This window comes from Micromonospora sp. NPDC023737 (assembly GCF_040639715.1).
Lineage (GTDB): Bacteria > Actinomycetota > Actinomycetes > Mycobacteriales > Micromonosporaceae > Micromonospora.
Genome location: NZ_JBFAAL010000013.1, coordinates 115344 through 162006, shown reverse-complemented (window position 1 = coordinate 162006; position 46663 = coordinate 115344). Strand labels below are relative to the sequence as shown.

General features: G+C 73.1%; 39 protein-coding genes, 1 pseudogene and 1 riboswitch (1 of these 41 running past the window's edge). Of the genes and pseudogenes, 13 read left to right on the top strand and 27 right to left on the bottom strand.

What is annotated here, in order from left to right:
- Positions 1–241: 241 nt before the first annotated feature.
- The gene (locus tag AB0F98_RS24585) at positions 242–1507 is read right to left on the bottom strand and encodes an Ig-like domain-containing protein (RefSeq protein ID WP_357739394.1); all 1266 of its coding nucleotides are present in this window, start codon (positions 1505–1507) and stop codon (positions 242–244) included.
- 595 nt (positions 1508–2102) lie between these two features.
- Here AB0F98_RS24585 and AB0F98_RS24580 point away from each other — a divergent pair.
- Both AB0F98_RS24580 and AB0F98_RS24575 read left to right on the top strand, forming a co-directional pair.
- On the top strand, positions 2103–3065 hold the full coding sequence (locus tag AB0F98_RS24580) for a sugar phosphate isomerase/epimerase (protein WP_357739391.1): 963 nt from the start codon (positions 2103–2105) through the stop codon (positions 3063–3065).
- A 23-nt stretch (positions 3066–3088) separates the two neighbouring features.
- Entirely contained in the window at positions 3089–5191 is a 2103-nt protein-coding gene (locus AB0F98_RS24575; protein ID WP_357739388.1) for a PQQ-dependent sugar dehydrogenase, read from the top strand.
- Positions 5192–5315: 124 nt separating this feature from the next.
- Here the strand turns inward: AB0F98_RS24575 and AB0F98_RS24570 are convergent, their stop codons facing one another.
- From AB0F98_RS24570 to pdhA, 3 genes are read right to left on the bottom strand one after another with little or no spacing between them, the layout of a single operon-like run.
- The gene (locus tag AB0F98_RS24570) at positions 5316–6662 is read right to left on the bottom strand and encodes a dihydrolipoamide acetyltransferase family protein (RefSeq protein WP_357739385.1); all 1347 of its coding nucleotides are present in this window, start codon (positions 6660–6662) and stop codon (positions 5316–5318) included.
- Positions 6663–6714: 52 nt separating this feature from the next.
- Entirely contained in the window at positions 6715–7734 is a 1020-nt protein-coding gene (locus AB0F98_RS24565) for an alpha-ketoacid dehydrogenase subunit beta (protein WP_357739421.1), read from the bottom strand.
- Positions 7731–8897, bottom strand: coding sequence for a pyruvate dehydrogenase (acetyl-transferring) E1 component subunit alpha (gene pdhA, locus AB0F98_RS24560; RefSeq protein WP_357739382.1), 1167 nt, complete (start codon positions 8895–8897; stop codon positions 7731–7733). Before pdhA ends, AB0F98_RS24565 begins: the two co-directional genes overlap by 4 nt.
- A gap of 106 nt (positions 8898–9003) precedes the next feature.
- Here pdhA and AB0F98_RS24555 point away from each other — a divergent pair, with 106 nt between their 5' ends.
- Positions 9004–9510 carry an Lrp/AsnC family transcriptional regulator gene (locus AB0F98_RS24555; RefSeq protein WP_357739379.1) on the top strand — a complete coding sequence of 169 codons (507 nt, stop codon included), beginning with the start codon at positions 9004–9006 and terminating at the stop codon, positions 9508–9510.
- 64 nt (positions 9511–9574) lie between these two features.
- On the opposite strand, the gene AB0F98_RS24550 is transcribed toward AB0F98_RS24555, so the two are convergent.
- A complete protein-coding gene (locus AB0F98_RS24550) occupies positions 9575–10546 on the bottom strand; it encodes a DNA primase small subunit domain-containing protein (protein WP_357739375.1) in 972 nt (323 codons plus the stop codon).
- Between the two features lie 254 nt (positions 10547–10800).
- Here AB0F98_RS24550 and AB0F98_RS24545 point away from each other — a divergent pair, with 254 nt between their 5' ends.
- The 4 genes from AB0F98_RS24545 (at position 10801) to AB0F98_RS24530 (ending at position 15910) form a co-directional block, all read left to right on the top strand.
- Positions 10801–12927 (top strand): acyltransferase family protein, encoded by a 2127-nt coding sequence (locus AB0F98_RS24545; protein ID WP_357739372.1) that lies wholly within the window; start codon positions 10801–10803, stop codon positions 12925–12927.
- A 13-nt stretch (positions 12928–12940) separates the two neighbouring features.
- On the top strand, positions 12941–13669 hold the full coding sequence (locus AB0F98_RS24540; protein ID WP_357739369.1) for a histidine phosphatase family protein: 729 nt from the start codon (positions 12941–12943) through the stop codon (positions 13667–13669).
- A 62-nt stretch (positions 13670–13731) separates the two neighbouring features.
- Entirely contained in the window at positions 13732–14232 is a 501-nt protein-coding gene (locus AB0F98_RS24535; RefSeq protein WP_357739366.1) for a hemerythrin domain-containing protein, read from the top strand.
- Positions 14233–14362: 130 nt separating this feature from the next.
- Positions 14363–14452: riboswitch (ZMP/ZTP riboswitch) on the top strand.
- Positions 14453–14470: 18 nt separating this feature from the next.
- Positions 14471–15910 carry a glycine hydroxymethyltransferase gene (locus AB0F98_RS24530; protein ID WP_357739363.1) on the top strand — a complete coding sequence of 480 codons (1440 nt, stop codon included), beginning with the start codon at positions 14471–14473 and terminating at the stop codon, positions 15908–15910.
- A 133-nt stretch (positions 15911–16043) separates the two neighbouring features.
- Here AB0F98_RS24530 and AB0F98_RS24525 read toward each other — a convergent pair whose 3' ends face one another.
- From AB0F98_RS24525 to AB0F98_RS24480, 10 genes are all read right to left on the bottom strand, one after another.
- Positions 16044–16304, bottom strand: coding sequence for a hypothetical protein (locus AB0F98_RS24525; protein WP_357739360.1), 261 nt, complete (start codon positions 16302–16304; stop codon positions 16044–16046).
- A 90-nt stretch (positions 16305–16394) separates the two neighbouring features.
- Positions 16395–16712, bottom strand: a complete 318-nt coding sequence (locus AB0F98_RS24520) for an antibiotic biosynthesis monooxygenase family protein (RefSeq protein WP_357739357.1) — start codon at positions 16710–16712, stop codon at positions 16395–16397.
- On the bottom strand, positions 16705–17955 hold the full coding sequence (locus tag AB0F98_RS24515; protein ID WP_357739354.1) for a beta-ketoacyl synthase N-terminal-like domain-containing protein: 1251 nt from the start codon (positions 17953–17955) through the stop codon (positions 16705–16707). The genes AB0F98_RS24520 and AB0F98_RS24515 overlap by 8 nt, the downstream gene beginning before the upstream one ends.
- On the bottom strand, positions 17952–19226 hold the full coding sequence (locus AB0F98_RS24510; protein ID WP_357739351.1) for a beta-ketoacyl-[acyl-carrier-protein] synthase family protein: 1275 nt from the start codon (positions 19224–19226) through the stop codon (positions 17952–17954). Before AB0F98_RS24510 ends, AB0F98_RS24515 begins: the two co-directional genes overlap by 4 nt.
- A 114-nt stretch (positions 19227–19340) precedes the next feature.
- Entirely contained in the window at positions 19341–19745 is a 405-nt protein-coding gene (locus AB0F98_RS24505) for a cupin domain-containing protein (protein WP_357739348.1), read from the bottom strand.
- A complete protein-coding gene (locus AB0F98_RS24500; protein ID WP_357739345.1) occupies positions 19738–20517 on the bottom strand; it encodes an SRPBCC family protein in 780 nt (259 codons plus the stop codon). Before AB0F98_RS24500 ends, AB0F98_RS24505 begins: the two co-directional genes overlap by 8 nt.
- Positions 20518–20526: 9 nt before the next feature.
- Positions 20527–21963 carry an acetyl-CoA carboxylase biotin carboxylase subunit gene (locus tag AB0F98_RS24495; RefSeq protein WP_357739342.1) on the bottom strand — a complete coding sequence of 479 codons (1437 nt, stop codon included), beginning with the start codon at positions 21961–21963 and terminating at the stop codon, positions 20527–20529.
- A gap of 11 nt (positions 21964–21974) precedes the next feature.
- Entirely contained in the window at positions 21975–22418 is a 444-nt protein-coding gene (accB, locus tag AB0F98_RS24490) for an acetyl-CoA carboxylase biotin carboxyl carrier protein (RefSeq protein WP_357739418.1), read from the bottom strand.
- Positions 22419–22501: 83 nt separating this feature from the next.
- A complete protein-coding gene (locus tag AB0F98_RS24485; RefSeq protein WP_357739339.1) occupies positions 22502–24214 on the bottom strand; it encodes an acetyl-CoA carboxylase carboxyltransferase subunit alpha in 1713 nt (570 codons plus the stop codon).
- Positions 24211–24552, bottom strand: a complete 342-nt coding sequence (locus AB0F98_RS24480) for a TcmI family type II polyketide cyclase (RefSeq protein ID WP_357739336.1) — start codon at positions 24550–24552, stop codon at positions 24211–24213. Before AB0F98_RS24480 ends, AB0F98_RS24485 begins: the two co-directional genes overlap by 4 nt.
- 424 nt (positions 24553–24976) lie before the next feature.
- Here AB0F98_RS24480 and AB0F98_RS24475 point away from each other — a divergent pair, with 424 nt between their 5' ends.
- The 4 genes and pseudogenes from AB0F98_RS24475 to AB0F98_RS24460 all read left to right on the top strand — a co-directional run.
- Positions 24977–25825: a BTAD domain-containing putative transcriptional regulator gene (locus tag AB0F98_RS24475; protein WP_357739333.1), complete on the top strand. Its 849-nt coding sequence runs from the start codon at positions 24977–24979 to the stop codon at positions 25823–25825.
- A gap of 84 nt (positions 25826–25909) precedes the next feature.
- The gene (locus AB0F98_RS24470; protein WP_357739330.1) at positions 25910–26263 is read left to right on the top strand and encodes a TcmI family type II polyketide cyclase; all 354 of its coding nucleotides are present in this window, start codon (positions 25910–25912) and stop codon (positions 26261–26263) included.
- Positions 26264–26271: 8 nt separating this feature from the next.
- Positions 26272–27621, top strand: a complete 1350-nt coding sequence (locus tag AB0F98_RS24465) for an NAD(P)/FAD-dependent oxidoreductase (protein ID WP_357739327.1) — start codon at positions 26272–26274, stop codon at positions 27619–27621.
- Between the two features lie 1217 nt (positions 27622–28838).
- Positions 28839–29084: pseudogene (locus AB0F98_RS24460) on the top strand (helix-hairpin-helix domain-containing protein); the annotation flags it as partial.
- Positions 29085–29232: 148 nt separating this feature from the next.
- On the opposite strand, the gene AB0F98_RS24455 reads toward AB0F98_RS24460, so the two are convergent.
- On the bottom strand, positions 29233–30060 hold the full coding sequence (locus AB0F98_RS24455; protein WP_357739323.1) for a hypothetical protein: 828 nt from the start codon (positions 30058–30060) through the stop codon (positions 29233–29235).
- Positions 30061–30314: 254 nt separating this feature from the next.
- Here AB0F98_RS24455 and AB0F98_RS24450 point away from each other — a divergent pair, with 254 nt between their 5' ends.
- The gene (locus AB0F98_RS24450; protein WP_357739320.1) at positions 30315–30521 is read left to right on the top strand and encodes a hypothetical protein; all 207 of its coding nucleotides are present in this window, start codon (positions 30315–30317) and stop codon (positions 30519–30521) included.
- Between the two features lie 125 nt (positions 30522–30646).
- Here AB0F98_RS24450 and AB0F98_RS24445 read toward each other — a convergent pair whose 3' ends face one another.
- The 6 genes from AB0F98_RS24445 to AB0F98_RS24420 all read right to left on the bottom strand — a co-directional run bounded on the left by AB0F98_RS24445 (position 30647) and on the right by AB0F98_RS24420 (position 40031).
- Positions 30647–32413 carry a hypothetical protein gene (locus tag AB0F98_RS24445; RefSeq protein WP_357739316.1) on the bottom strand — a complete coding sequence of 589 codons (1767 nt, stop codon included), beginning with the start codon at positions 32411–32413 and terminating at the stop codon, positions 30647–30649.
- A 213-nt stretch (positions 32414–32626) separates the two neighbouring features.
- Positions 32627–34717 (bottom strand): amino acid transporter, encoded by a 2091-nt coding sequence (locus tag AB0F98_RS24440; RefSeq protein WP_357739313.1) that lies wholly within the window; start codon positions 34715–34717, stop codon positions 32627–32629.
- An 82-nt stretch (positions 34718–34799) separates the two neighbouring features.
- Positions 34800–35210 carry a hypothetical protein gene (locus tag AB0F98_RS24435; protein WP_357739310.1) on the bottom strand — a complete coding sequence of 137 codons (411 nt, stop codon included), beginning with the start codon at positions 35208–35210 and terminating at the stop codon, positions 34800–34802.
- Positions 35211–35352: 142 nt separating this feature from the next.
- A complete protein-coding gene (locus AB0F98_RS24430; RefSeq protein WP_357739308.1) occupies positions 35353–36105 on the bottom strand; it encodes a phosphotransferase in 753 nt (250 codons plus the stop codon).
- A 134-nt stretch (positions 36106–36239) separates the two neighbouring features.
- Positions 36240–37010: a DUF5995 family protein gene (locus AB0F98_RS24425; RefSeq protein ID WP_357739305.1), complete on the bottom strand. Its 771-nt coding sequence runs from the start codon at positions 37008–37010 to the stop codon at positions 36240–36242.
- A 120-nt stretch (positions 37011–37130) separates the two neighbouring features.
- The gene (locus AB0F98_RS24420) at positions 37131–40031 is read right to left on the bottom strand and encodes an AAA family ATPase (protein WP_357739302.1); all 2901 of its coding nucleotides are present in this window, start codon (positions 40029–40031) and stop codon (positions 37131–37133) included.
- 191 nt (positions 40032–40222) lie between these two features.
- Here AB0F98_RS24420 and AB0F98_RS24415 point away from each other — a divergent pair, with 191 nt between their 5' ends.
- Entirely contained in the window at positions 40223–42439 is a 2217-nt protein-coding gene (locus tag AB0F98_RS24415) for an adenylate/guanylate cyclase domain-containing protein (protein WP_357739299.1), read from the top strand.
- 64 nt (positions 42440–42503) lie between these two features.
- Here AB0F98_RS24415 and AB0F98_RS24410 read toward each other — a convergent pair whose 3' ends face one another.
- The 5 genes from AB0F98_RS24410 to AB0F98_RS24390 all read right to left on the bottom strand — a co-directional run.
- The gene (locus AB0F98_RS24410) at positions 42504–43175 is read right to left on the bottom strand and encodes a dienelactone hydrolase family protein (RefSeq protein ID WP_357739297.1); all 672 of its coding nucleotides are present in this window, start codon (positions 43173–43175) and stop codon (positions 42504–42506) included.
- Positions 43176–43225: 50 nt separating this feature from the next.
- Complete coding sequence (gene paaI / locus AB0F98_RS24405) at positions 43226–43636, bottom strand: hydroxyphenylacetyl-CoA thioesterase PaaI (protein ID WP_357739415.1); 411 nt, start codon at positions 43634–43636, stop codon at positions 43226–43228.
- A 31-nt stretch (positions 43637–43667) separates the two neighbouring features.
- A complete protein-coding gene (gene paaK, locus AB0F98_RS24400) occupies positions 43668–44975 on the bottom strand; it encodes a phenylacetate--CoA ligase PaaK (RefSeq protein WP_357739294.1) in 1308 nt (435 codons plus the stop codon).
- A 215-nt stretch (positions 44976–45190) separates the two neighbouring features.
- Entirely contained in the window at positions 45191–46156 is a 966-nt protein-coding gene (locus tag AB0F98_RS24395) for a zinc-binding dehydrogenase (protein ID WP_357739291.1), read from the bottom strand.
- Between the two features lie 94 nt (positions 46157–46250).
- A protein-coding gene (locus AB0F98_RS24390) for a MarR family transcriptional regulator (RefSeq protein ID WP_357739288.1) crosses the window boundary here: on the bottom strand, positions 46251–46663 show its 3' portion. It continues 37 nt past the right edge of the window; the window shows 413 of its 450 coding nt (coding positions 38–450); the start codon falls outside the window, past its right edge — the gene reads right to left on this strand; it ends in the stop codon at positions 46251–46253.

Sequence of the window (46663 nt, the reverse complement as noted above, 5' to 3'; positions counted from 1 at the left end):
TGCGCGGGCCCCCCCGGGGGGGGGGCGGGCGCCCCCCGCCGCCACTACCCCACCTCGCCCTTCGTTCTGGGGGGGTGTCCGCAGCGAGCGGACACCCCGACTTCACGGATTTCGAGAACGATCAAGCCCGAGCCGCCCACTGCGGGCCGGCCGGACAGGCGGGACCGGCCGGACAGGCGGGACCGGCCGGACAGGCGGGACCGGCCCGCGGTGAGCGGGCCGGTCCGGGGCGGTACGGCGGTCAGCCGCCGCTCACCGAGGGGTGCGGGGCCGGCGAACCGCCGGCGACCGCGCCCGGGTGTGCCGGCTGACTCGGCGCGGGCTTCAGCCCGCTCGGCACCGGCAGTGCGCTGCCCTTGACGAACTCGTCCCAACTGACGTTCCACGCGGTCCAACCGTTGCCGTACTGCAACTCCACCTCGGTGCCCTTGACGGTCACCAGGTCACCGACCTTGGTGTTGTTCATCAGCCAGTCCGCGGCCGCCGCCGAGACGTTGGTGCAGCCGTGCGAGGTGTTGGTGTTGCCCTGCGCGCCCTCGGACCACGGGGCACCGTGGATGAACTCACCGCCCCAGGTGAGCCGCTGCGCGTCCTCCACGTCCACCACGTAGGGGTCGGCCGAACCCGTCGTGTCGAACGTGGTGAACTGGTGCTGCTCCATGATCACCATCTTGCCGCTGGAGGTCGGCGTGCTCGGCTTGCCGAGGCTGACCGGGATCTTGCGGATCACCTTGCCGTCACGCAGGACCGACATCTGCTTCGTGGCGTTGTCGATCTCCAGCGAGACCTGCTGACCGATCTTCGACGTCGACCTGCGGTCCTCGTCGCCGACCAGGTTCTTGCCGATCGGCAGCCCCTCCAGACCGGACCGGACGCTGATCGTCGTGCCCGGCCGCCAGAAATCGGGCGCCCGGTAATAGATCTGGCTACCGTCTTCCACCCACGACCAGACACCCGGCTGCGGCGGATTCGTCTTTACGAACAACCGCCGCTGGACATCCGCCCTGGCCTCTTTCGGAATGGGCGGGTCGAACGCGACCGTCACCGGCATCGCGGTCCCGTACGTCCGTTTGTCGGCGAAATAGAGGGTACTGGTCACCGCTGGTTTGGTCGATTTCGGCATGGTGGTGAAGGTCGTCTTGCGTGTCGTCGTCTTACCGGAGTCGCCGGTCGCGGTCACCTCGGCGGTGTACGTCCGCTTCGGCTGCAACGGCGCGCTCGGGACCCATGCGGACCCGTCCTCGCGGGGTTCCCCCTTGATCTCCTTGCCCTTGTCGTCGGTGATCCGGACGGCGGACACGCGACCGCCCGCGACCCGGGTACCGACCTCGGCGCTGATCGGCACGTTCTTCGTGCCTTCTCCGGGCGTCACGGTGAGTTCCGGCGGCGCCGCATGCTTCTTCCCGTGCCCCTCGCCGCCCTTCGAATCCGCGGTGCATCCGACCAGGACCAGTGGAGTGGCCGCGACGACCACCCCCAACAGCGTCAAACGCCGCCTCAACCTCATGATGCGTCCCCCCGTTTTCCGCTTCCGTACGCCCATTCTCTCTACGTCGGTAGGACTTCCCCCGCAATTCGCGAAATATGGGGGTGACAATTATCGGTCGCATTTTCCGGTGCTGCGCCGAAAGTGACTGATGGTCGGCGGCGACCATGATCGCGCTCGACGGGCGGCTACGGGCGGCCCACGCCCAGAGCGGCGGCAGAGTCCCGTCCGCGCCGCCGCGCGCCGTGCCGACCCGATTCGACCACTCCCCACCCGACTGAGGTCGACCCGGCGTTACCCGCGCGCTCGCCCGCCCCGGACGTGAGCCTCAGGCAACTTTTGTCGGCCCCAGCGAAAGTTCGGTGCTCCCGGCAGAACCTTTGCCTTCGACCGACGGCAAGGGTACGGTGACGTGCCAGATAGATAGTTGCCCATAGGTCGATCCGCTGCCCGCCCCGCCGACAGTGGCGCGCCCCGCGTGGGCTCGTCCCGCACCCGTACGCCGACCGCCACGTCCGCCGGAGCCGCTCCGGCCGGTCCGGCGCGCCCGGGACAAGGCGGCTGGTCGACCCGAGACCGCCGGATGAGCAGCGTCCGGCAGGGAGGGAACATCAGCATGCAGCCAAGCAAACAGCCGTCGGAGCCGCCGGAGGCGTCCGATACGGTCAGCCGGCGCGGGCTGCTGCGCGCGGCGACCGTCTCCGCCGCCGCGGTCGGCACCGCCGGCCTGTTCGGCGCCTCGGCAGCGTCGGCCTCCGGCGGCACGGGACACGGCGGTGGCCGGCGGCGAGTGCCGATCGACCGGATCAGTATCCAGCTCTACACCCTGCGCGACCAGTTGGCCGCCGACCTGCCCGGCACGCTCGCCGCACTGCGCCGTTTCGGCTACCGGCGGGTCGAACACGCCGGCTTCGTCGGCCGGACGGCGGCCGAGTTCCGCGCCGCCCTCGACGAGGCCGGGCTGCGTGCGACCTCGGGCCACACGGCCATCCCGCAACCCTTCGACGCCGACACCTGGGAACGCGCCCTCGACGACGCGAACACGGTGGGCTGCCGGAAGCTCGTGCACCCGTGGTTCGGGCTGGACGCGGCAGGGCAGCCGATCCGCGACCCGCAGGCCTACCGGGCGCTCGCACGTGACCTCGACCGGGCCGGCCGGATGGCCGAGCGGGCCGGCCTGGAGTTCGGCTACCACAACCACCAACTCGAGTTCGTCCCGCTGACCGGCGGCGGGACCGGGTTCGGCATCCTCACCGGCGAGACCGACCCGCGGCTGGTCCACTTCGAACTGGACCTCTTCTGGGCGTGGCGGGGCGCGCAGGACCCGATCGACCTGATTCGCGCCAACCGGGGCCGGATCCGCCAGGTCCACGTCAAGGACATGAACACCGAAGCCAGCTTCGCCGACCTCGGCGACGGGCTCATCGATTTCGGCCGGATCTTCGCGCACGAGCGGGAGGCCGGCATCGAGGAGTACATCGTGGAGCGCGACGACGCCGGCACGCCGCCGCGCACGCCCGCCGACGCGCTGGAGACCGCCCGCGTCGGCTTCGACTACCTCGCGTCGCTTCGTTACTGACCACGACACCCGGGGGAACCACTGTGAAGAAGAGAACCGCCGTCCTGTCCGCCCTGGCGCTGGTCACCGCCGGCCTCGCCGCGCCGGCCGCGCCGTCGGCCGCCGCGCCCGCGCCCGCCGCACCGCCGGACTCCAGCTTTCAGAAGGTGACGCTCAACGACTTCCCGGGCGAGCCGGTGAGTCTTGCCGTCCTGCCCGACCTGCGGGTGCTGCACACCGCGCGCACCGGCGAGGTCCGCATCCACGACCCGCGTACCGGCCTGAACACCCTCGCCGCCGACGTCCCCGTCTACGAGCACGACGAGGAGGGCCTGCAGGGCATCGCCATCGACCCGGACTTCGCCCGCAACAAGTGGGTCTATCTCTACTACTCCCCGCCCGGTGACACCCCGGCCGACGACCCGAGCACCCCGGACGTCAACGAGGGCGATGCGCCGTTCGTCGGCACCGAGCAGGACTGGCAGCGGTTCCGCGGCGCGCTGCGGCTGTCCCGGTTCAAGCTCGAGGGGATGAAGCTCAACCTCGCCACCGAGCAGAAGATCATCGACGTGCCCGTCGACCGGGGCATCTGCTGCCACGTCGGCGGCCAGATCGAGTTCGACAGCAAGGGCAACCTCTACCTCTCCACGGGTGACGACACCAACCCGTTCTTCTCCGACGGTTACACCCCGATCGACGAGCGGGCCGACCGGAACCCCGCGTTCGACGCGCAGCGCACCGCGGGGAACACGAACGACCTGCGTGGCAAGCTGCTGCGGATCAAGGTGAAGCCGGGCGGCGGCTACACGGTGCCGAAGGGCAACCTGTTCAAGCCGGGCACCCCGAAGACCCGTCCGGAGATCTACGCGATGGGGCTGCGCAACCCGTTCCGGTTCGCCGTCGACCGCCGCACCGACGACGTCTACCTGGCCGACTACTCGCCCGACGCGGGGGCGTCGAACCCGGACCGCGGGCCGGCGGGGCACGGCCGCTGGATGGTGGTCGACAAGCCGGCCAACTACGGCTGGCCGTACTGCGCCACCCCGAGCCTGCCGTACCGTGACTACGACTTCGCGACCAACACCCCCGGCAAGTACTTCGACTGCCAGCGGCCGGTCAACGACTCACCGCACAACACCGGGCAGCGCCGGCTGCCGCCGGTCGAGGCGCCCCAGGTGTGGTACCCGTCCGCCGCTTCCGGCGAGTTCCCGCAGCTCGGCACCGGCGGCATCGGTCCGATGGGCGGCCCGGCGTACGACTACGACGGGCGGAGCACGTCGCGGACCCGGTGGCCCGCCTACTACGACGGCGTGCCGCTGTTCTACGAGTGGACCCGCGACTACATCAAGGAGTTCCGCCTCGACGGCCAGGGCAACGTGCGCGACATCCGTCCGGTGGTGCCGTCGCTGGTGGTCGACAACCCGATGGACATGGAGTTCGGCCCGGACGGCGCGCTCTACGTGCTGGAGTACGGCGACGGCTACTTCGCCGAGAACCCGGACGCACAGCTGTCCCGGATCGACTTCGTCCGGGGCAACCGCACGCCGATCCCGCAGATCAGCGCCGACCCGACCGTCGGGCAGGCACCGCTGACGGTGCACTTCTCCAGCGCCGGGACCGTCGATCCGGACGGTGACCGGCTGCGCTACGCCTGGGACTTCGACGCCGACGGTTCGGTCGACTCCACCGACCCGAACCCGAGCTGGACCTACCAGACGAACGGCCGGTACAACCCGACGGTGAAGGTCACCGACAGCACCGGGCGCTCGGCCGCGGCCACCCTGCCGCTGCTGGTCGGGCCACGGGCGCCGATCGTCGAGTTCGTCACCCCGACCGCCGGGCAGCCCTTCCAGTTCGGCCAGACCGTCGCGTTCGAGGTACGGGTGATCGACGACCTGCCGGTCGAATGCTCGCGGGTGCGGGTGACGTACATTCTCGGCCACGACGAGCACGGCCACCCGCTCTCGTCGGCGACCGGTTGCACCGGCACCATCACCACCTTCCTCGACCCGGGTCACGGCGGTGCCGACAACCTGCGCGCGGTCTTCGTGGCGGAGTACACCGACGCGCCGACCGACCCGGACGTTCCGCCGCAGACGGGCAGCGCCGAGGTGGTGCTGAACCCGACGGGCACCAGCGCCGGCTGAACCCCCGGTGGTGGCCCGGCGCGTCGGGCCACCACCGCACGCGCCGGCGGCACGCAGCCGCCGCCGCGGCCACCACGTGAGGAAGGGCCGGCACCGCACGGTGCCGGCCCTTCCTCGTGTCAGCTCAGACGGCCGCGATGAGGAGCGCGGGCTGTTCCACGCAGTCGGCGACGTGCCGCAGGAAGCCGCCGGCCACCCCGCCGTCGCAGACCCGGTGGTCGAAGGTGAGGCTGATCTGCACGACCTTACGAACCGCGAGCTGCCCGTCGACCACCCACGGCTTGTCCACGATCCGGCCCACCCCGAGCAGCGCCGCCTCCGGGTGGTTGATGATCGGGGTCGAGCCGTCCACACCGAACACCCCGTAGTTGTTCAAGGTGAAGGTGCCGCCGGTGAGCCGCGCCGGCGCGAGGGTGCCGGCCCGCGCGGCGGCCGTGGTCTCGGCGAGTTCGACGGCCAGCTCCGCGGTGGTCAGCCGCTGGGCGTCGCGTACCACCGGGACGACGAGGCCCCGGTCGGTCTGCGCGGCGATGCCCAGGTGAACGCCGGCCGCCTGGACGATCCGCTGCCCCTCGGTGTCCACCCGGGCGTTCAGCTGCGGGTAACGACGCAGCCCGGACAGGCAGATGCGGGCCAGCAGTGCGAGGATGCTGACCGGCTGCTCCGGGCGGGCGGCGTTGATCGCGGCCCGGGTCTCCAGCAGGGCGGTGGCGTCCGCGTCGACCCAGATCGTCACCTCGGGGATCTCCCGCCGGCTGCGGGAGAGCTTGTCGGCGATCGCCTTGCGGATGCCGGTCAACGGAATGACCAGATCCGCGCTGTCGGACGTCGCCGGCGGCTGGGGCGCCGCGCTCGGCGAGGGCACCGCGAGGGCGGCCTCCACGTCGGCGCGGCGGACGACCCCACCTCGGCCGGTGCCGGTCACAGTGGCGAGGTCCACCCCGTGTTCCCGGGCCAGCCGCCGGACGATCGGCGAGATGACCAGTGGTGCGGCCGACGCGCCGCCATGCGTCGCGGCGACCGCGGCCAACGGCTCGGACGACCGACGCGGGGCCGGGACGGCGGCCGGTTCGGCGGCGGCGAGCCGGGGACGGCGGCGACGGCGTCCCGGTCCGTGCCCGGTGCCGTACCCGATCAGGACGTTGCCCGACCCGGCCCGCTCCTCCTCGCGGTAGGTGGCGTGGCCGGCGGGCTCGGGGGCGCCACCGGGCCCGGACGCCGCGTCGTCGTCCAGCGCCGCGATCGTGATCAGCGGCTGGCCGACCGGGCGGACCTCACCCGCGGCCCCGTGCAGCGCGACCACCCGCCCGGCGTACGGGCAGGGCACGTCGACGACGGCCTTGGCGGTCTCCACCTCGACGACGGTCTGGTCCACCGTCACCGTGTCGCCGACCGCGACCCGCCACTCGACGATCTCCGCCTCGCTCAGCCCCTCGCCGAGGTCGGGCAGGAGGAAGACCCGTTCGCTCATGCCGGCACCCCCCGCCCGGCACCGGGCGCGCAGCGAACCATGCTCCGCGCGCTCATGCCGCCGCCTCGGCCGCGGGGAGCCAGCGCGGATCCGGCTGGTCGTCCCACTGCAGGCGGGCGACCGCGTCCAGCACCCGGTCCACGCCGGGCAGGTGGGTGTGCTCCAGCATGGGTGCCGGGTACGGGATGTCCAGCCCGGAGACCCGCAGCACGGGAGCGTGCAGGGCGTGGAAGCACCGCTCCTGCACCCGGGCGGCGATCTCGGCGCCGACCCCCGCGAAGCCCTGCGCCTCCTGGATCACCACGCACCGGCCGGTACGACGCACCGAGGCGGTCACCGTCTCGTCGTCGAACGGGACGATGGTGCGTACGTCGACGACCTCGAGGTCCCAGCCCTCCTCGCGAGCGGCCTCGGCGGCCTCCAGCGCGACCGGCACCGACGGTCCGTACGCGATGAGCGTGGCGTCCCGGCCGGGGCGGCGCACGACGGCGCGGCCGAACGGCTCGGTACGCGTCGACAGGTCCGCGTCGGCGCTCGCGAAGTAGAGCTTCTTCGGCTCCATGAAGACGACCGGGTCGGGATCGTCGATCGCCTCGCGCAGCAGCGAGTAGGCGTCGTCGACGGTTGCCGGGGTGACCACCTTGAGGCCCGGGGTGTGCGCGTAGTACGCCTCGCTGGAGTCGCAGTGGTGCTCGACGCCGCCGATGCCACCCGCGTACGGCACCCGGATCACGATGGGCACGCTGAGCGCGCCCCGGGTGCGGTTGCGCAGCTTCGCCACGTGCGAGGCGATCTGCTCGAACGCCGGGTACGCGAACGCGTCGAACTGCATCTCGACCACCGGCCGCAGGCCGGACATGGCCAGACCGACCGCGAACCCGACGATGCCGGCCTCCGCGAGCGGGGTGTCGAAGCAGCGCTTGTCGCCGAACCGGGCCTGAAGGCCGTCGGTGATCCGGAATACGCCGCCGAGCTGCCCCACGTCCTCACCGAAGACGAGCACCCGCTCGTCGGCGGCCATCGCGTCGGCGAGCGCGGCGTTGAGCGCCTTCGCCATGGTGGTGGCCATCAGGCCTCCCCCTCCTGCTCGGCCGCGGCCAACTCGGCGCGGATCTGCTCACGCTGCTCGATCAGCTGCGGCGTGGGCTGCGCGTACACGTGGTCGAAGAGGCTCAGCGGATCGACGGTGGGCTGCGCGTTCATCCGCTCGCGCACGTCGGCCGCGTACGCCTCGGCCTCGGCGGCCACGGCGGCGACCGCGTCGTCGTCCAACTCGCCCCGGTCGCGCAGGTACTTCTCCAGCCGCACGATCGGGTCCCGGTCCCGCCACGCGTCGACCTCCGCGCCGTCGCGGTAGCGGGTGGCGTCGTCGGCGTTGGTGTGCGGCTCCATCCGGTAGGTGTGTGCCTCGACCAGGAACGGGCCGTTGCCGGCGCGGGCGTGCTCCACCGCCCGGGTGAGTACGGCCAGCACGGCCACCGGGTCGTTGCCGTCGACCTGCTCGCTGGGCACCCCGTAGCCGACGCCCTTGTACGCCAGGCTCGGCGCGGCGGTCTGCCGGGAGAGCGGAACGCTGATCGCGTACCTGTTGTTCTGCACGAAGTAGACCACCGGCGCCTTGAAGACGGCGGCGAAGTTGATCCCCTCGTGGAAGTCGCCCTCGCTGGTCGCACCGTCGCCGATGAAGGCCAGCGCCACGGTGTCGCGCCCCTGGTGCGCCTCGCCGTAGGCGAGACCGGCGGCGTGCACGCACTGGGTGGCCAGCGGCGTGCACTGCGGCGCGGTACGACGGGCGGCCGGGTCGTACCCGCAGTGCCAGTCGCCGCGCAGCAGCGTCAGCACCTCGATGGGGTCGAGCCCGCGCGAGACGAGCGCCATCGACTCCCGGTAGGTCGGGAAGACCCAGTCGGTGTCGCGTACGGCGAGCATCGCCCCCACCTGGCAGGCCTCCTGGCCCCGCGAGGACGGATAGACCGCCAGCCGGCCCTGCTTGGTCAGGGCGGTGGCCTGGATGTCGAAGCGGCGACCGACGACCATCCGGCGGTAAAGCTCCCGCAGAAGGTCGACGGCGGGCTCTGGGTAGTCGGTGCGGGCGGGCAGCGGCGTGCCGGTCGGGTCGAGCAGGCTCACCGGCTCGGCGTCCGGCAGCAGCGGACGCGCCGGGTCGGCCGGGTTGGCCGGCCGGCGACGGGCGCGCGGGGATGCCCTGCGGACCGCCCGGGGTGTGGTCGTCACGGCGGGACCTCCTGGGACGTGTAGTGGCCCTATGCTCCAACCTTGCGGATGTTTTGCTCAAGATCCACCATGAACGTGAGACAAACGGCACGCGAGAGGAGTCTCGGTGAGCCAGGAGACCGGACCGGAAGCAGCCCCGACCGCTGCGGCGGGACGTTCGTCCCGTCCACTGGACGAGGTGGACCGGCGGATCCTGGACGAACTGGACCGGGACGGGCGCACCTCGGTGCGCACGCTCGCCGAACGGATCCACATCTCCCGCACCAACGCGTACGCCCGGGTCGAACGCCTGCTCCGCGACGGCGTGATCACCGGTTTCCGGGCCCAGGTGGCGCCGGAGGCCGCGGGCCTGGGCACCTCGGCGTACGTGGCGCTGACGATCGAGCAGAACACCTGGCGCGAGGTCTCCGCGGAGCTGGCTCAGGTGCGCTACATCGAGCACGCGGCGCTGCTCGGCGGTGACCACGACGTGCTGGCGCTGGTGCGGGCACCGGACAACGCGGCGTTGCGGGACGTGGTGCTGGGCCGGATCCAGAGCATCCCCGGGGTGCTCTCCACCCGCACCTGGCTGGTCTTCGAGGAGTTCGACGGGGCGACCAGTCCCTGGGTGTAGGGAGCACCGACGCTCAGCGCTCCGCGGGGCGACCGGCCGTGGGGTGCGGTCAGGCCGACGCCACTCAGCGCTCCGGCGGGGCCTCCAGCCCCTCGCGGTCGGCCAGCTCCAGCAGCGGCTCCAGGGAGAAGCGCTGGTCGTCCAGGCCGGCGTGCGGATCGCCCCGCTCGGCGAATCGGGCCGGCATGGTGACCACGTCGAAGTCCTCCGGCCGGGCGTCGTCCAGCTCCGCCCAGTCCAGCGGCGCGGAGACCAACGCCCGGGGTGTCGGCCGGATGGAGTACGCCGAGGCCATCGTGTGGTCACGGGACATCTGGTTGTAGTCGACGAAGACCGGGCGGTCACGCTGCTCCCGCCACCAGGTGGTGGTGACCAGATCGGGCAGGCGGCGCTGCATCTCGCGGCCGAGGGCGAGCACCGCCCGCCGGCAGTCGCCGAAGCTCCACCGCGGCTCGATCGACAGGTAGATGTGCAGCCCCCGGCCGCCGGTGGTCTTGGGATAACCGGTGAGGCCCAGCTCGGCGAGGAACGCCCGCACCTCGTGGGCCACCGGCACCACCTGCGCGAAATCGACGCCGGGCATCGGGTCCAGATCGATGCGGAGCTGGTCGGGACGCTCCACGTCCGCCGCGGAGACCGGCCAGGGATGAAAGCGCAGGGTGCCGAGGTTCGCCGCCCAGATCACGACGGCCAGCTCACTGGGCGCGACCTCGTCGGCGGTCCGTCCGCTGGGAAAGGTGATGTGGGCGGTGCGCACCCACTCGGGCGCACCGGCGGGGAGTCGCTTCTGGTAGAACGCGTCGCCGCGGTTGTCCTGCCGGGTGCCGATCTTCGCGCCTTCGAAGACGCCGCGCGGCCAGCGTTCCAGCATGGTCGGGCGATCGCGCAGCGCGCGCAGGACACCATCACCGACGGCCAGGAAGTAGCGGACGACGTCCAGCTTGGTCAGCCCGAGCTCGGGGAAGTACGGCTTGTCCGGGCTCGAGACACGGACCACCCGCTCACCGACCCGGATCTCCTCGGCCGTCGTCGCCACGCCTCACACCGTAGCGGTCGACGGTCCGCAGGGTGGGTACCCCCGCGCCCGACACCCGCCTCGTCCACGATCCGGGTACCGGCGGCCGGACCGGCTGCTCCGCCCGAGAGGTAGCGGCGGTACGGCCACCCGGCCCTGTTCTCGCGCTGCCGCGGGCGGTGCCGTGCGCGCGCTCCCCGATCCGGGCTCCGGCGTAACTCGGCAGACCGGTGGCCAGTTGTTTGGGGGACGCATAGGGGCATGGAGTGGGACAAATGACACAGACAGTCCGCCGGCCGAAGGCGGCCAATCCTGGAGTCGGATTCCGCGGCGACGTGGAAGGGCTGCGTGCCCTCGCCGTGGTTCTGGTACTCGCCGGGCACGCCGGTCAGCAACTGGTCCCCGGCGGTTTCGTCGGTGTGGACGTCTTCTTCGTCATCTCCGGCTTCCTCATCACGGGCCTGCTCGTGAGCGAGGTGAACAAGAACGGTCGGCTCTCCCTGCGCGGCTTCTACGCCCGCCGCGCCAAGCGACTGCTCCCGGCCGCCGCGGTGGTACTCGTCGCGACCCTGGTGCTCACGTTCGCCTTCCTGCCACGCACGAGGTGGTCCGCCACCGGCTGGGACGTGGTGTCCAGCGGGTTGTACGTCATGAACTGGCGGCTCGCCGAACAGTCCGTCGACTATCTCGCGGCCAATCGCGCGCCGAGCATCCTCCAGCACTTCTGGTCCCTCGGCGTCGAGGAGCAGTTCTATCTGGTGTGGCCGCTGCTGCTGGTGGCCGCGTTGTGGCTCGGCCGACGCCGGCACGTGCGCACCGGCTTCCTGCTCACCGCTCTCGCCCTGGTCGCGGTGCCCTCCTTCGCGTGGTCGGTCTGGCTGACCGGTGACAATCCCGCCCGGGCCTACTTCGTCACGACGACGCGGATGTGGGAACTCGCCCTCGGTGGTTTCGTGGCCCTGCTCGCCGGCCACCTGCACCGCCTGCCCCGCGCGGCCGCCGCCCTGCTCGCCTGGTCCGGCCTCGCCGCGATCGTGGCGTCCGCCTTTCTGCTGAGCGAGAGCTCCGCCTTCCCGGGTTACCTGGCGCTCGCCCCCACCCTGGGTACGGCGGCCGTCATCGCCGGTGGCTTCACCGCCGGTCGGGCCGGACCCGCGGTCCTGCTCGCGGTAGGGCCGGTATGCGCCGTCGGGGCCATCTCCTACTCGCTCTACCTCTGGCACTGGCCGCTCCTCGTCGTCGCCGAGGCCCGGTTCGGCGACCTGACCACGAGCGCCGGTCTCGCCGTCGTCGTCGCCTCGGCGGTGCCGGCCGCACTCACCTACCGGTACGTCGAGAACCCCATCCGCAGGTCGGAGACGCTCGCGTGGCAGCCCATCCGATCGCTTCAGCTCGGCGCGGCCTGCACCGGGGTGGCCGTGGTGGCGGGACTCGCCTTCCAACTGACGGTGTGGCCGCCGGCGGCACCGCCGGCGCCCCCGTTCCTCGCTGCGCCCACGGTGGGCGTGAACGGCACGCCAGCGGCCGTGACCTCGCCTACGGTCGCCGGCGCGGCCGCACTCGGCGACTCCCCGGCGACCAGCGCGGCCGGGATTCCGGTCGACCGCGTGGGCCCGTTCGTCCCGGACCCGCTGGTCGCCAGCCAGGACGGTCCGGACGCCTGGAAGGACGGCTGCCACACCGACCAACGCAGCAGCGAGGTGCGCTCCTGCCGCTACGGCGACCCCGACGCCTCGTTCACCGTCGCCCTCGCCGGCGACTCGCACGCGGCGCAGTGGCTGCCGGCGTTGCAGCGGGTCGCCGTGTCGAAGCAGTGGCGCCTGAAGAGCTACACGAAGTCCTCCTGCCCGTTCATCAACGGAGCCGTGGCACTCGACAGGAAGCCGTACCCGAGCTGCACCGAATGGAACGAGAAGCTACGCGGAGCACTGACCGGCGATGAACGACCTGACCTGCTGGTGGTGAGCAGTTCCTTCTACCTCATGATCCACGACGGCGCGCCGGTCGCCGGTCAGGCACAGGCCGCCTTCGCCGACGCGCTGCGGCGCAGCTGGGCGGAGATGGCCGGCGCGGGGATTCCGGTGGTCGTCCTGCGCGACACCCCGTACCACGGCAAGGACATCGCCGAATGCGTCTCGGCGAACTCGCGGAAGCTGACCCGCTGCGCGTCGCGCCGCGACGAGGTTCTCGCCGGCGGGGGCGGCCCGGCCCACGAGGCGGCGGCGCGGCAGAACGACAAGGTGCACCTGGTGGATCTGAACGACGCCATCTGCCCGCGTGAACGCTGCGCGCCGGTCATCGGCGGAGTGCTCATCTACCGTGACAACAACCACATCACCGCCACCTACGCGGCGACGTTGGCACCGCGACTGGCCCAGGCGCTCGACCGCGTGCTGGCCTGAAGCAAGCACCGCGATGAGGGACCTGGCAGCGCTCTGGATCGTCCGGCACGGGGAGAGCACCGCGAACGTCGCCGCGGCCCGGGCGGAGTCCGCCGGCGCGGAGGTGGTGGCCCGCACCGAGCGGGACGCGGACGTGCCGCTCTCGCCTGCCGGTGAGGAGCAGTCCCTCGCCACGGGACGCTGGCTGATGGCGCTGCCGCCGCACCGACGCCCGGACGTGGCGGTGTCGTCGCCGTACCTGCGCGCGCTGCGCACCGCCGAGTTGACCCTGGAGGGCAGCGGCATCCCGCTCAGCCGGGACGAACGGCTGCGCGACCGGGACCTCGGGATCCTCGACGCGCTCACCCCACAGGGGGTACGCGCCCGCTACCCCGACGAGCACGAGCGACACGACCGGGAGGGCAAGTTCTACTTCCGGCCGCCCGGCGGTGAGGCGTGGACCGATGTCGCGTTGCGAATGCGGAGCTTCCTCGCCGACCTGCGTCACGGTCACGCCGGTCACCGGGTGTTGCTCTTCGGCCACGACGTGCTGGTCTTCCTGCTCTCCTACCTCCTCGACGGGTTGACCGAGGAGGAGGTGATGGCGCTGGGCAGCCGGCACGTCATCGCGAACTGCTCCATCACCGCCTGGTCCGCGGACGACTCGGGCCGGCTACGGAAGATCGCCTTCAACGAGGTCAGCCACCTGCACTCGACGGAGATCCGGCCTGCCGGCGACGACCAGGCGCGCTACGGCGTGTGACTGTTTCCGCAGTTCACCACCGGGGTACCGGACGATCAACCACACGCTTAGGAGGTCAGCCGGTGTCCACCGATGCCATCGTCCTGCTGAAGGAAGACCACAAGGAGATGCGCCGTCTGTTCAAGGCGTTCCAGGACGCCGAGGAGGGCCCGGAGAGCCAGCGATCGAAGCTGGTCGGGCAGATCATCGAGGCGCTGACCGTGCACACCTACCTGGAAAACGAGGTGATGTACCCGGAGGTCCGCCGGCTCGTGCCGGACGTGGAGGACGACATCCTCGAGTCGTACGAGGAGCACCACGTGGCGGACGTCCTCTGCGCCGAACTGTTCGCCATGGACGCCGAGGACGAGCACTTCAACGCCAAGACCACGGTGCTGATCGAGAACGTGCTGCACCACGTCGAGGAGGAGGAGCAGGAGTGGTTCCCCAAGGTACGGGACGCGCTGGGGCGTAAGGAGCTTCAGGAGATCGGCGCACGGATGGTCGAGATGCGCGCGGGCGCGCCGCGCAAGCCGACGGACCCGAAGGCCGTCAAGAGTTCGCTGGACGCGACGACGGCCTGAGCGCGGCGGTAGGACGGGCCCGGAGCGCGGCCGGGCCCGTAGCCGTGGACCGGGAGCGTGGCGGCGGGAGGTGGTCCGGGCCGGTCCGGACCAGGTCGCGCGGGGCGGCGGCGGTCGGTTCGGTAGGATCTGCCCGGGCCGTTACTGGCGCGTGGGGATGGAGAACCATCGGGGAGCGGCCCCGTCATGAGGACGCATGCCGAGCGCCTGGGCCTTCCGCACGTCAGTAGGAGGTCGCATGTCGTCGCCGAACGCAGAATCCACCGCCTTCCGCAGCGCGCTCGAGGTGATCCGCGCGGTCGAGCCGCGGGTGGCCGGGGCCATCGCCGCCGAGCTGGCCGACCAGCGCGAGTCGCTCAAGTTGATCGCCAGCGAGAACTACGCCTCCCCCGCCACGCTGCTGGCCATGGGGAACTGGTTCAGCGACAAGTACGCCGAGGGCACGGTCGGCCGCCGCTTCTACGCCGGCTGCCAGAACGTCGACACGGTGGAGGCGCTCGCCGCCGAGCACGCCCGGGAGCTGTTCGGCGCCGCGCACGCGTACGTTCAGCCGCATTCCGGCATCGACGCGAACCTGGTCGCCTTCTGGGCGGTGCTGGCCGACCGGGTCGAGGCGCCCGCGCTGAAGAAGGCGCAGGCCCGCCAGGTGAACGACCTCACCGAGGCGGACTGGTTCGCGCTGCGCCGGGAGTTGGGCAACCAGCGGATGCTCGGCATGTCGCTGGACGCCGGCGGTCACCTCACCCACGGGTTCCGTCCGAACATCTCCGGCAAGATGTTCGACCAGCGCAGCTACGGCACCGACCCGGAGACCGGCCTCATCGACTACGACAAGGTCGCCGAGGCGGCCCGTGAGTTCAAGCCGCTGATCCTGGTCGCCGGCTACTCGGCGTACCCCCGGAAGGTGAACTTCCGGATCATGCGGGAGATCGCCGACTCGGTCGGGGCCACCTTCATGGTCGACATGGCGCACTTCGCCGGTCTGGTCGCCGGCAAGGTCTTCACCGGCGACTTCGACCCGGTGCCGCACGCGCACATCGTCACCACCACCACGCACAAGTCGCTGCGCGGCCCCCGTGGCGGCATGGTGCTCTGCCAGCCGGAGCTGGCCGAGCAGGTCGACCGGGGTTGCCCGATGGTGCTCGGCGGTCCGCTGCCGCACGTGATGGCGGCCAAGGCGGTCGCGCTCGCCGAGGCCCGCCGCCCCGACTTCGCCGACTACGCCGGCCGGATCGTCGCCAATGCCCAGGCGCTCGCTGAGGGGCTGCTGCGCCGTGGCGCCACCCTGGTCACCGGCGGCACCGACAACCACCTGGCGATCATCGACGTGACCTCGTACGGGCTGACCGGCCGGCAGGCCGAGCAGGCGCTGCTGGACGCGGGCATCGTCACGAACCGCAACTCGGTCCCGCAGGACCCGAACGGCGCCTGGTACACCTCGGGCATCCGCATCGGCACCCCGGCGCTGACCACCCGCGGCCTCGGCACCGCCGAGATGGACGTCATCGCGGAGCTGATCCACACCGTGCTGACCCAGACGAACACCGCTTCGAACCCGGACGGCACCCCGTCGAAGGCGAAGTACGTGCTCGACCCGGCGGTCGCCGACAAGGTCAGCCGGCAGGCCAGCGACCTGCTGACCGGCTTCCCCCTCTACCCCACCGTCGACCTCACCTGACCCCTGACCGGACCCCGGTCCGGACGGCACCCCGGTCGATCATGAGGTTGGCGGCGCGGGCGAGCGGATTTCCGCCCGTCAACCTCATGATCGACGCTGGCACGGCCAGCCGCCCGGCGGCGGGTCGGCGGGGTCAGTTGAGGGGACGCTTCAGGTGGTACCGGTGCACCTCGGTGCTGCCCTGCACGTTGTTGACGTCCTCGGCGGCGGAGACCAGCTCCCAGCCCTCACGGCCGACCCGGTTGAGGTGCGCGATCGCCGTGTCGCCGTACGCGGTGATGTCCTTGCGGGACCCGTCCGGTCCGTACCAGACGAACGACACGTGGAAATTGCGGCCCTGCCCCTGGTAGCGGCGGACCAGCAGAGCGTACTCCCAGGCAACCATGCGCCCCATTATCACCGTCCACCCAGGACAGCGGAACGGCGGAGGCGGCGCTTTGCCACGCGGTGAACGCGGTGTGTCGACACCGCGGCGTAGGGCCGCTCAGACGGGCGCCGGCGTCTGCGCGTGGACGTGGAAGCGCAGCGATCTGGCGTCGGTGAAGCACTCCCGCATCGGCCGGACCAACTCCCGGTGCTCCGGGCTGCGCTCCCAGGTCTCGAAGTCGGCGAGGCTCGACCACTCGCTGGTGATGAGCCACTGCTCCGGGTCGGCCGACGAGCGGCACACCTGGTCCACCAGGTGGCCGGTCACACCGCCGGCCACCTGGTGACGGATCGCCTCGTACGCGGCCAGGAACGCCGCGGTACGGTCTGCCGGCACCCGGACCAGGAAGACCACCCTTGCCCGCTGTTCACTCATCCTCGTCCTCCCTCACCGGCGCCGCCCCGCGAAGGACCAGCGCGCTGTTGTAACCGTCGAAGCCCCGGGCGCAGACCATCGCCACCCGGCTGCGGGGTCGCCGATGCTCGCGCAGGAAGTCGAGCTCGCAGCCGGCCGCCACCTCGTCGGGGCCGGCCGAGGCGGGCAGCGTGTCGTGCCGGAAGGCGAGCAGCGCGGTGGCCACGTCGAGCGCGGCGCCGCCCTGGTGCGCCCGGCCGGTCAGCGGCTTCGAGGTGCTGACCGGCGGCCGCCGGTCGCCGAAGACCGACCGCAACGCGGTCGCCTCCGTACGGTCGTAGCGGGGCACACCCAGGGCGTCTGGCAGCACCACGTCGACCTCGTCCGCGCCGACCCCGGCCCGACCGAGAGCGAGCCGCATCGCGCGGGCGTACTGGGTCGGGCTCCCCGCCGTGTCGGGGCCGGTGTGGACCGCGTCGTGGGTGGCGCCCCAGCCGGTCAGCTCACCGTAGATCCGGGCGCCCCGGGACAACGCGTGGCCCAGTTCCTCCACGACGAAGACCGCCCCACCCTCGGCGGGGAGGTAGCCGCTCGCCGCCGCGTCGAAGGGCCGGTAGGCCCGCTCCGGATCCGCGACGTCGCTGAGCAACCCGCCCGCCAGCTGGCAGGCCAGAGCGTACGGGCTCAGTGGACACTCGGTGCCGCCGGCGATCACCACCGGGGTGCCGCGGCGGATCGAGCGGACCGCGTGCGCCAGGCTGTCGAGGCCGCCGGCCGCCTCGCTGACCAGCACCCCGCACGGCCCCTTGAACTGGTGGTGGATGGAGAGCTGCCCGACGCTGGCCGCGTAGAACCAGGCGATCGACTGGTAGGCCCCGACGGTCCGCGACGGTCCGCCCCAGAGTCGTTGCAGCTCCCGCTGACCGAACAGGTTCCCACCGGAGGAGCTGGCGAGGGTGACCGCGTAACCGTACGGGTCGGGCGAGCTCTGCGGCAGCCCCGCGTCGGCCAGCGCCAGCCGGGTGGCGGCGAACGCCAGGTGCGTCCACCTGTCGGTCTGCACGAGCTGGCGGCTGTCCGCGTACCCGGTGGCCTCGAAACCGGTCACCTCACCGGCGAAGCGGGTCGGGTAGCCGGCCGGGTCGAACAGGGTGATCGGCCCGATCCGCCGGGTGCCGCCCAGCACCGTCTGCCAGTGCGCCGCCGCGCCGACACCGCTCGGGGCGACCACCCCGATGCCGGTGACCACCGCCCGCCCGGTCACGCGGCCCCCGCCTTCGCCAGCCGCCGGAAGATCATCGCGGACTGGAAGCCACCGAACCCGCTGCCCACGGAGAGCGCCACGTCGACCGGCAGCTCCCGGGCCTCGTTCGGTACGTAGTCCAGGTCGCACTCCGGGTCCCGCGTGGTCCAGTTCGCTGTCGGCGGCACCACGCCGAACTCGATGGCCAACGCGCAGGCCGCCATCTCGATCGAGCCGATCGCGCCCAGCGAATGCCCCACCATCGACTTGATCGAACTGACCGGCACCCGGTACGCGGCCTCGCCGAGCGCCCGCTTGAAGGCGGCGGTCTCGTGCCTGTCGTTCTGCCGCGTGCCGGAGCCGTGCGCGCTGATGTAGGAGACCTGCTCCGGGGCGAGCCGGGCCTGTCGCAGCGCGGCCGTGATGGACAGCGCCATCTCCACCCCGTCGGGCCGCAGCCCGGTCATGTGGTAGCCGTTGCTGTGGCTGGCGTACCCGGCGACCTCGCAGTAGACGTGCGCGCCGCGCCGCCGGGCGTGCTCGGCCTCCTCCAGCAGCAGCACCGCCGCGCCCTCGGCGAGCACGAAACCGTGCCGGTCGGCGTCGAACGGGCGGGAGGCGTGCGCGGGATCGTCGTTGTCGGGGCTGGTCGCCTTGATCGCGTCGAACGAGGCGACGGTGACCGGCGAGATCGGCGAGTCGGCGGCGCCGGCGAGCACCAGGTCCGCCTCCCCGTCGGCGATCAGCTGATGGGCGTACCCGATGGCGTCGATCCCGGAGGTGCAGCCGGTGGAGACCACCTGCGCCGGACCGTGCAGCCCGTACCGGCAGGCCACGTCGGCGGCGAGGCTGCTGGGCACCAACGCCTGGTAGAGGTACTGCCCGCCCAGGGTGGCGTCGACCAGCCACCGCCGGCCGCTGTCGGAGACCGTCACGTACTCCTGTTCCAGCGCCATCGTGCCGCCGACCGCCGTGCCGAGCACCACCCCGGTACGGTCCCGGTCGGCCTCGGTGAGTTCCAGGCCCGCGTCCGCGACCGCCTCGTCGGCGCAGGCGAGCGCGAACTGCACGTACCGGTCGGCCCGGCGGCGTTCGGCGTCGGTGAGCCCGGCGGCGACCGGATCGAAGTCGCACTCCGCGGCGATCCGGGACCGGAACGGCGACGGGTCGAAGAAGGTGATCCGCCGGGTCGCCGTACGGCCCTCGGTGATCGACTTCCAGAACCGGTCCCGGGTGACGCCGCCCGGAGCGACCACGCCGATCCCGGTCACCACCGTGCGGCGCCCGCTCACGGCGTGCCCCCAGTTCGCGACTGCGGGGCTCGCAACCCCGGCTCACTCCTCGCGCTCACGACGTCCCCCCAGTTCGCGACTGCGGGGCTCGCAACCCCGGCTCACTCCTCGCGCTCACGATGTCCCCCGCTGTTCGGCCAGCTCGGTGTCGACGTGGCCGAGCTCCGGACGAGGCGCCAGCGGACCGAGGTGGAACACCACCTCGGCCGGCTCGTCGCCGGTGTTGCGCAGCCGGTGCCGTACGTTGATCGGCACGTGCAGCGCGTCACCGGCGGCCAGCGACACCGGCTGGTCGTCCAGGTCCACGGTGATGGCGCCACGGGCGACGTAGAGGAACTCCTCGCTGTACGGGTGGTAGTGCTCGGCGATGCGTTCGCCCGGGCCCAGCCGGGCCACCCCCATGAAGCCGGAGGTGCTGCCGACGGTGCGCGGGCCCAGCAGCACCCGCAGCTCACCGCCTCGCCGCCGGTCGGCCGGTACGTCCCGGGCCGCCACCAGGCCCACCGTCCGCTCACTCATCGCCGTCTCCCGTCGCCGTCAGCTCCCCGGTCTGCACCCGGCGCTCGATCCGTTCCTTGATGACGGCCAGCTGCACCAGGCTGTTGGTGTTGATCCGGTCGGTCATCCCGGCGTTGTCCACCGGCGCGGTCGGCTTCATCGAGAAGTCCTGCACCCAGGTCATCCGGGTGCCCTCCGGCTCCTCGGTGTAGCGCCAGTGGATCCGCATGTACTCGAACGGTCCGGTCTCCACCCGGTGCGCGTGCACCTGCCGCGCCGTCAGGTCGGCGGTACGTTCGCTGACCCAGCTCCACGACACCCCGTTCTCGTCCGGGTGCATGGTGAGCCGGAACCGCACCGTGTTCCCCTCGCGGTGCAGGATCTCCACCACGGCGTACTCGGTGAACAGCTCGGTCCAGTTCGCCACGTCGTTGGTGATCTCCCAGACCAGCGGCAGCGGCGCCGCGATCACGACGCTGTTCTCGGTGTGCCCCGGTTGCTGTGCGCGCTGCTGCGGCGGCACGGCCTGCTGCGGGTGGCCCGAGCTGTCCGTCTTCCGGGCGACGAGGTCGGCCACCGCCGGGATGCTGAGCTGCGCGGCCTGCTCGGGGATCTGCACCCGGTAGCGGTCGGCGACCACCGCCGACAGTTCGAGCAGGGCGAGGGAGTCCAGTCCCAGTTCCTCGAGGGAGGCGGCCGGTGTACGGGCGGCGGCCTCGGGATCCAGCCCGCAGTGTGCCACCAGGATGTCGGTGATCGCGGTGGTGAGCGGGTGGCCTTGGGTGACGGTCATCAGTTCTCCTCAGTCGGACGTCGGGCTGTCGGTGGCGGTCGACGGGCGGGACCCGGTCGCCGCGGTGGCCGGCGGGTCCGATGTGGTCGCCGGTGAGTCGGCGGTGAGCAGCCGGTCGACCAGACCGGTGTTGTGCCGGCCCTTGCGGAACTCCGCGTCGTCGAGCACCCGCCGGGCGAACGGGATGGTGGTCCGTACGGCCGCCCCGGCGACGTCGAACTCGTCGAGCGCACGTTCGAGCCGGTTGAGGGCGAGTTCCCGGTCGGGCGCCCAGACCGCCACCTTGGCCAGCAGCGAGTCGTAGTGCGGGCCGATCACGTAGCCGGGGTACCCGTGGGTGTCGACGCGGGTGAACGGGCCGCCGGGCGGGACGAAGCGCTCCAGCCGGCCGGGGGTCGGGGCGAAGTCGCGGTCCGGGTCCTCCGCGTTGACCCGGCACTCGACCGCCACCCCGTGCAGGCGGATCTCCTCCTGCCGCAGGCGCAGCGACGTCCCCGCGGCGATGTGCAGCTGCTCGTGCACCAGATCGACACCGGTGATCATCTCGGTGACCGGGTGCTCCACCTGGATCCGGCAGTTGATCTCGAGGAAGTGGAACCGTTCCTTGGCGTCGACCAGGAACTCCAGGGTGCCCGCGCCGGTGAAACCGGCCTCGAGCGCGCCACGCAGCGCGGTCTCCGCGATCGTGTCGAGAGTGGCGGCGGAGAGCGCCGGCGCGGGCGCCTCCTCGATGAGCTTCTGGTGCCGCCGCTGCACCGAGCAGTCCCGCGTGCCCAGGTGCACGCCGTTGCCGTGGGCGTCGCAGAGCACCTGCACCTCGACGTGCCGGGCGTCGGTGAGGTACCGCTCGACGTACACCCGGTCGTCGCCGAAGACCTTCTGTGCGGTGGCGCGGGTCTTCGCGTAGGCCCGGGGCAGGTCGGCCGGCGACCAGACCACGGTCATACCCCGTCCCCCGCCCCCGGCCGCCGCCTTGACGATCACCGGGTAGCCGATCCCGGCGGCGACTTCGACCGCGACGTCCACGGTGGGCACCGGCTCGACGCTGCCCGCCGGCAGCGGCAGCCCGGCCCGGCTCATCAGGGCACGCGCGGACGACTTGTCACCCAGCGCCGCCATCACCTCCGGCCGGGGACCGATGAAGGTCAGGCCGTTCTCCGCGCAGATCTCGGCGAAGTCGGCGTCCTCGGAGAGGAACCCGTAGCCGGGGTGCACCGCCTGCGCGCCCACCTGCCGGGCCGCCTCGACGATGGCGGCGGCGTTGAGGTAGCTGCGCCGGCTGGGCGCCGGCCCGATCCGGACCGCCTCGTCGGCCAGACGTACGGCCGCGGAGTCGGCGTCCGCGGCGGAGTAGACCACCGCCGTGCGCACCCCGAGCTCACGGCAGGCGCGTAGCACCCGCACGGCGATCTCACCACGGTTGGCGATGAGCACCTTCTCGAACATCCCACACCACCTCAGGCCGGTTCCAGCGCGACCAGCGGCTGGTCGTACTCCACCGACTGGCCGTCGTCGGTCAGCACGGCGGTGACCCGGCCACCGCGGTCGGCGGTCACCTCGTTCATGAGCTTCATCGCCTCGACGATCCCGACGACCTGGCCGGGCCGCACCAGATCACCGACGGACACGAACGGAGCCGCCCCCGGCTCCGGCGCCCGGTAGAAGGTGCCGACGATCGGCGAGCGGACCACCGTGTGGCCGGCCGGCTCGGCAGGCTCGGCCGTGGGCGGCGCGACCGGGGCCGGCTCCCGCGACGCGACGACCTCGGCGGGGGCGGTCGCCCCGACGCCGTGCCACTCGACCTCCAGCACGGTCTCGCCGCTGCGCAGCCGCACCCGCCGTACCGGCCCGGCCAGCTCGGCGACCAGTTGCCGGGCGTGCCGGCGCAGCCCGGTCAGCACGGCGTCGGTGCCGGCTCTCGGGTCGGCGCCGTCGGCGACGGTCTCGGGATTCGCCGCGGCCTCCGGCCGGGTCGCTCCGGCGGTCACCGGACACCCGGCCGGTTGCCGGCCCGCGCGGCGCCGAAGCGACGGAAGCGCTGGCGACGATTGCGTACGAGGGTGGCGGGCGGCACGTCGAGCAGCGGCAACAGGTTGGCCCGCACCGCCTCGCGCAGCGCCTCGGCCGCGGCGTCCGGATCCTCGTGCGCGGCCGCGGCCGGCTCCGGCACGATCTCGTCCACCACGCCGAGCCGGTGCAGGTCCGGCGCGGTCAGCCGGAGTGCGCGGGCGGCCTGCGGAGCGGCCGAGCGGTCCGGCCAGAGGATCGCGGCGCAGCCCTCCGGACTGATCACCGAGTAGACCGCGTGCTGGAGCATCAACACCCGGTCGGCCACCGCCAGGGCGAGCGCGCCGCCACTGCCTCCCTCACCGGTGATCACCGCGACGACCGGGGTGGGGAGCACGGTGAGCGCGAGGATGTTCTCCGCGATCGCCGCGGCCTGGCCCTGCTCCTCGGCGCCGACACCCGGATCGGCGCCGGGCGTGTCCACCAGGGTGACCACGGGCAGGCCGAGCCGTGCGGCCAGCCGCATCAGCCGCAGCGCCTTACGGTGACCGGCCGGGCTGGCCATGCCGAAGTTGCGGGTGACGAGCTCGGCGGTGCTGTGCCCCTTCTGGTGGCCGATCACCATGAGCGGCCGCCCGTCGAGGCGGGCCAGTCCGCCGACCACGGCCGGGCAGTCGCCACCCAGCCGGTCGCCGTGCAGCTCGACGAAGCCGTCGAAGGCCGACTCCAGGTAGTCCAGTGTGGTCGGCCGGCCCGCGTGCCGGGCCAGGCGTACGGTCGTCCAGGGGTCGGCCACCTCGGCCGGGCCGGCGTCGGCGGCGGCGTGCGGCGGCTGCTGCCGCGGCACTGGCGGGCGGTGCGCCGGGGCACCGGCCCGGCGCGGATGTCCGGCGCGGGCCGCGGCGAGCAGTGCCACCAGCCGCCCCCGCAGGGCCCGGCGGGGCACCACCATGTCGACCTGGCCGTGCCGGAGCAGGAAGTCGGCGGTCTGGAAGCCGTCGGGCAGCGCCCGGCCGGTGACCTGGCGGATCACCCGGGGGCCGGCGAAGCCCATCCGGGCGCCGCTCTCGGCGACGACGACGTCGGTGTTGGTGGCGAACGAGGCCGCCACTCCGCCGTACGTGGGATCGGTGAGCACGCTGACCGTGAGCAGGCCCGCCTCGCGAAGCGCCGCGATGGCCTGGCTGACGGTGGCCATCTGCATCAGCGACAGCGCGCCCTCCTGCATCCGCGCCCCACCGGACGCGGTCACCAGGACCAGTGGCACCCGCTCGTCGAGCGCGCGCTCGGCGGCTCGGGTGATCAGCTCGCCGACGGCGCAGCCGAGGCTGCCGCCGAGGAAGCGGAAGTCCATCACCGCGAGCACGGCCGGGTGACCGCCGAGCGTGGCGGTGCCGCAGAGCACCGCCTCGACGAGGCCGGTGCCGGCCCGGGCCGCGGTGAGCCGATGCGCGTACGGCACCACGTCGACGAAGTCGATCGGGTCCACGTCGGCGGGGCTGTCGGGCAGCGGCCGGAACGAGTTCGGGTCCACCAACTGCCGCAGCCGGTCCGGCGCGCCGAGCCGGGCGTGCACCCCGCACTCCGGACAGACGTCCAGGTTGCGACGCAGCCGCTTGCGGTAGAGCAGGGTGGCGCAGCCGGCGCAGCGCGACCAGAGCTGCTCCTCGCGCGGCGCGGTGGCGGTCACGGCTGCCGCCCGACCGGTGCGGCGGCGTCGAACCGGTAGAAGCAGTGCGCCATCGCGTCGCGGGGCGAACGCCAGGTCGGCGAGTACGGCGTGATGTACGGCCGTAGTCGGGCGCTGACCCGGTCGAACTCCGGGTGGCCCCGGGCGGCCTGCACCGCGGTGTCGCCGGGCAGCTCGGTCTCGAGCAGGTGCACGTACAGGTCGTGCAACCGGTACAGCGACCGGTGCCGTACCCCGGCCAGGTGCGGCAGCTCCGTGGCGTCTGAGTCGGCGAATATCTGGGCGACCCGCGCCTCCGCGGTCGGGACCACCTTCGCGACGATCAGCGATCGATCCATGGACGGGCCTCCCATCACGGCGTCCGCCGGGTGTGCACGGCGATGCCGGTCGAGCCGGACGACTGCCGCCACGATGCGTCGGGACTCGTCACGAGGGCGTCACCGCGACGCGCTCCACAGCAGCCCCATCTGGTGACGCTGCGTTGACGCAAGCTGTGCAGAACCTATGCGCCGCCCATCCCGAACCTTCCTCGCTAGCAGATATTCGCAGTTCAGAGCTAGTCTCGCGGTTGTTAGGCGACGATCTGCACCGACATCATCGTGTTGACCCAGAGTGACGGTTATTGATAATCTTCGTCACGGTCAGCCCGGCGGCCCGGCGCGACGCCGCGGCCTTGGCAGAGCGAAGACAGCGGTGTCACGGGCAGCCGCGCCGGGGGACACAGCAGACAGCCGGAACGCTCGTCCCGCAGGGGGTGCCGCCGTGGCCGCTGATCCGTCCATGCCGTTGACCGGGGTTCGTCCCGGCGCCGACATCTCGCTGCACCTGCTCGGCGGCTTTCAACTGCTGCACGGGGACACGCCGGTGGTGGTGCCCCGCGGCCTGCAACGGGTCATCGCACTGATCGGGCTGCGCCCCGGCGCGACCCGCTGCCAGCTGGCCGGCCTGCTCTGGCCCGACGCCGCCGAGGAACGAGCGCTGTCATCGCTGCGCACCGCGCTGTGGCGGCTGCGACAGGACCCCTACTGTCCCCTCACGGTCAGCGCGGACACCGTACGGCTGGCCCCGTCCGTCCGACTCGACGTCGACGAACTGGTCGGCACCGCCAACCGGGTACGTGACGACGACGATCCCCGGATCGCGAGCGGGGCGCTCACGGCCGGCCGGCACGACCTGCTCCCCGGCTGGTACGACGACTGGGTACTGCTGGAGCGCGAGCGACTGCGGCAGCTCCGCCTGCACATGCTGGAACAGGTGGCGGGCCAGCACCTGGCGGCGGGCCGGCACGGCGAAGCTCTGGACGCGGCGTTGGAGGCGATGGCCGCCGAGCCGCTGCGCGAGACACCGCACCGGCTCGTGGTGCGCATCCATCTCGCCGAGGGCAACGCCTTCGAGGCGGTGCACGCCTTCTACGTGTACCGGGACCTGCTCCGGCGCGAGCTGCGGCTGGAGCCCTCGGCGGCGATGTGCGCGCTGCTCGACGACACGCTCGCGCCGATCCGCCGCGCTACCCGCGAGGGCGGTGCCGCACCGCGCCGCGCCCCCGGCCACCCGGGCCGCGCGCCGGGCGGACCGGCCCGTCCGGCGTCACCGACGCGGCGCAACGCGTGACGGACAGGTGACAGGCCGGGCGGCACCGTGGGCGGCACGACAGTCCCGAGGCCTCCGACGGGGGCCACCTGCGGAAGGGGTCCGATGAGCCGTCTACTGATCGTGAGCAGGATAGCCCCCGGCGCGGAGGGCCGCGTGGCGCAGATCTTCACCGAGTCCGACGCCACCGAGCTACCCGGCCTCACCGGCGTCACGCACCGGTCGCTGTACTGCCTGCACGACGTCTTCGTGCACCTGATGGAGACCGCCGACGTCGCCCCGGAGGCGTTGAGCGAGGCGCGTAACCATCCGCTCTACCGGCAGGTCAACGAGCGGCTCTCGGCGCACACCTCGCCGTACCTGCCCACCTGGCGTTCCCCCCGGGACGCGATCGCCGGCTGCTTCTACCGGTGGGACGCCGCCACCGCGGCCGCGCCCGCGCCGCGTGCGGCCGGCTGAGGGCAGCCATGTCCGCCTCAGCGCCGCACGTGCTCGTCATCGGCGCGGGCACCGGCGGCCTGTGCCTGGCGCACGGGCTGCGTCGCGCCGGGATCAGCGTCGCCGTGTACGAGCGGTACCGCACCCGGGGCGAGGGGTTGCTCGGCTACCGGGTCGGCATCGGCCCGACCGGCAGCCGAGCCCTGCGCGAGTGCCTGTCGCCGGAGCTGTTCGACATCTACCTGGCCACCTGCGCCCGCTCGCCGCGCTGGTTCAACGTCATCACCCAGCGGATGCGACGGACGGCCTCGTTCGAGCTGCGCCCGGACACCCATCCGGTCGACACCGAACGGTCGGTGTCCCGGATGACGTTGCGCCAGGTCCTGCTCACCGGCATGGAGGACGTCGTCCACTTCGACAAGACCTTCACCCACTACGAGCAGCGTGACGACGGTGCGGTCACCGCCCACTTCGCCGACGCGAGCAGCGCGAGCGGGGACCTGCTCGTCGCCGCGGACGGCACCCACTCCGCGGTACGCCGGCAGTACCTGCCGCACGCGGTGACCCGGGACGCCGGAACGATCAACATCGCGACCCGGATCCCGCTCACCGCGCACACCCGCTCGCTCCTGCCGGAGCGGCTCCAACGCGGCATCTCGCTGATCTTCGGCACCGGCGGGATGATGGGTGTGCTGCACGTGATGGATTTCAAGTGGGACGCCGAGGGCCGCCTGAAGCCCGGGGTGAGCGAGGCCGACGCGGCTCTGCTGTCCCGATGGCCCGGCCGGGCGCACGACCCCACCCGCGACAACATCAACCTGGTCGTCTGGAGCACCGCCCGCAGGTTCCCGCACGACGTGATGCAACGCCGCGGCGAGGAACTCGTGCAGGTCGCGCTCGACCTCACCGGGAACTGGCACCCGAACCTGCGTGAGCTTCTGATGCGCGGCGACCCGGCCAGCGCGCTACCGATCCGGGTCACCACCTCCGAGCCGGTGCCGCCGTGGAAGAGCAGCACGGTGACGCTGCTCGGCGACGCCATCCACACCATGACCCCGGGCCGCGGGGTGGGCGCGAACACCGCGCTGCGCGACGCCGTCCTGCTCTGCCGGCAGCTGCGCCTCGCGGCGGCCGGCGAGAAGACCCTGCTACAGGCGGTCGCGGACTACGAGACGGAGATGCTGCCGTACGGGTTCGCCCGGGTCGCCGACTCACTCAACCGCAGCGGCACCAGTGGGGACGATCGGATGTACAAGCCCGTCGTCGGCCGGCTCGCGCTGCTCGGCGCGCGGGGCTACTTCGGCGTCACCAGCCGGGTGCCCAGGCTACGACGCAACTTCGTGGACGACTTCTACACCTACCGGGGCGAGGAGGACTGAATCCACTGCCTGAACGACCCCGGCGCCGCGACGCGCCGGGGTCGTCGCCGTCCGATCCGGCACCGTGAGTCACGTCCCACGCACCCCTGGTGCCGGACGGCTGCGCCGTTACGGTACGACCCCGAGCCTCCCGAGCGCCCCGGCCGCGCGTATGCGAAGCTGCGGCGGGTTTTCCCACGTTACTTATCGACGAGGTGAGAGGGAGGTCTGCCGTGGCATGGTCCTTCGGGCACTCGCTGACAGTGATACTGGCCCTGCTGCTCGGCGTGGCAGGCGGATGGATCCTGCGCGGCCGGCGCGACGCACAAGAGTCCGGACGGCCCACCGTGGACGGTGGGACGGCCGTGCTCGCCACCCCGGCGCCGGCCGCGGTCACCGACCCCGGACCGGCGGCGGCGACGATCGACCCGGCGCCGAGCGAAGCCGCCGACCAGGCGATCACCGACCCGCTCACGCAGCCGAACGACACCGCGGTGCCGAACGACGCGGCGCTCGCGGCGACGACCGACGCCGTGCCGGCGTCCGACGTCGACCCGGCTGACATGGCGCTGACCGACGGTCCGGTGCCCGTCGTGGCACCGCGTTCCGCGCCCGAGGCCGAGCGGCTCGAGGCCGCCGGAGCGGACGACTCCCCCGAACCGGCGGAGGTCACCGCCGAGTCCGAGCCGGCGACGGGTTCGGCCCTCGGCGACGAATCGGTCCGCGCCACGACGCCCCGGACCGAGACGGGCTTCAGCGCGTCCTTCGCGGCCGAGCCGTTCGGTGTTCTCGTGTCCGCGACCGGCTCCGAGGAGGACACGCGGGCGCACGTCGAGCCGGGTCCCGAGGCCTCTACCGATGTCAGGCCGGCCGCGGACACGCGGGCCGAGGCCGGGCCGGACGTGAAGGCCACCGACGCCGCGACCACCGCCCCGAACCCCGCAGCCGGACCGCCGGCCGAACCGGTCGCCGCCATGCCGGGCGAGGCCATGCCGGGCGAGGCCACGAGTGTCGCCCCGAACCTCGCAGCCGGACCGCCGGCCGCGCCGATCGAGGCCGCGCCGATCGAGGCCGCGCCGGCGGACGGGCCGATGATGGACGCCCCGGTCGCCGGGGCCACGCCGTCCACCCAAGAGGCCAAGGACGACGAGCGAGCCGAGGCGCCGTCCGCGGCGACCCGGCGGTCCGCGGTCGCCACCCCGCCGGTCCGTCCGGTGGCCGCGACCTCGGTCGAGGTGGACGACTTCCGCCGGATCCAGGGCATCGGTCCGAAGATGGCCGCCGCGCTTCAGGCTGCCGGTGTCCGGACCTACCAGCAGCTGGCCGAGCTCGACGAGACCACGCTGCGCGACCTCATCCGGGCCGCCGGCCTGCGGGCCGCGCCCGGCCTGGCCACCTGGCCGCAGCAGGCGAGGGTGCTCGCCTCCGCACCGGACGAGGCGGCGACCGCACTGCCCGTGCAGAACGGCACGAGCGAGGCCTGACACCGGCCGCAGGGCCCGTGCCGCCGAGCGGATCGTCTCGCCGGCACGGGCCCGGGATCCGGGCACGGTTTGCCGCCCGCCGCCACGCCGATGGCCGTGACCGCCACGGCCGACACCAGCCGACCGCCCGGCCCGCCCCCTCGGCGCGTCACACCAGCGCGTCGTCGTACGCCCGCACGCGCAGGCGCTGCCCGGCGCCTGCGGCGAGGCGCACCTGGAGCCCGAGCGGCGCCGCCGCCCGGCGAACCGTGTCCACGTGCAGCGAACCGTGCCGGTCCACGATGAGCACCGGAGGCTCCTCGCGCTCCCCCTCCGGCTGGTGGAACGAGAGCAGCGTGACCGAGGTGGGCAGGTAGGCGGCGTACGCGGCGCGGGCGGCCGCCTCGTCACGGTGCGCGAGCAGGACGAGGTCGGGAAGGTGGGCGAAGTCGGCGGCGAGGCGGTCGACCCTCCAGTGCGCGGGCTCCTCGTCGACCCCCGTCAGGTGGCGGGAACGGTTCGCCGAGGTGATCGCGAGGTGGTCCACCCCCGCCTCGGACGCCGCCTGCTCGATGAAGGCGTTCGACGGGCAGAGCACCCCGGGTGCGATCACCTGCGTGGTGCGTACCCCACGGTCGTGCTGCGTGAGATGGTCCGGCAGCCGGTCGACGGCCGGGCCCCGGAACCCGAACGGGCCCGCGCCGTAGAGGATCTCCATCAGTGCGCGTACCCGCCGCTCCGGCAACCGGGGTGAGATCCGGGACCAGTTGAACATGGACGGTATCCGGTGCGCGGCCACCGTGATGCTGCCGACCTGATCCGCCGACCGCCCCTTGGCCAGGTTGAGCCGGCGTACACACTCCGCCTCCGGCCGGGCGACGAGCGCGTAGAAGTTCGCGAAGGCCACCGCGACGACCGCGCCGTCGGCGAGTGCACGGGCCGCGAACGCCACGTCGGTGGGGCTGTCGATGTACCGGGTCGGGGTCCGGGTGTCCATGGCTCCTCCTCGGCGAGCGCCGTGAGGCCAGTTCTACGTGCGCCTAGGTGGGTGGCGCGGAGATCGGTCCTCGATCCGATAGTGACCACGACCGAACCGGTGCGGCCGGCCGATGCCACCTCGTACCACCGGCCCACCCACGGCCAGCCGGACGGCCCGGGAGGTGCCGCCGATCGGTGGCACCGTTAGCCGATCTGCGTGGCTGGGTACAACCGCTGCACCTCACACACCACAACCCCCTCAGGAGGCACGCCATGCGTGGCACCTCGATACTCGGAGTCCTGGTCGTGATCTGGCTGATCATCGGCGCGATCGCCGCCGGCCAGCGTGGCTACTACGGCGGCGACGACACCAACTGCGCGGAGGCGGGCACCATCCTGGTCACGATCGTGGCTGGCCCGCTGAACTACATCGGCGCCAACCCCAAGGTCGACTGCGCTCTGCCGGAGCCGTCCAAGTAGGACACCGATGCGCGCCGAGTTCGCAACTGACCCCCTGTGCACGGCCGGGCGCACCCGGTGCGCCCGTGGCGGTCATCGAGACCGTCGCGAGCGTCCGGGTGCGCCCTGTCGTACGCCGATCGCCGTCAGCGGAAGCAGTTGGTCACCGGGGTGGTGCTACCCACACAGTTGGTCTGCTCATTGCCGGTGATGACGCTCTCGTCGTCGATGCGGACCTGCGCCCGCTCGATGAAGAGACCGCCCGGCTGCCCGGTCGCGTTGTTGCCGAAGACCTCGCTGGTGTAGATGGACACCTGACCGGCGGTCCCGTAGATTCCCCCGCCCTTCGAGGTGACACCGGCCGCCTCGTTGTTGGCGACGTCGCTGCCACGCACGAGCAGGTTCGACTTCTCGGCGTAGATGCCACCGCCGTGGCCGTGGCTCGTGTTGCCCGCCACCACGCTGTCGTCCAGCGGGAGCAGGCCCTGGGTCGTCGAGATGCCGCCACCCTTGACGGTGGAGATGTTGTCCCGGATCGTCATCCCCCGCAGCACGATCACCGCGTCGGAGTTGGCGATGCCGCCGCCGATCTTGGCCGTGTTGCCGAGCACCTCGGTGTCGAGGACCTTGGTACGGGCCGAGAAGCTGGCGATGCCGCCACCCTGCACCGCGCTGTTCTGAGCGAACGTGGTGCCCTCCACGTCCGCCGCGCCGCGGTAGTTGCCCAGGCCGCCGCCGTACGCGTTGGCGCTGTTGCGGCGGAACTCCGAGTCGCGCAGCGTCAGCACGCCACCGTTGAGCAGGCCCCCGCCCTTGCCCTCGGCCCCGGCCGCGCTGTTGCCGACGAACCGGATGTCGGAGGCAACGAGGTTGCCGTCGTTGAAGATGCCGCCGCCGCCGCCGTCCTTGGAGAGCGAGGTGTTGCTGGTGAAGGTGACGCGCTCGACGACGGCGGTCGCGCCGTGCACGATGTGGATGGCGCCGCCCTCGATCTTGGAGCGCCCGTTGCGCAGCTCGACATCGCGCAGGAACAGCTCACCGCCGTCACGGACCGTGAAGAAGCGGAACTCCTCGGCCTGCTTGTCACGCTCGATGATCGCTCCGGCCCCGTCGATGATGATCGGCTGGTAGATCACCGGCAGGCCCGCCTTGTCGTCCGCCAGGTTGCGCGGGGGCGCCTCCGCGTCGCCGGGAGTCTCGGCCCCAGCACCCGGCGTCTCGGCCGCACCGGGCGTCTCGGCCCCAGCACCCGGCGTCTCAGCCGCAGCACCGGGCGTCTCGGCCCCACCTCCCGGCGTCTCGGCCGCAGCAGCCGGGCTCTCCACCGCGGCGGCCGGGCTCGCAGCCACGGCAGCTGGGCTCTCGGCCACAGCGCTCGAGGTCTCAGCCGCAGCGGCCGGGCTTACAGCCATCGCGCCCGGGGATGTAACCACAGCGGCCGGACTCTCAGCCACGGCAGCCGGACTTTCAGCCACAGCACCCGGGGTTGCGGCCGCGCCGCCCGCGTTCTCGGCCGCGTCGGCCGCCTCCCGCGCGTCTCGGATTCCGCCGTCGTAGTCGTCGGGCTGCGCGAACGCCTGGGTCAACGTGTACCTGCACTTCGGCGCGAGCCGCAGCGACCCGCCACCCTCCGCGTTGGCCTTCACGAGCGCCGCCACGAGCTTCTCCGCGTCGCAGGGCACCTGCACCACCGGATGACGTCCCGTCCCGGGGCCATCGGCAATCCGGCCGTCCGGCCGACCGACGCGGTCACTCGTCGCGTCGATGATGGGCCGGTCTGGTTCACCGGCCGCCGCCGCGACGCCACTGACCCCCACCGCGCCCACGACCAGGCTGCCCGCGAGCAGCCCTCCCGTCATCAACCAACGGGGCCGGCTGGGTACCACCCGCCGGCTCCCTCCGTACGTCGACATCTCTTCCGCCCTCCTGGCTGTCTGACCTAGCCGCGCCGAAACGGGCGCGGGGTGAGCGACGTGCCGTCAACCACCGAAACCCACGATACGAGCGCAATACGGACGGCTTGGTGTGAACGTGAATAGTCGTTGCCATTCATGTTTTGGATCGCATCTGAACCAGGAAGGGGACATACAGCCCGGACACTGGGACGGCGGGCGGTGTGCCGGCGCTCAGCCGCCGACGTGAATGCCGGGACGCCGGGCGGGATCCGGCTCGCTGCGCCGAATGATCTCCCGGACCACCGGCGGGGTGTCGCCGCGTCCGAGGATCAGGTAGCGCAACAGGTGCCCGATGGGACTCCCCTCCGACCACTCGAAGTGGGCGTGTGGCCGGACGCCGGTGACGTCCCGCAGCGCCAGCAGGATCGCGGCGATCGCGTTCGGGGCCGCCGGGCTGCTGGCCCGCAGCACCCGGAACCCCCCGACCTCCACTCCGTGCACCCGCAGCACGTGGCTGAACTCCGAGGGGTCGATGACGTCGATCTCGAGGAAGAGCACGTCGGCCGCGCCGGGCACCGGGTTCATCGCCCGCTGGGCCCGCTCCTTCAGGGTGTACTCCTTCAGCGCACCGGCCTTGCGCTTGTTGGCGATCAGATGCAGCCGCCCGTCGTGCGCCACCGACTGGGCGATGAACCTGCGGGCCGCGTCGTCGAACTCGATGCGCTCGGCCCGCAGCTCGGTCGTCCGCGTCACCCGGGAGATGAGGGACACCACGATGATGGCGAGGATGAACAGGCTGGAGATGGCGATGCCGTCCGGATGCTCGACGATGTTGTCGCCCAGGGCGTACAGCAGCACCAGGGTGAGCACCGTGAAACCGGCGGCGGCGACGCGCTGACGCCGGCGGAGCACGGCGATGGTCACCGCCGTCGCGCCGGAGACCATCATGGCCAGGATCCCGGTGGCGTACGCACCGGCCTGGGCGTCGACGTCCGCCCGGAAGGCGAGCGTGATCGCGACGCTGACCAGCGTGTAGACCACCACGACCGGGCGCACCGCCCGCGCCCACTCCGGCGCCATGCCGTACGACGGCAGGTAGCGCGGCACGATGTTGATCAGGCCGGCCATCGCCGAGGCGCCGGCGAACCAGAGGATGAGCACGCTGCTGATGTCGTACACCGTGCCGAAGACCTCGCCGAGGTGGGCGTGGGCGAGGAAGGCCAGCGCCCGGCCGTTCGCCGGACCGTCCGCCCGGAACGCCTCCGGCGGGATGAGCACCGTGGTGACGAACGTGGTCAGCAGCAGGTAGACCGACATGATCGACGCGGCGGCGGTGAGCAGCCGTTTCGTGTTGCGGATCCGCGCGGCCAGCCGGGCCTCGCGGTCCGCGCCCCGGCCGGACACCAGCGGCATCATGCTCACGCCGGTCTCGAAGCCCGACAGCCCCAGCACCAGCAGGGGAAAGGCGAGCACGGTGGTCAACACCATGTCGCCCGGCCCGCCGACACCCGAGGTCAGCGCGTCGCCCCAGTCCGCCAGGACGCCCGGGTCGCCGACGATCCGGGCCATCGAGTCCGCCACGATCACCGCGTTGAGCACCAGGAAGACGGCGACCAGCGGGATGGCCACCGCCACCGCCTCCCGGAACCCGAGCAGGAACACCCCGCCGAGGACGAGCAGCAGCACCACGGTGACCGCGACGGCGACCCCGGTGCCGTGGAAACCGTCCGGCAGGTACGGGTTCTCCAGCAGGTGCACTGTCGCGTCGGCCGCGGAGAGCGTGATCGTGATGATCCACGAGGTCGCCACGAAACCGAGCAGGACCAGCACGAAGATCTTGCCGCGCCAGAACGGCAGCAACCGCTCGAGCATCGCCACCGAGCCCTGCCCGTGCGGGCTCTCCCGGGCCACCCGCCGATACATCGGCAGCATCCCGAACAGGGTCAGCGCGACGATCAGCAGTGTCGCGAGCGGCGAGAGCGCCCCCGCCGCGACCGCCGCGATGGCCGGCAGGTAGGACAACGTGGAGAAGTAGTCCACCCCGGTCAGGCACATCACCTGCCACCAGGGATGCGTACGGGCCTGCCCCTCCACCGCCTCCGGACCGACCGGCTGCACCCGGTGCCGGAACAGCCACCCGTGCAGACGGCCGGGCGGCGGCGCGGGGCGCGACGGGCTGGGCACCCGCTCCGGGACGGTCACCCGGCGGCCGCTGGGCTCCGGGCGGTTCGGATCGCGGGCGGCCCGCAACTCCGGCCCGGGCCCGGTCGACTGTCGGCGCCCGTGCGCCCGTCGCGGTCTCCCCCCGTGCTCCTCAGCCATGTGCCCCGTCCCGCAACTCGCCGCTCCTGACCCGACCGTAGGGGCTACGCCGGCTCCCGCCCGGCGGAAACGGGGAAGCGGCTCAGCGGCTCACACCCTCCAGCAGGCCGGCCAGGGCGTCCGGGTCGGCGACGGTGATCGTCACCGCCGGGTGACGCAGCCACCGCCCGGGTGCCAGCGCCGGGACGGGGGTACGGAAGCGGACGCAGAGCCCCGCCGCCGTGCTGCTGCCGAAAGTGACCCCGCGGTCGGCCAGCGACAGGTGCGCGCCGATCGCCCGCCACCAGCGGTACGGCCCGCTACGCTCCACCCCGGTCACGTTCTCCCGCGCGGTGGTCAACCGCCAGGGCCCGAAGCGGACGACCAGCCGCCCGTCGTCCACCTCCGCCCAGGCGGTCCCCGGCCGGACGCCGACCAGCGCCAGCATCGGACGGAACGCGGGGTCGAAGCGGAACGGGAAGCGTCGGCTCATCGCGTACCGCCGTTGGGACACGGGGTGGGGCCACCTGGGCGCGGCGGCCCGGGGCGCGCGGGGCGGGGCCTGGCGGTCGGCCGGCGCCGGATCGGCGGATTCATAGGGCCGGCGTACCCGGTGCCGGGCGGCCGACACCCCGAACACCGGAGGCCGGGCAGGCTCAGTCCAGCAGCGCCCGTTCCCAGAGCGGTACGTGGGCGGCCAGGTACCGGGTGGTCTCCTGCCAGTACGCCCCGTCCTCGGTCCAGATCCGGGCCCACGGCTGGCGTCCGTCGCGGGCGCCCCGCCGCAGCAGCTCGACCATCGCCGCGGCCCGCCGCGGCAGCATCGCCGCCAGGGCGGGTCGTTCGGCCTCCGGCAGTCCGTACCCGTCGACCAGAATGCGCAGCCGGCGGGCCGACTCGCCCGCCGGCCGGTCCGCCCGCATGCCGGCCATGCTCTGCGCCGCGTACGCCAGCTCCCAGAGCCGGGATCCCGGGCCCGCCCCGTCCCAGTCGATCAGCACCCAACCCCGCGCGGAGCGGACCAGGTTCCACGGCGCGGCGTCGTGGTGGCAGACCAGTTCCTCGCGGTCCGGCGCGATGGCGGGCTGCCAGCGCGCGCCGGGCGGCGGCACGAAGGTTGCGGTGGCCCGGTGCAGATCGCCCAGGAGGGCGCCGACGCCGGCGAGCTCCCCGAGCGGGTAGGTGCCGTCCACCGGGCCGCACTCGCCCGGGACGTATTCCAGCACCTGCCGGCCCTGTTCGTCGCGGCCGAGCGGGCGCGGCGCACCCGGGAAGCCGACCTCGTGCAGATGTCGCAGCAGCGCGTCCACCGCGTCGGTCCACGGACCGGCCGGGCGGCGGACGGTGTCGCCGACGCGTACCAGCCCTCGGGTGACGTTTCCGGTCAGCGGCTGCTCGTAGCTGGTCACGGGAGCATCCTGCCGACCGGGCGGCCGCAGGGCGCCGCCGGTCCCCCCGAACCGGCGGCGCTTCCCCCGCGCCTTCCGATGGCACGCCCCCGCGTTCCGCCCCCCGGACGGAACGCGGGGACCCCCCGTCCCGGCTACTGCAGGAACGCCCCCAGGGGCGAGAGCAGCAGCCGACCGAGCGCCGCGGCCGTCGAATCCAGCCGGCTGCGCTCACACTCATGGGCGGCCGGGTCGTGCCGGCACTGCCAGATCTTCTGCGCATTGCGCCAGGCGACGTCGCGGGTGTACTCGACCAGCTCCCCCTGGTACCAGTCGTCGATGTCGCCGTTGAGCATGTCGATGAGCAACTGCCACCGCTCCAGGTAGCCCCGGCGCAGCTGCGGGATCTTCTCCGCGAAGATGTTGTTGATCTCGAGGTAGTCGCGGTGCTGGTCACTGCCGTCCACCGGCTCGGACTCGAGGTGGTCGAACGTCGTGACCAGGGCGAACGGCAGGTCGAAGTTGATGTGGGCGTTCACCCCGGCGGCCGCCGAGGGCAACGGACGGGCGTCCGGCCCGTGCATGCGCTCGAAGAGGCAGGCCCAGGCCTTCGGCGTGCCCGCGCTGGAGTCGGTCCAGAGCCGCATCGCGTCGAAGTAGCGGGCCGCGAACTCCACGTCGAGCCGGGACAGGAAGACCGGATCCACGAACCGGTCGTCGTAGAGCCCGTCGAGCACGGTGGTGGTGATGGTCAGGTAGAGCTTGTTGAAGTCCGCCAGCGGGCAGCTGTCCAGCAGCGGAGGCATCCGGACCAGCAGGTCCTGGAGTTTCGTGAGGTGGTCGACCACCGCCGGCACGTCGGCCGGGTGGTCGGCGAGCAGGTCGACGATGTCCCGGTGCACGGGCCCCCAGACCGGTTCCGACATCTCTCCTCCACAGTGGTGCACGACACCTGCTCGCCGACCGCGACAGGGCACAGCCTTTCAGCCGGCGCTGTCCGCCGGATCAGTAGAACGACGTATAAGGCGCGGTCCGCGCCGGGCGGGTCAGCCGCGCCCGTTACGTAGGTAGATCGCGCTGGCCTGGACCCGGGTGCGGACCTGGAGCTTGTCGAAGATGTGCGACACGTGCACCCCGATGGTCCGCTCGCTGATGAACAGCCGCTGGCCGATCTCCTTGTTCGTCAGTCCCTCGGCCACCGCGGCGAGCACCTCGCGCTCCCGCGCGGTGAGCGTCGCCAGGTCGTCGCCGCCCGCCGCGTCCGTCGCCGCGTCCCGCCCCGCGGCCGGCTCCCGCTCGTCCAGGGTCACCCGGGCACGGGTCGCCAGCGTCCTGATCTCCGAGGTCATCGGCACCGCGCCGAGGCCCTGGGCCGTCCGGTACGCCTCGCGCAGCAGCTTGCCGGCGGTCGCCACCCGGCTGCGCCGGGCCAGCAGGGCCTCCGCCTGCCGCAGCCGCGAGTACGCCGCCGGGTAGGGGTGGTTGCGCCGATCCCATTCGGCCACCGACCGGGCCCACAACTCCGGGTCGTTGCCGTCGAGCCGGCTCACCTCCGCGTCGCAGAGCGCCAGGAACCCGTCGACCACGTCACGCACCGGCCGGGCGGCCTTCTCACTCTTACCGGCGACCCGGTCGGCCACGTCGCGCAGCCGCCGTACCGCCGTCCGGTCCACCGGGACGGTGCGGCTGGCGTGCGCCTCGGCCTCGGCGCGCAGCCCGTGCCAGACCAGCGCGGCGAGGATCGCCACGTCGTCGGAGCGGCTCTCGGTCAACCCGCGCTGCACCGCCTGCCGGGCGAGATCGTGCCGCCCCTGCCACATGGCGAGCCCGGCCCGCAGGGTCAACAGCGGGATCACGTGCCGGGCACCACCGCCGGCGAGCACCGTGGCCACGGCGTCGAGGTCCCGGTCGGCGGCCTCGATGTCGCCGTAGCCGACCGAGAGCCGGCAACGGGCCAGCAGCAGCTCGACGGCGTCGGCGCCGGACGGGCGGTGCCGCAGCGCCGCCGCGACGACCTTCTCCGCCTCCGCCCACTGCCCAACCCGGAACAGCCCGTTCGTGGCGATGGCGAGCAGCCGGGTCTCGTAGGTGCGGCCGAGGCCCAGCTCGGCGACCCGCTCGGCACCCCGGCGCGCCACCACCACCCCCTCCTCGAGGATGTTCAGCGGGCCGGTGAGCAACTCGGCCAGGTGCAGGTACGCGCAGGCCACGTCGTCCGGGCGGCCCGCCTGCTCGGCGATCTCCAACGCCCGCCGCACCACCGCTAGGCCGGCGTCCGGGTCCTCCAGGTACGCCTCGCTGAAGCCCAACGCGGCGCTCGCGAGCACCACCTCGGACGTGGCGCCGTCCACCACCGCGGTCAGCTCCAGCGCCTCCCGGGCCCGCCGCCCCGCGTCGGCGTACCGGCCCAGGTGCAGCAGCAACTCGGCCAGGTGGGCGGCGGCGGTGGCCCGTTCCCGGGGCGTGCAGTCGTGGGCCTCCAACGCCCGCCGGTACTCCGCCTCGGCGAGTGCGGACCGCCCGGCGGCGGCGAGGTAGCGGGCCCGGCGGATGTGCAGCGCGCAGCTGGACATGGCGCCCGCGCCGGCCAACTCCTCCAGCAGGGCCAGCGCCCGGGCGTGCTCGCCACAGTGGTGGGCCGCCTCGGCGGCGTGTCCCAGCAGGTCGGCCCGGTCCACCGTACGCGTGCCGACGGCCGGGGCGTCGGCCAGTTGCAGCGCGGCCGACCAGTGCCGATGCGCCTCCGCGTAGCCGTGCAGACGTTCCGCCTCGCGGGCGGCGGCGACCGCCGCCGGCAGCGCGCGGGCGGGCTCGCCGGCCAGCCGCCAGTGGTGCGCCAGCCGGGCCTGGTGCAGCTCGGCCTCCGCCGAGGTCAGCGCCTCGGCGTAGCGGCGGTGCAGCGCGGAACGCTCCGCCGGCAGCAGCTCGTCCTCCAGCACCTCGGCCACCAGCCGGTGCCGTAGCCGGTAGCCGTCGTCCGCGCTGACGAGCAGCCGGTGCGCGACGGTCGCCCGGACGGCCTCGATGAGTTCCTGCTCCGGCAGCGGTACCACCCGTGCCAGCAGCCAGTGCTGCACCGGCTCCACGCCGGCGGCGACGGCGTGCACCACGGCGTGCGCGGGCTGGGGCAGCGCGTCGACGCGGGCCAGGAAGATCTCCCGCAAGGTGTCGGAGAGACCGTCGCGGCCGTCGCGCAGGTCCCGGGCCAGCTCCTCGATGACGAACGGGTTGCCACCGCTGCGCTGCCACACCTGATCGGCCGACTCGGCGCCGAGCGGGCCACCGACCACCGCGGCGGCGAGCTGCTCGGTTGCGCCCCGGTCGAGCGGGGCGAGGTCCAGTACCCGGACCGAGCGCAGCCGGCGCAGCTCGGTGAGGACCCGGCGCAGCGGGTGCGCGCCCTGCAACGACTCGGCCCGGATGGCCGCGAGCACCGACAGCTGGAGGTCGCCGAGACCGGCGAGCAGGTAGAGCAGAAGCTGCCGAGTGCTGCGGTCGACCCACTGCAAGTCGTCCAGCACCAGCACCAGCGGCCGGCCCTCCGCGATCAGGTGCAGCCCGCGGGAGACCCGCTCCAGCAGCGCGCCCGCGCCGTCGGGCCCGGCGGTCTCCTCGGCGAACATCCGCAGCAGCGCCCGGACGGCCATGGAGGTACGGGTGTGCGAGGTGGACAGTTCGGCGTCGAATCGGCGCAGCGCCTGCAGCAGCGGGTGCAGCGGTGAGGCGTCGCCGATGTCCAGGCACGACCCGGTGAGCACCAGGGCGCCGGCGTCGCGCAGCCGCGCACCGACCTCGCGCAGCAGCCGCGTCTTGCCCACACCACTTTCACCGGTGAGGAAGACGGCCGCGGTGTGCCCCTGCGCCACGTCGTCGAGCAGGGCCGACCGGACCGACTTCAGCAGGTCGGCCCGGCCGATGAGCGGTGCAGTGTCCACATCGCTGGCCATGGCAGGCAGCCTAGTCACAGGCCCCCGCACCGTTCTACGGCCGTTTGCCCCATGTGGTACTCCTCGCGTCGGCAATGCGACCGAAGGTTGCGGCGGTCGACATACGTCGTCCTACCGATCCCCCGTCGGCCGCGGAGTGCGAGTCTCCTGAGGTCGCGCGCCGTCAACCGGGGAAAGGCAGGTGGAAGGCCATGTCGACGTTCGCCGCCGCCGCGTCGCGGGTCCCGTCGCCGCGCTGGCCGGTGCCGGAGGAGAGACGGACGGTGACCGTGCTGTTCGTCGACATCGTCGGCTCGACCGCGCTGGTGGACCGGCTGGACCCGGAGGACGTACGGGCGGTGCAGCGGGCGTACTTCGACACCGTGGCGGGGGTGTTGCGCCGCTGGAACGGGGTGGTGGAGAAGTACGTCGGCGACGCGGTCATGGCGTTGTTCGGCGCCCGCGAGTCGGACGGGTTCGACGCGTACCGGGCCGTCCGGGCGGGACTGGAGATCCAGCGGGCGCTGGACCGAAGGCCACTGCCCGGCGCCGTCGTGCTGCAGGTGCGGGTCGGAGTGGCCACGGGCGAGGCCGTGGTGGAACTGCCCGCCGTCCGCGACGGAGGGCACGGCGTGGCCAGCGGCGCGGTCATCACCACCGCGGCGCGGTTGCAGGCGTACGCGCCGCCGGGCGCGGTCGTCTGCTGCCCGGCGACCCAGCGGGCCACGGCCGGGCTGGTGAGGCAGCGGCAGCTCACCCCGGTCACGGTGCCCGGCCGGACGCCCGCCTTGGGAATCTGGCAGGTGGTGGCGCCGACCGGGCAGCCTGCCCCGCGACACGACGGACCGCTCGTGGGCCGGCGGCGGGAACTGGCCACCGCCCGGGACCGCATCATTCGCGCGATACGCGAGGGCAACCCGCAGTGGGTGTCGGTGACCGGCCCGTCCGGCAGCGGCCGCAGCCGGCTGCTGCACGAGCTGACCCGGGCGGTCGACGTGGTCGACGGGGCGCCGGTGCGTTGGTGTGTGGCATCCTGCCCGCCGCATCCGCACGAGTCGTTGGCCCCCGTGGCCAATCTGCTGCGCGACCTGTTCGCTCTGGGCCCGGCGGACCCGTCGTCGGCGGTCCGCGAGCGGTTGGCCGGCGCGCTGACCGGGTTGCTTCCGCCCAACCGGCTGGCGACGGCGGTGCCCGCGCTGGGACGGCTGCTCGCGGCGCCGGATGCCACCGCTGCCGCGGCCGCGGCCTGGTTCCACGAGGTGCTGCTGCGCCTGGCCGCCCGGGGACCGCTCGTGGTGGGGATCGACGACCTGGACCGGGCGGTCCCGGCGGTCGACCGGTTCCTGCACGCCCTGTTCACCGCGGCCGCCGCCCGGGCGCTGCCACTGGCCGTGGTGACGCTGCACGGCACGGACCGGGCCGAAGGTCTGCCCGTGGCGGCGGGCCGGCGCTGCCGCGTACCGCTGCGCCCACTCGCCCCGGTTCAGACCGGCCGGCTGCTCCGGCAGCTGCTGGTCCGCTCCGGCCAGCCGGTGAACCGGGTGGGTCGGCTGCTCCCGCTGGTCGGTGACACGCCCGGACACGCGGCCGCGTACGTCCGCTCGCTCGCCGACGGCGAGGACCCGGCGGCGCCGCCGTTGCCGGAGGCGCTGGTTCGCGCGGTCGGGGCCGAGGTCGACCGGCTGGACGGCACGCAGCGGGCGGCGCTGATGGCCGGGGCCAGCCTGCCCGACGGGTTCACCGCCGACGCCGTGGAGCGGTTGCTCGGCTGGTCGCCGGGGCAGGCCCGGCCCGCCCTGGCCGCGCTGCTGGCCGCCGACCTCCTGATCGCCCTCACCAAGGGCCGGTACACGCTGGCCACACCGGCGCTGCGCCGGGTGGCCGCCGGTCGGTTGCCGCGCCGGCTCCGCGTCGTCTTCGCCTCGCGCGCCGCGCAACGGTTGGGATCGGAGGGGCCGGTTCCTGTCGTCCGCGACGCCGGTCCCGCCGGGTCGGCACCGCGCTGGGCCGCCGCCCGGTCCGCGGCGCAGTCCGCACGCCCCGGCCGGGACGGCCACCCGTCGACGGCGACCTTCCCGGTCAACCCGGCGTCGGCACCCCGATCGGACGGCACGGCCCGACGACGGGACTTCCGGCCAGCCAGGGAAGATCATCCGGAGCGGCCGGTCGGCGATCGGTTGTCCCCGGTCGGACGTCCGGGCAGCACCGACCTGCCCGCCTCGCGCCCACCGGCGCCCACGCCGCGAGAGGTCCGGCCCGGCCGCTGGCCGGATCGAGCGGACCCACCGACACCCACGCCGCGAGAGGTCCGGACGGGCCGCTGGCCGGATCAGGCGGATCCGGCGGCGCAGGAGCCGCACGTCCACTCCGGCGCGGCCGCCACGTCCGGAGACTCCCCGCCCGTCACGGCCGGGACCGCCGCCGCCTGAGCCGCCGGCAGTCGGTGCCGCTGAGGCGGTAATCCGTCGACCGAACCGCCCGCCCCGGGCCGGCTCAGGCCGGCGCGGACGGAAGGCCGGCCGGATCGGGTGCCGGCTGCGAGGATCGGTGGCCGGCGAGGAAGGCCAGGACCCGGTGCCAGGTGGCCTCGGTGGCGGCCGCGTCGTGGTCGGGCACGTCCGGATCGGTGAAGAGGTGTCCGACGCCCGGGTAGCGGAACACCTCGAGCTGCGCCCCGGCGGCGGTCATCGCCGCGCGCCACTCGTCGACCTCCTCGGGTGGCTCGTACCTGTCCGGGTCGGCGAGGTGCAGCTGCACCCGCAGGCCCGGCCGGACCGCGGCCGGCGAGCCGCCGGTGCCGTGCAGGAGCAGCAGCCCGGCCGTGGCCGGACGCTCCGCGAGCAGGGCCCCGGCCACCCCGGCGCCCATCGAGAAGCCGGCCAGCACCGTGTCCGGCGGCAGGTGCGCGACGGCCTCGGCAGCTCGGCCGAGCACCACGTCGTGGCCGATCTCCGCCAGCAGGGCGAAGCCCTCCTCGACGTCGTCCGCGGCCGGTACGCCGTAGAGGTCGGGTGTGACCACCTGGTGCCCGGCGGCGCGCAGGCGTTCGGCCGCCGCCAGGACCGCCGGGCGCAGTCCGTGGACGGAGTGGAAGAGCACGACATGTCCCATCGGGTCATCCTGCCGTGTCCCGAGGGCCGTTCCGGGCAGCCCGCGCCGGAGCACGGCACCGTGCCGGGCAGGACCGACGGCGGCGCCGGCCCGCCACCGGCGGGTCAGCGACCGGGTGTCGCGCCGTCGGCGGCGGGCGCGGGCCGGTCGACGAGGGTGCGGCTGCGCCCGCGGAACTCGGCGATCACCGCGCCGTCGTCCCGGGTGACGGTGACGTCGTAGATGCCGCTGCGGCCGTAGCGGGTGCGCTCGGTGGCGTACGCGGTCAGCAGGTCGCCCACCCGTGCCGGCCGGACGAAGGTGATCTCCCCACCGGCCGCCACGGTGGCCGGACCCCAGCTGTTGCAGGCCAACGCGAAGGCGGTGTCGGCCAGCAGGAAGACGAAACCGCCGTGGGCGATGGCGTGCCCGTTGATCATCGCCTCGGTCACCCGCATCCGGGCCACCGCCGCCCCGTCGGCGGCCTCTACCAGCTCTACGCCGAGCCCACGGGAGGCCGGATCGGCGTCGAACATGTCGTACGCCGCGTTGCGCTCGTTTCCCACGTCAGCCCGCCCGCCGCTGGTCGACGATGCGCCGCATCTTCCCCATGGAACGCTCCACCCCGTCCGGTGCGATCACCTCGACCGCCACGCTCACCCCGATGGTGTTCTTCACCAGGTCCGCCAGGGCGGCGCCGGCCCGCTCGGCGGCGTCGCCGGCCACCCCGGCCCGGCGCTCCACCTTCACGGTCAGCGTGTCCATCCGCCCCTGCCGGGCGAGTACGCACTGGAAGTGCGGGGACAGCTCGCGCGTACGGAGGATCAGCTCCTCGACCTGGGTCGGGAAGATGTTCACTCCACGCACGATCATCATGTCGTCGGTGCGTCCGGTGATCTTCTCGATCCGGCGCATCGGCCGGGCGGTGCCCGGCAGCAGCCGGGTCAGGTCACGGGTGCGGTACCGGACGACCGGCATCGCCTCCTTGGTCAACGAGGTGAGCACGAGTTCGCCCCGCTCGCCGTCGGGCAGCACCTCGCCGGTCACCGGGTCGATGATCTCGGGGTAGAAGTGGTCCTCCCACAGGTGCAGCCCGTCCTTGGTCTCGACGCACTCGTTGGCCACGCCGGGGCCCATCACCTCGGAGAGCCCGTAGATGTCCACGGCGTGCAGGTCGAGCAGGTGCTCCATCTCCCGGCGCATGTCCTCGGTCCACGGCTCCGCGCCGAAGATGCCGACCTGCAACGAGGTGGCGCGTGGGTCGATCCCCTGTCGACGCATCTCGTCGAGGATGGCCAGCATGTAGCTGGGCGTGACCATGATGATCTCCGGCTGGAAGTCGCGGATCAGCATCACCTGACGCTCGGTCATCCCACCGGAGACCGGGATGACGGTGCAGCCCAGTTCCTCGGCCCCGTAGTGCGCGCCCAGGCCGCCGGTGAACAGGCCGTAGCCGTAGGCGACGTGCACCCGGTCGCCCGGCCGGCCGCCGGAGGCGCGGATCGACCGCGCCATGAGCCGGGCCCAGGTCGTCAGGTCGTCGCGGGTGTAGCCGACCACGGTCGGCCGGCCGGTCGTGCCGGACGAGGCGTGCAGCCGGGCGATCCGCTCGCGGGGCACAGCGAACATGCCGAACGGGTAGTTGTCCCGCAGCTCGGCCTTGCCGGTGAACGGGAACCGGGCCAGGTCGGCCAGGTCACGGCAGTCGTCGGGATGCACATCGGCGGCCTCGAAGGCCCGCCGGTAGTGCGGCACGTTGTCGTACGCGTGCCGTAGCGACCAGCGCAGCCGTTCGAGCTGCAACGCCCGCAGTTCGTCCACACCGGCGCGTTCGATCGGCTCCAGGTCCTGGGGGCGAGGGGTGCGGTCCTGCATCGGTTCCTCCTGCGCGACGTCGGTGGCGCGACCGGCGTCCGCGGCACCGTCCGCGCCGGCACCGGCCCTCCCGGGCGTTCGCGCCGGCGGCCGGATGCATCCCGCGCCCGCCGATGGCGGAAACCGTACGCCGACTCCGGCCGTGCACCGTCGTCGGGTGCCCGGGCGTCGGGAGGCCCTCGGTGGCCGGCCGTCGCCGAGCCGCCCGGTCCCGGTCAGACGGTCAGCAGGGTCTTGCCGAGAGCCGACCGGTCCTCGATCGCCCGGTGCGCGTCCGCCGCCTGGTGCAGCGGAAAAGTCTGGCCGATCAGTGGCCGGAGCCGACCCGCCGCGGCGGCGTCGAGCGCGGCCCGCAGGTACCGACGTCGCCGCTCGGGGCTGAACTGCACGTCCGCGATGCTCAGGACGTTGATGCGCCGGCCGCGGGCCGTGCCGGCGTCGGGCACCGCGAACGCGCCCGCCGGGGTGCCGTGTGCGGAGAACCAGCCGCCGTCACGCAGCAGGTCGAGCGCGGCCCGCCCGTATCCGCCGCCGGCACCGTCGAGGACCACGTCCAGGCCGCCGGTCGCCGCCCGGACGAGGCCGGTCCAGCCCGGATCGGCGTAGTCCACCGCGAGGTCCGCTCCGAGTCGGTACGCGGCCGCACGCTTGGCCGCGCCCCGGGCGGCCGCGACGACGTACCCGCCGGCCGCACGTGCCTGTTGCACCAGCAGGGCGCCGAGCCCACCGGCGGCGGCCGTGATCAGCACCCGGTCGTCGGCGCGTACCGGCATCAGGTCGAGCAGCCCCATCGCGGTCACTCCGTCGTGCAGCAGGGCGGCGGCGTCGGGCAGGGAGACCTCGTCCGGAACCGGCAGCACACCGTCGACGGGCACCGCGGCCCGTTCCAGGTAGCCGCCGCGTTCGTCGGTGCGGGTGACGACCCGCCGGCCGATCCAGGTGGGGTCGACGCCCTCACCCACCGCGCCCACGATCCCGGCGACGCCCACACCCGGCCGGTACGGCGGTACGACCGGGAAGTGGTCGCCGCCCGCACCGCGGCGGATGGCCGTCTCCACCCAGAGCACGTCGGCGACGGACACCTCGACCAGCACCTCACCGGGGCGGGGCACCGGCTCCGGCGCCTCGGTCAACGTCAACACCTCCGGGCCGCCGAACGCGGCCACCTCGATCACCCGCATGCCGCCCTCTCCCAACGCTCGTCGTACGACCAGCCTGGGCGGTGAAGTGGGGTTGAGGTCAAGCGGTCACCGGCGGCGGATCTCGCCGGACGGGTCAGCGGGGCGCCGGGAGGCGGTGCAGGGCATCGACCAGGGGGGCGAGTTCCGGGATCTGCTCGGCCTCGGCCAGTGCGCTCGCGAGCACCCGGTCGTGGGTCGGACGGGCCCGGGCGAGCAGCTCGGAGCCCGCCGGGGTGAGCTCGGTGTAGATGCCGCGCCGGTCGTCCGGGCAGAGCCAGCGGGTCAGCAGGCCGCGTTCCTCCAAGCGGGTGACCAGCCGGGTGGTGGCGCTGCCGGAGAGCGCGGCGGCACGTGCCAGCTGGCGCATCCGCATGTGCCAGCCGTCCTGCCGGGAGAGGGCGTCGAGCACGGTGTACTCGACCACCGAGAGCTCGTGGTCGGCCTGCAACGCCCGTTCCAGGGCGGTCTCGATGTGTCCGTGCAGAGCGGCGAGAACGCGCCAACCCT

Excerpts from the sequence above, each read along its gene's own strand:
- AB0F98_RS24570 (WP_357739385.1), bottom strand. The coding sequence starts at position 6,662 with ATGAGCGAACGGGTCTTCCTCCTGCCCGACCTCGGCGAGGGGCTGAGC.
- AB0F98_RS24420 (WP_357739302.1), bottom strand. The coding sequence starts at position 40,031 with ATGGCCAGCGATGTGGACACTGCACCGCTCATCGGCCGGGCCGACCTG.
- AB0F98_RS24455 (WP_357739323.1), bottom strand. The coding sequence starts at position 30,060 with ATGGACACCCGGACCCCGACCCGGTACATCGACAGCCCCACCGACGTG.
- AB0F98_RS24525 (WP_357739360.1), bottom strand. The coding sequence starts at position 16,304 with ATGGGGCGCATGGTTGCCTGGGAGTACGCTCTGCTGGTCCGCCGCTAC.
- AB0F98_RS24395 (WP_357739291.1), bottom strand. The coding sequence starts at position 46,156 with ATGCGGGTGATCGAGGTGGCCGCGTTCGGCGGCCCGGAGGTGTTGACG.
- AB0F98_RS24450 (WP_357739320.1), top strand. The coding sequence starts at position 30,315 with ATGCGTGGCACCTCGATACTCGGAGTCCTGGTCGTGATCTGGCTGATC.
- AB0F98_RS24465 (WP_357739327.1), top strand. The coding sequence starts at position 26,272 with ATGTCCGCCTCAGCGCCGCACGTGCTCGTCATCGGCGCGGGCACCGGC.
- paaI (WP_357739415.1), bottom strand. The coding sequence starts at position 43,636 with ATGTTCGACGCCGATCCGGCCTCCCGTGGGCTCGGCGTAGAGCTGGTA.
- AB0F98_RS24445 (WP_357739316.1), bottom strand. The coding sequence starts at position 32,413 with ATGTCGACGTACGGAGGGAGCCGGCGGGTGGTACCCAGCCGGCCCCGT.
- AB0F98_RS24480 (WP_357739336.1), bottom strand. The coding sequence starts at position 24,552 with ATGGATCGATCGCTGATCGTCGCGAAGGTGGTCCCGACCGCGGAGGCG.
- AB0F98_RS24580 (WP_357739391.1), top strand. The coding sequence starts at position 2,103 with ATGCAGCCAAGCAAACAGCCGTCGGAGCCGCCGGAGGCGTCCGATACG.
- paaK (WP_357739294.1), bottom strand. The coding sequence starts at position 44,975 with ATGCAGGACCGCACCCCTCGCCCCCAGGACCTGGAGCCGATCGAACGC.
- AB0F98_RS24540 (WP_357739369.1), top strand. The coding sequence starts at position 12,941 with ATGAGGGACCTGGCAGCGCTCTGGATCGTCCGGCACGGGGAGAGCACC.
- AB0F98_RS24425 (WP_357739305.1), bottom strand. The coding sequence starts at position 37,010 with ATGTCGGAACCGGTCTGGGGGCCCGTGCACCGGGACATCGTCGACCTG.
- AB0F98_RS24495 (WP_357739342.1), bottom strand. The coding sequence starts at position 21,963 with ATGTTCGAGAAGGTGCTCATCGCCAACCGTGGTGAGATCGCCGTGCGG.
- AB0F98_RS24500 (WP_357739345.1), bottom strand. The coding sequence starts at position 20,517 with ATGACCGTCACCCAAGGCCACCCGCTCACCACCGCGATCACCGACATC.
- AB0F98_RS24585 (WP_357739394.1), bottom strand. The coding sequence starts at position 1,507 with ATGAGGTTGAGGCGGCGTTTGACGCTGTTGGGGGTGGTCGTCGCGGCC.
- AB0F98_RS24470 (WP_357739330.1), top strand. The coding sequence starts at position 25,910 with ATGAGCCGTCTACTGATCGTGAGCAGGATAGCCCCCGGCGCGGAGGGC.
- AB0F98_RS24520 (WP_357739357.1), bottom strand. The coding sequence starts at position 16,712 with ATGAGTGAACAGCGGGCAAGGGTGGTCTTCCTGGTCCGGGTGCCGGCA.
- AB0F98_RS24440 (WP_357739313.1), bottom strand. The coding sequence starts at position 34,717 with ATGGCTGAGGAGCACGGGGGGAGACCGCGACGGGCGCACGGGCGCCGA.
- AB0F98_RS24545 (WP_357739372.1), top strand. The coding sequence starts at position 10,801 with ATGACACAGACAGTCCGCCGGCCGAAGGCGGCCAATCCTGGAGTCGGA.
- AB0F98_RS24530 (WP_357739363.1), top strand. The coding sequence starts at position 14,471 with ATGTCGTCGCCGAACGCAGAATCCACCGCCTTCCGCAGCGCGCTCGAG.
- AB0F98_RS24505 (WP_357739348.1), bottom strand. The coding sequence starts at position 19,745 with ATGAGTGAGCGGACGGTGGGCCTGGTGGCGGCCCGGGACGTACCGGCC.
- AB0F98_RS24415 (WP_357739299.1), top strand. The coding sequence starts at position 40,223 with ATGTCGACGTTCGCCGCCGCCGCGTCGCGGGTCCCGTCGCCGCGCTGG.